General features: G+C 59.4%; 45 protein-coding genes (1 of these 45 running past the window's edge). 25 read left to right on the plus strand and 20 right to left on the minus strand.

The annotated features are described in order from the left end of the window. From B5F39_RS12930 to B5F39_RS12945, 4 genes are all read left to right on the plus strand, one after another. Positions 1–1,027: NAD(P)/FAD-dependent oxidoreductase (locus B5F39_RS12930; RefSeq protein ID WP_143330757.1), on the plus strand; the 1,027-nt coding region annotated here is incomplete at its 5' end. A 3-nt stretch (positions 1,028–1,030) separates the two neighbouring features. Beyond that, positions 1,031–1,552 carry a 4Fe-4S dicluster domain-containing protein gene (locus B5F39_RS12935; protein ID WP_087368382.1) on the plus strand — a complete coding sequence of 174 codons (522 nt, stop codon included), beginning with the start codon at positions 1,031–1,033 and terminating at the stop codon, positions 1,550–1,552. Position 1,553: 1 nt separating this feature from the next. Beyond that, positions 1,554–1,823 (plus strand): (2Fe-2S)-binding protein, encoded by a 270-nt coding sequence (locus B5F39_RS12940; protein ID WP_087368384.1) that lies wholly within the window; start codon positions 1,554–1,556, stop codon positions 1,821–1,823. Positions 1,824–1,835: 12 nt separating this feature from the next. Then, the gene (locus B5F39_RS12945) at positions 1,836–2,984 is read left to right on the plus strand and encodes an FAD-binding oxidoreductase (RefSeq protein ID WP_087368386.1); all 1,149 of its coding nucleotides are present in this window, start codon (positions 1,836–1,838) and stop codon (positions 2,982–2,984) included. 141 nt (positions 2,985–3,125) lie between these two features. Here B5F39_RS12945 and B5F39_RS12950 read toward each other — a convergent pair whose 3' ends face one another. From B5F39_RS12950 to B5F39_RS12980, 7 genes are all read right to left on the minus strand, one after another. Next, entirely contained in the window at positions 3,126–4,019 is an 894-nt protein-coding gene (locus B5F39_RS12950) for a homocysteine S-methyltransferase family protein (RefSeq protein WP_087368388.1), read from the minus strand. A 41-nt stretch (positions 4,020–4,060) separates the two neighbouring features. Next, positions 4,061–4,963, minus strand: coding sequence for an ABC transporter permease (locus B5F39_RS12955; protein WP_087368390.1), 903 nt, complete (start codon positions 4,961–4,963; stop codon positions 4,061–4,063). Next, a complete protein-coding gene (locus tag B5F39_RS12960; RefSeq protein WP_087368392.1) occupies positions 4,960–5,742 on the minus strand; it encodes an ABC transporter ATP-binding protein in 783 nt (260 codons plus the stop codon). The genes B5F39_RS12955 and B5F39_RS12960 overlap by 4 nt, the downstream gene beginning before the upstream one ends. Positions 5,743–5,746: 4 nt before the next feature. Further along, a complete protein-coding gene (locus B5F39_RS12965; RefSeq protein WP_087368394.1) occupies positions 5,747–6,778 on the minus strand; it encodes an ABC transporter substrate-binding protein in 1,032 nt (343 codons plus the stop codon). A 10-nt stretch (positions 6,779–6,788) separates the two neighbouring features. Beyond that, positions 6,789–7,379 (minus strand): DUF5714 domain-containing protein, encoded by a 591-nt coding sequence (locus B5F39_RS12970; RefSeq protein WP_087368396.1) that lies wholly within the window; start codon positions 7,377–7,379, stop codon positions 6,789–6,791. Position 7,380: 1 nt separating this feature from the next. Further along, the gene (locus B5F39_RS12975) at positions 7,381–8,349 is read right to left on the minus strand and encodes a hypothetical protein (RefSeq protein ID WP_087368398.1); all 969 of its coding nucleotides are present in this window, start codon (positions 8,347–8,349) and stop codon (positions 7,381–7,383) included. Positions 8,350–8,426: 77 nt separating this feature from the next. After that, positions 8,427–8,792, minus strand: coding sequence for a PadR family transcriptional regulator (locus B5F39_RS12980; protein ID WP_087368399.1), 366 nt, complete (start codon positions 8,790–8,792; stop codon positions 8,427–8,429). A 358-nt stretch (positions 8,793–9,150) separates the two neighbouring features. Here B5F39_RS12980 and B5F39_RS12985 point away from each other — a divergent pair, with 358 nt between their 5' ends. Next, positions 9,151–9,465: a DapH/DapD/GlmU-related protein gene (locus B5F39_RS12985; protein WP_239391287.1), complete on the plus strand. Its 315-nt coding sequence runs from the start codon at positions 9,151–9,153 to the stop codon at positions 9,463–9,465. 406 nt (positions 9,466–9,871) lie between these two features. Here B5F39_RS12985 and B5F39_RS12995 read toward each other — a convergent pair whose 3' ends face one another. The 5 genes from B5F39_RS12995 to B5F39_RS13015 form a co-directional block, all read right to left on the minus strand. Further along, positions 9,872–10,870, minus strand: a complete 999-nt coding sequence (locus B5F39_RS12995) for a GGGtGRT protein (RefSeq protein WP_087368404.1) — start codon at positions 10,868–10,870, stop codon at positions 9,872–9,874. A 12-nt stretch (positions 10,871–10,882) separates the two neighbouring features. Continuing rightward, positions 10,883–11,575, minus strand: a complete 693-nt coding sequence (locus tag B5F39_RS13000) for a hypothetical protein (protein ID WP_087368405.1) — start codon at positions 11,573–11,575, stop codon at positions 10,883–10,885. 61 nt (positions 11,576–11,636) lie between these two features. Then, the gene (locus B5F39_RS13005; protein ID WP_087368407.1) at positions 11,637–13,025 is read right to left on the minus strand and encodes a phosphomannomutase/phosphoglucomutase; all 1,389 of its coding nucleotides are present in this window, start codon (positions 13,023–13,025) and stop codon (positions 11,637–11,639) included. Between the two features lie 93 nt (positions 13,026–13,118). Further along, positions 13,119–13,736, minus strand: coding sequence for a nitroreductase family protein (locus B5F39_RS13010; protein WP_087368409.1), 618 nt, complete (start codon positions 13,734–13,736; stop codon positions 13,119–13,121). 61 nt (positions 13,737–13,797) lie between these two features. Continuing rightward, positions 13,798–14,580, minus strand: a complete 783-nt coding sequence (locus B5F39_RS13015) for an A24 family peptidase (protein ID WP_087368411.1) — start codon at positions 14,578–14,580, stop codon at positions 13,798–13,800. 82 nt (positions 14,581–14,662) lie between these two features. Here B5F39_RS13015 and B5F39_RS13020 point away from each other — a divergent pair, with 82 nt between their 5' ends. From B5F39_RS13020 to B5F39_RS13035, 4 genes are all read left to right on the plus strand, one after another. After that, the gene (locus tag B5F39_RS13020; protein WP_087368413.1) at positions 14,663–14,875 is read left to right on the plus strand and encodes a 2-hydroxymuconate tautomerase; all 213 of its coding nucleotides are present in this window, start codon (positions 14,663–14,665) and stop codon (positions 14,873–14,875) included. A 396-nt stretch (positions 14,876–15,271) separates the two neighbouring features. Continuing rightward, a complete protein-coding gene (locus B5F39_RS14310) occupies positions 15,272–15,697 on the plus strand; it encodes a DUF4418 family protein (RefSeq protein WP_158096059.1) in 426 nt (141 codons plus the stop codon). Positions 15,698–15,707: 10 nt separating this feature from the next. Next, positions 15,708–16,928, plus strand: coding sequence for an ABC transporter permease (locus B5F39_RS13030; RefSeq protein WP_087368416.1), 1,221 nt, complete (start codon positions 15,708–15,710; stop codon positions 16,926–16,928). Further along, positions 16,925–17,605, plus strand: a complete 681-nt coding sequence (locus tag B5F39_RS13035) for an ABC transporter ATP-binding protein (protein WP_087368417.1) — start codon at positions 16,925–16,927, stop codon at positions 17,603–17,605. Before B5F39_RS13030 ends, B5F39_RS13035 begins: the two co-directional genes overlap by 4 nt. A gap of 340 nt (positions 17,606–17,945) precedes the next feature. Here B5F39_RS13035 and B5F39_RS13040 read toward each other — a convergent pair whose 3' ends face one another. Together B5F39_RS13040 and B5F39_RS13045 are read right to left on the minus strand one after the other, a co-directional pair. Then, complete coding sequence (locus B5F39_RS13040; protein WP_158096060.1) at positions 17,946–18,902, minus strand: GTP-binding protein; 957 nt, start codon at positions 18,900–18,902, stop codon at positions 17,946–17,948. A 110-nt stretch (positions 18,903–19,012) separates the two neighbouring features. After that, a complete protein-coding gene (locus B5F39_RS13045) occupies positions 19,013–21,856 on the minus strand; it encodes an AAA family ATPase (protein WP_158096061.1) in 2,844 nt (947 codons plus the stop codon). Positions 21,857–22,341: 485 nt separating this feature from the next. Here B5F39_RS13045 and B5F39_RS13050 point away from each other — a divergent pair, with 485 nt between their 5' ends. The 10 genes from B5F39_RS13050 to B5F39_RS13095 all read left to right on the plus strand — a co-directional run bounded on the left by B5F39_RS13050 (position 22,342) and on the right by B5F39_RS13095 (position 35,529). Then, positions 22,342–23,682: an APC family permease gene (locus tag B5F39_RS13050; protein ID WP_087368424.1), complete on the plus strand. Its 1,341-nt coding sequence runs from the start codon at positions 22,342–22,344 to the stop codon at positions 23,680–23,682. A gap of 94 nt (positions 23,683–23,776) precedes the next feature. Continuing rightward, positions 23,777–24,916 carry an Ldh family oxidoreductase gene (locus B5F39_RS13055; protein ID WP_158096062.1) on the plus strand — a complete coding sequence of 380 codons (1,140 nt, stop codon included), beginning with the start codon at positions 23,777–23,779 and terminating at the stop codon, positions 24,914–24,916. 30 nt (positions 24,917–24,946) lie between these two features. Further along, positions 24,947–26,128: a pyridoxal phosphate-dependent aminotransferase gene (locus B5F39_RS13060; RefSeq protein WP_087368427.1), complete on the plus strand. Its 1,182-nt coding sequence runs from the start codon at positions 24,947–24,949 to the stop codon at positions 26,126–26,128. A gap of 341 nt (positions 26,129–26,469) precedes the next feature. Next, entirely contained in the window at positions 26,470–27,096 is a 627-nt protein-coding gene (locus tag B5F39_RS13065) for a cobalamin-dependent protein (RefSeq protein WP_087368429.1), read from the plus strand. A gap of 40 nt (positions 27,097–27,136) precedes the next feature. Further along, positions 27,137–28,528: a monomethylamine:corrinoid methyltransferase gene (locus tag B5F39_RS13070; RefSeq protein WP_087368431.1), complete on the plus strand. Its 1,392-nt coding sequence runs from the start codon at positions 27,137–27,139 to the stop codon at positions 28,526–28,528. Between the two features lie 112 nt (positions 28,529–28,640). Next, a complete protein-coding gene (locus tag B5F39_RS13075; RefSeq protein ID WP_087368433.1) occupies positions 28,641–30,011 on the plus strand; it encodes a uroporphyrinogen decarboxylase family protein in 1,371 nt (456 codons plus the stop codon). A gap of 152 nt (positions 30,012–30,163) precedes the next feature. Further along, the gene (gene nhaC, locus B5F39_RS13080) at positions 30,164–31,699 is read left to right on the plus strand and encodes a Na+/H+ antiporter NhaC (protein WP_087368435.1); all 1,536 of its coding nucleotides are present in this window, start codon (positions 30,164–30,166) and stop codon (positions 31,697–31,699) included. A 113-nt stretch (positions 31,700–31,812) separates the two neighbouring features. Continuing rightward, complete coding sequence (locus B5F39_RS13085) at positions 31,813–33,159, plus strand: aminotransferase class III-fold pyridoxal phosphate-dependent enzyme (RefSeq protein ID WP_087368437.1); 1,347 nt, start codon at positions 31,813–31,815, stop codon at positions 33,157–33,159. After that, positions 33,159–34,769 carry an ASKHA domain-containing protein gene (locus B5F39_RS13090; protein ID WP_158096063.1) on the plus strand — a complete coding sequence of 537 codons (1,611 nt, stop codon included), beginning with the start codon at positions 33,159–33,161 and terminating at the stop codon, positions 34,767–34,769. The genes B5F39_RS13085 and B5F39_RS13090 overlap by 1 nt, the downstream gene beginning before the upstream one ends. 22 nt (positions 34,770–34,791) lie before the next feature. Next, on the plus strand, positions 34,792–35,529 hold the full coding sequence (locus B5F39_RS13095) for a hypothetical protein (RefSeq protein WP_087368441.1): 738 nt from the start codon (positions 34,792–34,794) through the stop codon (positions 35,527–35,529). 61 nt (positions 35,530–35,590) lie between these two features. On the opposite strand, the gene B5F39_RS13100 is transcribed toward B5F39_RS13095, so the two are convergent. From B5F39_RS13100 to B5F39_RS13115, 4 genes are all read right to left on the minus strand, one after another. Then, on the minus strand, positions 35,591–36,412 hold the full coding sequence (locus B5F39_RS13100; protein WP_204245123.1) for an MBL fold metallo-hydrolase: 822 nt from the start codon (positions 36,410–36,412) through the stop codon (positions 35,591–35,593). A 365-nt stretch (positions 36,413–36,777) separates the two neighbouring features. Beyond that, a complete protein-coding gene (locus tag B5F39_RS13105; protein WP_087368443.1) occupies positions 36,778–46,629 on the minus strand; it encodes a filamentous hemagglutinin N-terminal domain-containing protein in 9,852 nt (3,283 codons plus the stop codon). 185 nt (positions 46,630–46,814) lie between these two features. After that, entirely contained in the window at positions 46,815–48,455 is a 1,641-nt protein-coding gene (locus B5F39_RS13110; RefSeq protein WP_143330758.1) for a ShlB/FhaC/HecB family hemolysin secretion/activation protein, read from the minus strand. A 507-nt stretch (positions 48,456–48,962) separates the two neighbouring features. Continuing rightward, positions 48,963–49,802: a tyrosine-type recombinase/integrase gene (locus B5F39_RS13115; RefSeq protein ID WP_087368446.1), complete on the minus strand. Its 840-nt coding sequence runs from the start codon at positions 49,800–49,802 to the stop codon at positions 48,963–48,965. A 162-nt stretch (positions 49,803–49,964) separates the two neighbouring features. Here B5F39_RS13115 and B5F39_RS14675 point away from each other — a divergent pair, with 162 nt between their 5' ends. Then, positions 49,965–50,219: a GIY-YIG nuclease family protein gene (locus B5F39_RS14675; RefSeq protein WP_255376032.1), complete on the plus strand. Its 255-nt coding sequence runs from the start codon at positions 49,965–49,967 to the stop codon at positions 50,217–50,219. 209 nt (positions 50,220–50,428) lie between these two features. Here B5F39_RS14675 and B5F39_RS13125 read toward each other — a convergent pair whose 3' ends face one another. Continuing rightward, positions 50,429–51,742: a B12-binding domain-containing radical SAM protein gene (locus B5F39_RS13125; RefSeq protein ID WP_239391285.1), complete on the minus strand. Its 1,314-nt coding sequence runs from the start codon at positions 51,740–51,742 to the stop codon at positions 50,429–50,431. Positions 51,743–51,866: 124 nt separating this feature from the next. Further along, entirely contained in the window at positions 51,867–53,399 is a 1,533-nt protein-coding gene (locus B5F39_RS13130) for an aldehyde dehydrogenase family protein (RefSeq protein WP_087368450.1), read from the minus strand. Between the two features lie 526 nt (positions 53,400–53,925). Here B5F39_RS13130 and B5F39_RS13135 point away from each other — a divergent pair. The 5 genes in view from B5F39_RS13135 to B5F39_RS13155 are tightly spaced (at most 37 nt apart) and all read left to right on the plus strand, a layout consistent with a single transcriptional unit that may run on beyond the window. After that, positions 53,926–54,624 carry a FadR/GntR family transcriptional regulator gene (locus B5F39_RS13135; protein ID WP_087368452.1) on the plus strand — a complete coding sequence of 233 codons (699 nt, stop codon included), beginning with the start codon at positions 53,926–53,928 and terminating at the stop codon, positions 54,622–54,624. Positions 54,625–54,660: 36 nt separating this feature from the next. Further along, on the plus strand, positions 54,661–55,221 hold the full coding sequence (locus B5F39_RS13140) for an HD domain-containing protein (RefSeq protein WP_087368454.1): 561 nt from the start codon (positions 54,661–54,663) through the stop codon (positions 55,219–55,221). Between the two features lie 37 nt (positions 55,222–55,258). Next, entirely contained in the window at positions 55,259–56,539 is a 1,281-nt protein-coding gene (locus B5F39_RS13145) for an aconitase/3-isopropylmalate dehydratase large subunit family protein (protein WP_087368456.1), read from the plus strand. A gap of 15 nt (positions 56,540–56,554) precedes the next feature. Beyond that, on the plus strand, positions 56,555–57,082 hold the full coding sequence (leuD, locus tag B5F39_RS13150) for a 3-isopropylmalate dehydratase small subunit (protein WP_087368458.1): 528 nt from the start codon (positions 56,555–56,557) through the stop codon (positions 57,080–57,082). Positions 57,083–57,105: 23 nt separating this feature from the next. Further along, a protein-coding gene (locus tag B5F39_RS13155) for a 3-isopropylmalate dehydratase large subunit (RefSeq protein ID WP_087368460.1) crosses the window boundary here: on the plus strand, positions 57,106–57,671 show its start. Its footprint extends 691 nt past the window's final position; only the first 566 of its 1,257 coding nucleotides appear in the window; its start codon is at positions 57,106–57,108; the stop codon falls past the right edge of the window.

Here is a 57,671-nt window from a genome sequence, read left to right on the forward strand (position 1 = left end):
CGCGGGGGCGGGAGCCAAAGTCACGGTAATAGAAAGCGACCTCCACCCGGGAGGACAGCTCGTCAAACAGACCCACAAATTCTTCGGCTCGCGCGACGAATACGCGGGAACCAGAGGCTACAAGATAGCGGACATCCTCCTTAACGAAATAGCCTCTCTCGAGGACAAAGTGACCATAAAATGCAACTCCACAGTAACGGGCTACTACCCAGAAGACGGAGTCTACACCGTAATGGAAGGCGAAGAAGACTACTACAGGGTAAAAGCCAAAAAAGCCGTAATAGCCACCGGGGCCCAGGAAAGAATGATCCCATTCCCCAACAACGACCTCCCGGGCGTCTACGGCGCGGGAGCCGTACAGACACTCATGAACGTCTACGGCGTAACGCCGGGTAAAAGAGTGCTCATGGTCGGGGCCGGAAACATAGGACTCATAGTAAGCTACCAGCTCGCGCAGGCCGGAGTCGAAGTAGCCGCCGTAGTAGAAGCCATGCCAAAAGTCGGGGGCTACTGGGTACACGCGGCCAAAATAAGAAGACTCGGCATCCCGATACTCCTTCAGCACACCGTAACCGAAGCCATAGGAGACAGAGTGCTCGAAGGCGCCGTGATACAAGAGCTCGACGACAAATTCCAGCTCAAAGGCGAGCCGGAGAAAATAGACTGCGACATAATCTGCATGGCCGTAGGGCTCGCCCCCACCACAGAGCTCTTCTGGCAGGCAGGATGCGAAATGAAATACGTACCGCAGCTCTGCGGATACGTCCCCTACAGAGACAAAAACATGCGCACCAGCAACAAAGACATATGGGTGGCCGGAGACGCCTCAGGAATAGAAGAAGCCTCCGCCGCCATGGTGGAAGGCAGGATAGCGGGCCACAGCGCAGCCAAAGCGTTAGGCCTTACGGTAGACGACGACAAATTCCACGAATACTGGGAAAGGCTCGGCCACCTGCGCGCCGGAGAAGTCGGAGAAAAAATACGCGCCGGCATAGACCAGGTAATGACCGGCGGATGGGAGGCGTAGACCATGGGCTGCTGCTGCGAAACAAATAAAGAAAAACTCTTCAACAGCGGGATACTCGTAGAACACCGCGAAGGGGCCGTACTTCCGCCCAAAGAACAGTGGGAAAAGAAAAAAGGCGGCTACGTAGTGATAGAATGCCCGAAACGGATACCCTGCAACCCATGCTACACAAGCTGCCCGACGGGAGCCGTACTTCCGTTTGAAGACATAAACGACACGCCGAAAATAGACTACGCGAAATGCACCGGCTGCGGGATATGCGTATCGAGATGCCCGGGGCTCGCCTGCTTCGTGATAGACCTGACATACTCGGAAGACAAAGCCGTGATAAAACTCCCGTACGAACTGCTCCCGCTCCCAGAAAAGGGACAGACCGTCAAATGCCTCGGCAGGGACGGGGCGGAGATAGCGGACGGAGAAGTCATAACGGTAACCGAACCGTCCAAGGACAAGACGTACGTCGTGAGCGTCGCGATACCGAAAGACAAATACGACGACATACGCGCGATAAAGGTGGTGTGCTGAAATGGCGAAGGCAAACGTGATATGCCGCTGCGAAGAGATAGAGATAGACGAAATACGCAGATGGATAGCGGCGGGCTATACCGAGTTCGACGAGCTTAAGAGGATACTGCGCGTAGGAATGGGGCCGTGCCAGGGACGTGGCTGCCGCGACATCATCCTGCGCGAGCTCGCGAAGGCGACGGGACGCAACGTCGCCGACATAGCGCCCGGCACGATACGACCGCCGGTGAAGCCGATAAAGATCAGCCTCCTTGCCGAGGACTGCGATTAGGAGGTGTGAAGCATGGATTTCCAGAAAACAGCCGATATAGTAGTAATAGGGGGCGGAGTAGTCGGAGCGGCTACGGCCTACTATCTCGCCAAGTCGGGGCGCAAGAACGTCGTACTCGTAGAGAAGAACACGGTCTGTTCTGGCTCGACCGGACGCTGCGGCGCGGGTATACGCGCGCAGTGGGGGCTTGAGCTCAACTGCCGCATGGCGCTCGCCTGCCTCGACACATTCGAGCAGCTCGACGAAGAACTCGGTCTGCCGACCGGGCTCAACCAGGGCGGCTACCTGCTCATCGCCTATAAGGAGAAGGAGTGGGAGCAGTTCAAGAAGAACGTCGAACTCCAGCACAGTCTCGGTATAAACACGGAAATATTCACCGACGTGAAGCGCGCGCAGGAGATATGCCCCGGCGTCGCCGTAGACGACGCGCTCGGCTTCACCTATTACCACCGCGACGGACACGCCGACCCGTTCCTAACGACCTTCGCCTTCCAGGAGGCGGCGAAGCGTCTCGGCGTCAAGTTCTGCAAATTTACCGAGGTCACCGGGCTGCGTGTCGAAAGAGGCGAGATCAAGGCCGTAGAGACGAACCGCGGTACGATAGAGTGCGGCGACGTGATCAACTGCGCAGGTTCGTGGGCTCAGGACGTGGCGGCGATGGCCGGCATCAAGCTGCCGAACTGGGCCGAGCGTCACGAGATATTCATCACCGAGCCGGTCGATCCGGGCGTATGCCCGCCGATGCTCATGAGCTTCAGCGGAAATTTCTACATCCAGCAGCGTCCGCACGGTTCGATAATCGCCGGAGAAAGCCCGTCGCACGAGCCTGTCACGGGCTACACGGCGACCGTGCATTCCATCGCGAGCATCGCGCGCACGGTGCTTAAGCTCCTGCCGCGCGCCAAGAACATCCGCGTCGTGCGCCAGTGGGCCGGGCATTACGACATGACGCCCGACGCGGCGCCTATACTCGGCGAGACGGACGTTAAGCACTTCTGGCACGCGACCGGCTTCTCGGGACACGGCTTCATGCTCGGCCCCGTCGCGGGACAGATAATGACGGCGCTGCTCAACGGCGACACGCCGATCATCGACCCGACGATAATGGACTACCGCCGCTTCGAGCGCGGCGAAAGAATAATCGAGCCGAACGTCGTTTAGACGCGCGGAAAATTTCCGAGAAAAGACACAAAGCAGCCGCCGGAGCAACTCTCCGGCGGTTTTATTTTTCCCTTTTTACCGGCCTTTCCGCGCGCCGCGCCGCTTATCGCGACCGGGCGCGGTATTATTCGCGCAGCGGCCTTACGCTTCCGCTTCGAGCTTCTGTTTTATTTTCTCGGCCAACCGCCTGATGTAGGCCGGGTTCGTACCGCAGCAGCCGCCTATGTAGGCAGCGCCCATGTCTACGGCCGGGAGCACGTCGCCGGCGAAGGTCTCGATGTCGAACGAGGCGTCGAACGAACCGTCGTCGTTCGCTATCGGCGTTCCGGCGTTGGGTTTGAAGATTACCGGCAGGTCGGTGACGGCCTTGAAGTCCGCGATGACCGGCAGCGCGTCCACAGGGCCAAGCGAGCAGTTGAGGCCGACGGCGGCTACGTTGTACGGACGCAGCCCTTCGACGATGTCCTTCGGCGTGTTTCCCATCATCGTGCGCGCGGTCTTCGGGCGCACGCCGTTTTTGTTGGCTCCCATGAAGCTCATGGAGCAGCAGACGGGAACGCCGTATCCCGAGGCTATCTCCGCCGCTATCTTCATCATCTCGAGATCCATGAAGGTCAGCATCCATATCATGTCGGGTTTTTCCTGCATTCCCGCGCCTATCTGCTCTTCGTACATCGCTTTCGCCTCTTCGCGCGATATTTTGCCGTACGGCTTGAGCAGCCCCGTAAGCGGACCTATCGCGAGCCCTACCCTGACGCGGCCGTCGGCGGCGTCCTGCGCTATTTTTACGCCGGCCGATACGACCTGCCCGACGCTGTAGGAGCTCGAGCGCGCTACCTCCGCGCCGTTCGCTGCGAAAGTGTTCGCCATTATTATGTCGGCTCCGGCATCAACGTATTCTTCGTTGAGCTCGCGCACTATTTTCGGGTTTTCGACGTTGTAGCGCCAGACCGGGACCTTTTCGGAAGCCTTTTCCCAAAGGCTCGTCCCCGCCGCTCCGTCGAGCATGATTATTTTCTTTTCTGCTTTTTCCATCAACGTTCACGCCTTTCCGTAGTCCGTATAATTTCCGCGCGCTATTCCTTCCAGCGGACCAGCTTTCTTTCCGCGAAACTCAGCAGCGCGTTAAGAAGGCTGACTACGACTCCTATGAGTATAATGCCGGCTATGACGTTCGTGTAGTTCGCATAGTCGGAGTAATTTTTTATAAAATATCCGAGGCCGCTCGACGCGCCCGTCATCTCAGCCATCGTGAGCAGCAGGAATGACGTCGAGAGAGTCACATGAAGGCCGGACATTATCCCGGGGAACAGGTACGGTATCATTATTTGGAAAATCATCTCGCGGCGCGTGAGGCCGAGGGCGCGCGCCGAATTTATTATGCGTTTGTCCATCGCGGCGGCACGGTTGATTATCCCCATGAAGGTGGGCCAGAAGATGCCGAGCACGATTATCGCGGCCGCCGCGCTGCGGAAGGTAGGCATGACGGCGACGGCGTAGGGGCTGTATATCACCGGCGGTATCGGGCTCAGCACCTTCGCTATGGGCAGGAATACGCCGCGCATGAACGGAGAAAGGCCAACGAAAAGGCCTAGCGTGACGCCGGAGGCGACGGCGATGAGCATGCTCGCGCCGAGCAGCGTAAGCGACGAGAATACGCCGCGCAGCATAAGTGCGCGGCAGTCCCAGAAGGCCTGAAAAACGTCGCGCGGCGGCGGCAGGAGTATCGGGTTTGCTATCCCCAGGTTGACGGCGGAAAGCTCCCACGCGGTGAGGACGGCGAGCGCGATGCAGGCTATCGCGGAAAACTGCGCCGTCCTTTCCGGCGAGCGGCGGACGCGCGCTGCGTAGCACAGCTCCGTCAGGACGAGCGCGCCCATGAGCATCGCGCAGCCGGAGGGCGCTTTGCGGCTGTTCCAGAGCACGAGCGCGGCGAGAGACGCGAGGGCGAGCTGAGCGAGGGCGAAGGAGCGCTTCATCTCTCCGCCGCACGCCTTTCCCCGGCCTCGCAGAAATATTCCGCGAGACGGCTGACAAGCGAGAAATACTCCCTCGTGCCCGTTATCTCCTTATGCACGCGCGGATAGCCGAAGGGGACCGGGACTTCGCGCCGTATCGCGCCGCCGTCCATGAAGAGTATCCGCTCGCCGAGCGTCACGGCCTCGTCCACGTTGTGCGTGACGAAGAGCACCGTGCGCCCGGTTCCGCGTTTGGCCACTTCGCCCACGAGAGTCTGGAGCGAGCGGCGCATACGCGGGTCGAGCGCGCTGAACGGCTCGTCGAAGAGCCACGTCCCGGCGTCCATCGCAAGAGCGCGCGCTATCGCGACGCGCTGCCTCATGCCGCCCGAGAGCTGGTGCGGATATTTGGCGCGGTCGCCGTAGAGGCCGACCTGCGCGAGATATTCGCCGGCGAGCGATGCGGCTTCGGCCTTGGATATTTTACGCGCGTGGCGCGCAGCGAAAGCTACGTTCCCGAGCGCCGTCATCCACGGAAACAGAGAGTAATCCTGAAAGACTATCGCCCTGTCCGTGCCGGGGCCGCGAATCTCGTCGCCGTTGACGCGCACTGTGCCGGACGAGGGACGCAGCAGCCCCATGACTATGTTCAGAAGCGTGCTTTTGCCGCAGCCGCTGTGGCCGAGCACGCAGACGAACTCGCCGCGCGCGGCGCGCATGGAAAGGCCCCGGAGCACCGGCGGCTCCGCGGCGTAGCTGAAATATATATTTTCCGCCTCTATAGCGAACGGGGCCGCCATGACGCTAAAGATTGTTGGCGGCGTATTCCGCGTCCATTTTTTTGAAATATTCGCAGTCCGGGAAGCGTCTCAGCATTTCGTCGAGCGCCTCGCGATAGACCGTCGAATCCACGCAGTCCGATATATCGGCCTTCGCCCCCTTCGGCAGGTCGCCGTTGGCCTCCATTATCTTGTAGAACTCCTTTATCCTGTTGACCGCCGGGTCCATCGTTATCACCATAACGTCGGAGTAAAGGCAGTATCTCACGTAGTCCTCCGGCTGTCCCGAAAATTCCATGAGTTTCGCGACCGCCGTATCGGGGTCGTCGCGCGTCAGCTTGTAAGCGCGCAGGTTCGCAATCTGGAATTTGACGAGCGCGGCGCGCTTTTTCTCAAAGGTCTCGCGCGAGGCGGTCTGACGGCAGCATACGGCGTTCGGCGCGGCGTCCCTGATGTTGAAGGCGACTGCAAGGCCGCGCTTTTCCGCGATGAGGCCGAAGCCGCTGTTGACGAAGCCTATGTCCGCCATGCCCTTCGAGACGGCCTCTATTATCGCCTGAAAGCCGTCGAGCTGTATTATCTCCACGTCTTTCGCGAGGTCCAGCCCGGCCTCGCGCATCTTCGAGCGCATTATCATCTGCCCGGTCTCGGGGCGGTGGACGGCTATCTTTTTGCCTTTGAAATTCTTTATGTCGCGGTACTTGTCCTTGTTCTCGGGCAGGGTCACGCCCTGGCAGCCCTCCGCTATCGTGCCGCCGTATATCACGAGCTCCGCGCCCTTCGCGGCGTAGGTCAGCGACGGTATGATGCCGAGCGGCAGCACGTCGAGCTTGCCGAGCTGCACTGCGGTGACGCCCTCGTTGAGGTTCGATATCTGCATTATCTCGACGTCGAGCCCCTCGTCCGAGTAGTAGCCCATCATGTGCGCGAGCACGACCATCGCGGGCTTGATGCTGTTTCCCATGTTGCCGACGCGCAGCGCCGCCTCCCCCGCCTCCGAAGCCGCCGGGAAGAGCAACGCCGCCGCGAGCAGAAGCGCGCAGATGACGTTTCTCATACCCGTTCCACTATTCGCCGCCCTCGCAGAAGGGGCAGGCCTCGCCGAGGCATTCGTTGTTGAATTTTCTGTAGGCGCATCTCACCGCGTCCGGCATGCTTATCACCGTGCCGAGATGACGGGCTATGTATTTTTTCATAAAAAGAAGCGCCGCGAATGTGTTGCGCTTGCAGCAGCGCGGGCCTCCGATCTTCGCCATCTCGGACAGAGCGCCCGCCGTGGCGTAGTTGCATAGCCCCCACGTCTCCTTAGACAGCGGCGTCGTGCCGGTGTAGACGCTCATGAATATGCCGCAGCCGACCGCCGCGCCGCAGGCTCCGTAAAAGCCGCAGAAGGCAGGCAGAACGTTGTGCGCGCGCTTCATGGCTTCGTCGAGCTTTTTCCGAAATTCCTCGGGCGAAACTTCGTTCTTCGCGCAGACGTCGGCGAGCAGCACGGCGGGCACGAGATAGTGGTGCGCAAAGTTGTGCATGGGGAAATTCGCGTCGTTCATTACGGAATCGACGACATCCATGACGCCCCGCCCCTCAGGCCGTCTGTAATATTCGAAGCACTTTTCCGTTATCACCTCAAAGCTCCTGTCGTTCCCGCAGCCGGCCATCTCAGCGCCTCCCCTCCCAGCGCCATTCCGCCGCCGCAAGCATCGCCTTGGTCTTCGCCGCGGACGCGCCGCGCCCGGTCTCGGTAGAGAGGCTCGTGTCGCGCGGATTGACGCTGACCTCGGCGTATATCTGGTTCGCCCCGGCCATCAGGCAGAGCTCGTCCGGCTCGTGTACGCCCATCGCGCGCTCCGGCTTCACGCACAGCTCCGCCACGGCGCATATCTTCGCGAGCTCCGCAGCCGATATCTCGCCGCGCCCGAAAAGCCGCGTGCCCGGCACGCATACGCGCTTCATGACGGCCATTACGCCGACCGGGTATTCCTTAGCGCGGAACATCTCGTCGGCGATCTCTTCATAAGTGTGCTCGGGGCCTATCGGCTCAACGCAGTAGTAGAGTTCGAGCCCGGCCTCCTTAACGGCGTCGAGCGTCCTCACGCGCGCCGCCGGTTCGAGCTCCGTGTCGCGCCCCTCGCCGAGCCTGCGTATATGGTAGACTCCCGTAAAGCCGGCGGCCCGCAGCTCGCGCGCGTACTCGTGTCCAAAGTCGCCGACGTTCGCGACGAAGCGCATGCCGTCGGGGATATGTTCGCGCACGCGCCGCGCGTATTCGAGAAAATCCTCCTGCGGATAATTGGCCGTGGTCATCAGGAAAAGCTCGTCCACTCCCTGCGCCGCTATCTCCCCGGCCATATAGCACGCGCTTTCGACAGGCAGGACGAAGCTGTTCTCCGCCGGAAAAACATCCTTCGCGAGCGAGCAGAAGCCGCAGTTCGCTGGACACGGCGACGCCTCTATCCCAATCTGCGCAAATATCGCGCCGCGCCCGCCGAACCGCGAGCGCGCCTCCGCGTTCGCCGCGCATAGCAGCGCGTAATAGTCACCGCTCCCTACCTCGAGCGACAAAAGCTCCAGCACGTCGGCGCGGCGAAGCTCTTCGCCAGCCGACGCCCTTTCAAGCGCTTCGTTCATAAATTCCACTCCTCCTTGCGGATTTCTATAAAAAGCTCCGGCGCGCGGCTTCCTCCGCCGCGCACGCGGCCTGCAGCCTACATCCCGTCGTCTATGACCTCCGGTATCGCCTGCGCGAGGCGGTCTATCTTGTCCCTGTAGCCGAGCAGCGTCGCGCGCCAGAATACGAGGCAGAGCCGACCCTCCTCCGTTATCTCGTAGACGCGCTTGGCCTGCACGCCGCCGTCGGCCTCTATGCGCGAGGCGAGCAGCCCCGACTCCTCCATCTTCTTGAGAGTGCGGTACAACCCCGTAGGGTCTATGCTGCTGTAATCCATAATGTCGCTTTTATAGAGCTTCTTGAGTATCGAGAAGCCGTGCATCGGCTCCTCGTTCAGGAGCAGAAGTATGGACGGCTGTATGAACCTTTCGAGAAACGACCCGCGGCACGCGCATTTCTTCATAACTATTCGACCTCTTCATCTATTGGACTTCATCTAATATATTATCAGAGGCCGCAAAAAATTAAAAGCCGCCGCCGGCTGCTTTTTGCGCGGATAAAACGTTTTTTTGCATTATCGCAAAAAGCGCAGCACGCGCGACCCATTACCGTAAGCTATGGAAGCCTATAAATTACAGGCATTTGCCGCACGCGCGTCCGGCGCGCTATCCTAGACCGCGAGAAGTCGCGCCGTGCGCAGAAAGGAAGATTTATAAGAACAGATGGAAACAAAAGAATTTCTTGAAATAATGGCATCGGGGCGGAAAGTTACGGCGGGCTCCGACGTCCACCGCCATATGGTGGAGCTGAGCCGCGAGGCCATGCGCGTGACCGCGCTGCTGAACTCCGGGTTCCGCGAGCCGGAGGAGATACGGCGGCTCTTCGCCGAGCTTACCGGGCGCGAGGTAGACGAGAGCTTCAACCTGTTCCCGCCTTTCTATACGGACTGCGGAAAGAACATAAAGATTGGAAAGAACGTATTCATTAACTCTTGCTGCTGCTTTCAGGACCAGGGCGGAATCACGGTCGGCGACGGCGCGATTGTGGCGGCCGGCGCGGTCGTGACGAAGGACGTGCCGCCTCTTGCCGTCGTCGGAGGCGTGCCTGCGCGCGTGATAAAAAAGAGTGCGATATAACCGGCGCGCCCGCGCGTCCGCCGCCGGAACGTTCACGGCGATGAGCGCCGCGCTCGGCGGACTTTTCTCGGAAATCCGATCCGCCGTATCCGTCCGCAATAACGGCGAGAAGAGGCAAATCCCCGTTCATGGGCGCGGCTTTTCGCGCAAACGCAAATACCGCCGCGCCGCCTGGCGGACGATGAAACCCTCCGCACAGCGCGGCGCGTGCCGTCAAGTTTTCCTCCGTCCCGGAATCCGGCGGCGCGAAACAAGCGGCGGAGCGGGAAGCTCGAACCGATACCGATTCGGCCCGGGGCATGGCGGACTATAAGTTCTTCGCCGGAAAATTAAACGGCTAAAAAAGCCGGAAGCTTACGCCTCCGGCTCTCGCGTTATGATATTTCCGTCAAAGTTTCGGATTTCCCTATTTCATAGCCTCTTCGACCGCGACTGCTACGGCGACGGAGGCTCCGACCATCGGGTTGTTGCCCATGCCTATGAGCCCCATCATGTCGACGTGCGCCGGGACCGACGAGCTGCCGGCGAACTGCGCGTCGCTGTGCATGCGGCCCATCGTGTCGGTCATGCCGTAGCTGGCCGGGCCCGCAGCCATGTTGTCGGGGTGCAGAGTGCGGCCCGTGCCGCCGCCCGAGGCGACGGAGAAGTATTTCTTGCCGTTCTCTACCGCCCACTTTTTGTACGTGCCCGCGACGGGGTGCTGGAAGCGCGTCGGGTTCGTCGAGTTGCCGGTGATGGATACGTCTACGCCCTCGTGGATCATTATCGCGACGCCTTCGCTGACATCGTCCGCGCCGTAGCATTTGACCTTGGCCTTGTCGCCGTCGGAGAAGGCGCGCTCGCTGACGATGTTGAGCCTGCCGGTGAAATAGTCGTACTTCGTCTCGACGGAGGTGAAGCCGTTGATGCGCGAGATGATGTAGGCGGCGTCCTTGCCGAGGCCGTTGAGTATGACGCGCAGCGGCTCTTTGCGGACTTTGTTGGCCGTGCGCGCGATGCCTATCGCGCCTTCCGCGGCCGCGAAGGACTCGTGGCCCGCGAGGAAGCAGAAGCATTTCGTCTCTTCGCGCAGAAGCATCGCCGCGAGGTTGCCGTGTCCGAGGCCGACCTTGCGCTGGTCGGCGACCGAGCCGGGGACGCAGAAGGCCTGGAGGCCCTCGCCTATCTTCTCGGCGGCTTCGGCCGCCGTTTTGACGCCGCTCTTTATCGCGTTCGCCGCGCCGAGCGTGTAGGCCCAGACGGCGTTTTCAAACGCTATCGGCTGTATGCCGCGCACTATCGCCGCGACGTCCACGCCCTTGGCGAGGCAGATGTCGCGCGCCTCGTCGAGGTCTTTGATTCCCTTCTCGGCGAGGAATGCGTTTATCTTTTCTATCCTGCGTTCGTAACCTTCAAAGTTTGCCATTGCGTTTCCCTCCTACTGCCTGCGCGGGTCGATGATCTTGGCGGCCTCGGCGTAGCGTCCGTAGGTGCCGACGTTCTTCTCGAAGGCCTCTTTCGGGTCTACGCCCTTGCGTATGGCCTCCATCATCTTGCCGAGCGAGACATAGCGGTAGCCGATTATCTCGCCGTTCTCGTCGAGCGCCTGGTCGAGCACGTAGCCCTCGGCCATCTCGAGGTAGCGCGGCCCCTTCGGCAGAGTGCCGTACATCGTGCCTATCTGCGAGCGCAGCCCCTTGCCCAGGTCCTCGAGCCCGGCGCCGACGGGCAGGCCGTTCTCGGAGAACGCGCTCTGCGTGCGTCCGTAGGCTATCTGCAGGAACAGCTCGCGCATCGCGGTGTTTATGGCGTCGCAGACGAGGTCGGTGTTAAGCGCCTCGAGCAGCGTCTTGCCCGGCAGTATCTCCGCCGCCATAGCCGCGGAGTGCGTCATGCCGGAGCATCCTATCGTCTCGACGAGCGCCTCCTGTATCACGCCCTCCTTAACGTTGAGCGAGAGCTTGCACGCACCCTGCTGAGGCGCGCACCAGCCCACTCCGTGAGTAAATCCGGAGATGTCGCCTATCTGCTTCGATTCTACCCATTTACCCTCTTCCGGTATCGGGGCGGGGCCGTGATGCACGCCCTTCGCCACGCATACCATTTCTTCAACTTCGCGGGAACACTGCATGAAATACTTCCTCCTTGTCCCTTCTTGAGTATTCACCCGATAATTATAACCCCACGGGCCGCTAGTAGCCCCATTCAAAATCGGGGCTGCCGGCGTCGAGCAGTCTTTTTTTCATATCTTTCGTGATTTCAGCGAGCGCCTCTTCGGTGCGCCCTTCGCAGCGTGCGACGAGCACGGGCTGCGTGTTCGAGGCGCGCACGAGCCCCCAGCCGTGCGGGTAGACTATGCGCACGCCGTCTATCGTTATCGCGTCGAGCCGCTCCGCGAGCGCGCGCTCCTTCACTCGCTCGACGACGGCGAATTTCAGATCGTCGGGGCAGTCGTAGCGCGTCTCTATCGTCGAGGGGTAGACCGGTATTTCTTCCATAATCTCCGACAACTTGCGGCCGTCGTTCGAGAATATGCGCGCGAGCCGCCCCGCCGCGTAGAACGAATCGTCGTAGCCGTAGTACTCGTCGGCGAAGAACATGTGTCCCGAGACCTCGCCGGAGAAGAGCGCGTGCTCTTCGCGCATCTTCGCCTTGACGAGCGAGTGCCCCGCCTTCCACCAGAGCGGGCGGCCTCCGTACTTCTCTATCGTCTCGGGCAGCGCCATAGAGCTCTTGACCTCGCATATCGCGACCGCGCCCGGGTGCTTCGGAAGTATCTCCGTCCAGTAGAGCGCCATAAGCCTGTCGCCCCATATCACCTCGCCGCGCTCGTCCACGACGCCTATCCTGTCGGCGTCTCCGTCGAAGCCTACGCCGAAGTCCGCGCCCTCGGCGAGCACAGTCTCGATGAGCTTCGGAAGGTTCTCGCGCTTCGTCGGGTCCGGGTGGTGGTTCGGGAAATTGCCGTCGGGCTCGCTGTAGAGCTCCGTCACGCGGCAGCCGATGCGGCGCAGGAACTCCGGCGCATAGAGGCCGCCCGTGCCGTTGCCGCTGTCGCAGACGATTTTAGGTTTTCTCGGCCCCAGCGTTATCTTCGAAACGAGCATGTCGATATACTCCGCGTTTATATCGGCGTGCGAGAACGCGCCCTCGCGCGGAGATTCAGGAAAATCGCCGCTTTCTATGATTTTCAGTATCTCCTGGATGTCGCCGCCCCATATCGTCGCCTTGTCGTAGGCGAGCTTGAGGCCGTTGAACTCTTTCGGGTTGTGGCTGCCAGTCACCATTATGCCGCCGCCGACGGGCAGGCGGTAGAGGCTCCAGTAGAACGCAGGCGTCGATACCATGCCTATGTCCGTCACGTCTATGCCGGCGGCGCAGAGTCCACGCGCCGCGGCCGCCTTTATGCGCGGGGTCGAAAGCCTGGCGTCTCCGCCGAGCGAAGCGGCCTTCACGCCGCGGGCGGCGAGCCACGAGCCGTAGGCGCGTCCTATAAGAAATACGTTTTCGTCTGTAAGCTCGTCCTCTGCAATGCCTCTTATGTCATATTCGCGGAAAATGTGCGCCGGAACGCGGCTCATGGCGATACCTCCATATCTCAGCCTATCGGCTGACGTTCGCGCCGGATGCAAGGCGCGCGGCGCAGGCCGCGCACATGCCCCGGCGTCAATGATTTACTGCCGTCCGACCGCCATAACGCCGACCACGTTCATCACGGGGCCGAGGTTCAGCGATTCTTCTATCGCGGCGCGGTTGAACGAGGCTATGAAGCGCGCGTCGAGGCCGAGGGCCGCAGCCGCGAGGTAGACGTTCTGCGACATAGCGCCCGTAGCCAGCTCGCCGAAGCCGTTCATGTTTATCACGCCGCGGTCGACGAAGACGAGGATGCATGGCGCCGTCTTGGCGTAATCCTGGTTGACGGTGCGCTTGAGCGCCCTCTTGTCGGCGTTGATCTCGATAAGCGCGTTCTTCTCCCAGTTGTAGAGATAGCCGCCGTCCTTAAGCATGACGTAGACGGACACGTAAGGATCGCGCCCCATCGCCATAGGCACCGTCCAGCCCTTGGGCTCGCGGTTCTGCCCCGTCGCGGCCCACAGCAGCGTCGAGAGCTCGTTCAGCGTCAGCTCTTCCTTCGTGAAATCCTGCTGCTGCGCCGAGGCGCGCTTCGACAGCATGTCGAACAGCCCCGGCCCCCCGCTCTTCTGCGGCTCGGGCAGCACGATAGGCACGGCGAAGGCGCACGACGACGCGGCGAGCATAAGCGCCGCCGCAAGGATAAGTATCTTCTTCATAAAAATTCCTCCTTGATGGATTTATTATTTTTTTCTAAAAACATCGTCCCACGCCGCAGGCTCACGCGCCCCACGGCCACGGAACGGAAAATCCGAAAAATCCGGCCGCGGAGCCGCCGAAGATGAAAGCCGCGGCGCAGCCGGCGCAGAGGAACGGGCCGAGAGGCACCGCGGTCTTTCTCGTAACCTTTCCCGCAGCGAGCAGCGGCAGCACGGCGGCGCAGCCGAGCAGGAACCCCGCGTAGAGAGCGGCGGCGGCGAACTTCAGCCCCGTGAAGGCCCCGACGCCGAGCATCAGCACGGCGTCGCCCGTCCCCATGCGGCCGCGGCTGAGCAGTACGACGGCCCAGATGAAGCAGAAACCGGCGGCAGCGCCGGCGGCTCCGTCGATAACGGCGGACGCCCCGCCCGCAAGCCGCAGAGCCAGCCCCGCGCCAGCCATGGCGAAGGCCCAAGAGTCGTATATATAGCCCGTCTCCGCGTCCGTAAGCGTGTGGAAGGCGAGAAAAAGCAGCGAAGCCGACGAAAACAGAAAGGAATAAGAAAATCCGAAACGCAGGAAGAAAACGGCGCAGAGCACTCCGCATGCGAGCTCCGCGATGAAGTCGCGCACGGGGATGCGCGCGCCGCAGAAGCGGCAGCGTCCGCGAAGCGCGATGAACGACAGCACGGGCACAAGGTCGCGCGGCGCGAGGACCGCGCCGCAGGAAACGCAGCGCGAGCGCTCCAGTCCCCACCATTTCTCCCCGGCCTCGGCGCGGCAGGCGGCGGCCCCCGCGAAAGAACCGAGGGACGCTCCGACGAAAAACGCAAAAATCAGAAAAAGCCAGCCGCACGCCGCCATATAGACACCTCACAGACAGAAAGGCTAAAATACAGCCTAAGCTATATTTTACACGAAGACCGCGCGTTAAGGAGTGTCGGGAGTGCCTATAATAACAGTCAACATCAAGGAAGGACGCACAGTCGAGCAGAAGCGCGAGATGGCGCGCCGCGTCACGCAGGCCGTGGCGGAGACGATGGAGGTCAAGCCCTCAGCGGTGCGCATAATCATCAACGAAATGAAAAACGAAAACTTCGCGATAGGCGGCACGCTCGTCTGCGACGACCCCGCGATGCAGCTCAAGCCGAAGGAGTAAACGCACGGCTCCGCCCGCCAATGCGCGGAGCCGGCGCAGCGCCTGCGAGGGCGGACGTCAGACATTGCGCCGGCATCAGTTTCTTTTGTGCGCCGGCAAAAATTCCGCGCCAGCACGCGAGCCGCGCCGGAGCGCCGGCGGCGCGGAACCGGCGTTAAGCATTACGCGCGGCGGACGTCAGTGCGGACGAATAAAAAACATATCCGCGCAAATAACTTTTCCCGGTTTTCATGTAGCTATAAACAAACCGTTTACAATGTGATTTTAAAAATTTTTTATTCCTGCGCACACCGCGCCGCGCCGTCACGCTATTGTCAAGCACTCGCTAACTTACTTAACATTGAAAATAAAGTATATTGGCGGCCTGCAAAGGGCCGGATAAAGGGAGGATCTTGTGTGAAAGACGATTTCGGGAAAATCGGCGTATTCCTTTCGTCGGCGGTCATCGCGGCCGGGGCCGTGCTCATCGGGGCGGTGTACGCGTGGGCTCCGGTCTGTCAGGCGATGCTGAAGCTTGTGAACGGAAGGGAAACGCATATGAAATGTTTCTTCAGCGGGCAGGCGCTCGTGCTGCTCGGCGCGCTGCTGATACTCAACGGGGCGATGATGCTCTTCACGAAAAAGCTCGCGCACGGAGGCGCCGTCGCCGCAGGCATCGGCCTCTGCGTTTTCGCCGTCATCTCCAACCTCGGCATAGGCATCGGCATCTGCGCGAACGTCGAGATGGCCTGCCACGTCACTGCAGCGTGGGCCAAGCTCTGCGGAGGCGCGGCGTTCGTCTTCGGTGCCGCGGCCCTCGCGCTCGGCCTGAAGGCCCGCTGAGGCGCGGAGCATGGCCGGCAGGAGAAAGCTCGGCGCGCTTTCGATAGCGCTGACGAATCTGCGCGGGCAGGGGATGCGCACCGGCGTGATGGAATTCCTCTGTCTGGTGCTTGCGGCCTCGCTGTTCGTAAGCTCGATACTGCTCTCGAGCATGGAGCGCAGCGTCGAACAGACGGTGAACCGCATGGGGGCGGACGTCATAGTCGTGCCGAAAAGCTACGCTTCGGAGTACGCGGGCTCGCTCTTCTCCGGCGAGCACTGCAGCTTCTACTTCGACGGCTCGTGGCTGGACCGCATAGCGGCGATACCCGGAGTGGCTAAGGCCTCGCCGCAGCTATTCATCGCGACGCTGGACGCGTCGTGCTGCGCGATGCCGCTTCAGATAATCGGCTTCGACTCCAAGACCGACTTCATCGTCACTTCATGGATGAAGAGCGCGCAGATGCGCGAAATAGGCCGCGGCGAAGTGATCGCCGGAGCCAACATGTACACGAAGCCGGGCAGCACTCTGATATTCTTCGGAAGAGAGCTGAAAGTCGCCGGCAAACTCGACAGGACGGACACGAACTACGACAACTGCGTGTTCATAGACTTCAGCACCGCGCGCGACATCCTCCGCACCGAGCAGGCGCGCGAGAACAGGCTCGGCGGCATGGACCCGGAAACGGTGATATCTTCGATAATGATACGCGCCGAGGATGGCGTCAACCCGCTCGAGGTCGCGCGCAAGATCAACTACACGATAGAGGACAGCCCGCTGTGGGCCTACACGGCGAACAGCATGGTCAGCAAGGCCGCCGATTCCGTAGCCAGCTTCGCCTCGTTCAGCCTCGCGCTGAACGTGCTGATGCTGCTGACCGCCGCCGTATCCATGATATGTATATTCACCGTCACGATAATACAGCGCCGCCCTGAGTTCGGCGTCATGCTCACGCTCGGCGCGACTAAGGGATACGTCGTGCGCGTGATACTCGCCGAAGGGCTTGTGATAGGCCTCGCCGGCGGCATCGCCGGAATCGCGGCGTCCGGCGGAGTGATGCTCGCCTTCCGCGAGCAGATACTGCTGTGGCTCGGCATACCGGCCTTCATCAGCTCCGTAGGCTTCTACGCGGCGACTGGGGCGAAGTGCCTCGCGGTCGCCGTCGCGGCGGGGCTCGCGGCGTCGGCCTGCGCCATCTTCGCCGTCTGCCGCGGCGAGCCGATAGCTCTGATACAGGAGAAAGAGATATGATTTTACAGGCGTCCGAACTCGTAAAGAAATATACGCGGAGGGGCGAGACCTTCGCGGCGGTGGACGGGGTGTCGTTCTCGCTCGGCGAGGGGGCCTTCGTCGCGCTCATGGGACAGTCCGGCTGCGGCAAAAGCACGCTCTTCCATCTGCTCTCCGGGATGTGCCGCCCCGACTCGGGCACGGTGACGTTCGCCGGCCGCGAGCTGACCGCTCTCGACGAAGACGGCCTCGCCGCGCTGCGCGGGCCGGAGATAGGCTACGTCATGCAGGGATGCGACCTGCTGAACAACTTCACCATCGCCGAAAATATATGTATGCCGTACTTTTTCAGCGCGGCGGCGCGGCGGGGAAACGAGGACGTCTATGCGCGGGCTTCTGAGCTGCTCTCAGAGTTCGGCCTCGGCGGCATGGAGGACGAGACGCCCGCGGCGCTCTCGGGCGGAGAGCGCAAACGCGTCGCGATAGCGCGGGCCTTCCTCATGCGCCCGAAGCTGATAATCGCCGACGAGCCGACGAGCGACCTCGACGACAAAAACTCCGAGATAATACTCGACTATATGGACAAAGCCGCGAAAAGCGGCGTCGCCGTCCTCATGAGCACGCACGACAAAAACGCCGCATCGCGCTGCGGCGAGCTGTGGCGCATGGAGCACGGCCGTCTCACGCAAAGCGCATAACGCGCCGCGCCTGCGCGGAGCACACGAAAAGCCGCCGTCCGGGGAATCATACCGCACGGCGGCTTTTATATTTGATCAACTTTTCCTAGAAAATACACGTCGCCCAGGAAATCTCCTGCGCCCGGTGAAACGGGGCGGGCCATGCGGGACCTCCGTCCAGTACCCACGCAACCTTGCATTGTGGCTATATCGCTTCGGGTTCAGCCTCGGTGCCAGGGATGGAGATTCCGGCCGGAAAATTGCCGGAATGACGTAAATGTTTGCTGTTTTAGTTAATTCTATACCGGGCCCTGGACTGAGGCGCGGCGTCACGCGCGCCTCAGTCAGCCCGCGTATCGCGCTAAAACCTCAGCTCGAGCAGCTTCAGCCCGGCTTCCTGGAAAAGTCCCGGAATTTCGCGGCGCGCGCGCACCTTGCGTATGAATATCGCGAGGTTGCGCGGCTGGCTGAAATCGGGCGAAGCGTCGGTGTAGACCGGGTCTTTGCTGCCTACGATGTCGAAGACCTTCCATTTGCCGTCGGTGTCCACGAAATAGCCCTTCGAGCGGACGACGTCCTCCGGCAGCCTTGTGAGTATATCCTTGAATTTCTCCGCGTCGCCCTCCCAGAAGACGCTGAGCGAGGCTAGGTTGTCCGGCGGGGCCATGTGCGGCGTCGCGTTGGCGAGCGTGTCATCGATGAACTTCTCCCACGCCTCCGCGTCCGGGATGTCCGCCATCTTCTCTTCCGTATCGTCGGAGCGGAATACGCTCCACGGCACGTTGCCGAACGAGGCGCGCGTAATCTTCGCCGCCGGGTTCAGCTCGTGAAGATGCTTTTCGAGCGCGTCGGCCGCTTCCGGCGTCACGAGGTCGGTCTTGTTGATAATAAGCTGCGTCGCGGCCTCCGTCTGCTTTATGACCGCGTTGAACATGTCGAGCCAGTCCTCGAAATGCAGCGCGTCTATGACGCAGATGTTCCCAGCGAAGCGGTAGTAGTCGTGCAGCATCCCGTGGCCGAGGTCTTTCTTCATGTCGGTCGTGTCCGCGACGCCGCTCGCCTCGACCAGCAGTATCGTCGGCCTGTAGTCTTTAAGTATAGTGTAAAGCCCGCGCAGGAAGTCGCCCTTCGCGCAGGCGCAGAATATCGAGCCGCGGCTTATCTCTATTATCTCGAGTCCGTTCTTGCGCACGACGTCGCCGTCCACACCGGCCTTGCCGAACTCGTTCATCAGGACGGCGATGCGCTCATGCTCCGGGTGCGTCTCGAGCAGATGCTTCAAAAGCGTCGTCTTGCCGCTCCCAAGAAATCCAGACAAAAGATAAACCTTGCATTTATTCTCATCCACTACGCATACGTCCCTTCCGTCAAATTTTCCCACAGACTAGCACAGAAGCCGGAGATTAGCAACGCGGCGCGCGCCCCGCGCTATATCCACCCGACTTTGTGCTTGAGCTGAAGCAGGTGTTCCTCGTACCATTCGCGCGGGTGCTTGAGCACGCTGTCGGCGAATTCTTTTGGTACGTCTTCTCCCATTTTGTAGAGCTCGAGCTTCGCCCAGTAGAGCATCGCCTGCCATAGCGGGCGTTTCGTCTCGCTCGCGAGGCGTTTCGCGACTGTGAAGCATATCCCCGCGTGATACCAGTCTTTTTTGCGGCTGTTGAGGACTCCCATGAGGCTGAAGGCGATGCCTCCGCCCTGCAGGCCGTCCTCCCACTCAGTGTGCATTATGTTGTATATCTTGCCCATGCGCTGAAGGTGCGACTCGGCCTCTTTGTAACGCCCGAGCAGCATGAGGCAGAAAGCCGCCTTCGCGAGCGAGAGGCCGAGGCCGCGGAATAGAGAGACCGACTCGCCTATGTTGACGCAGTTTTCGTAGAAGGCGAGCGCTTCTTTTATTTTCTTCTGCGCGAGCATCGCGTCGCCGCGGAAGTGCTCCGCCGCTATGAGGCAGACGGTGAAGTTGAAGCCCTTTTCCTCGAGCCTTTCGAATACGGCGGTGGACATGAGCAGGTATTTGTCCGCCTCGTCGTACTGCGCCGCGAGTATCTTGGCTATCCCGACGAAGCGCAGCGCCGTCCCCTCCCACTTGGCGAGTCCGTTTTTTTTCGCGTAGCCGCAGAGCTTTTTCGCGCAATATGCGAGGCGCTTCGCGTCGTCGCGCTGTATGGCGAGGTAGCACATCTGCGCGCCGGCCTTGACAACGGGCTCCGGCTCTCCTATCGCGAGCGCCTTGCGCACCGCGGCGCGCAGCATATATTCCGCGTCGTCGTAGCGGCGGCTCCACCAGAGATAGCCGCCCTTGAGTATGTAGAGGTCGCGTTCGAGGCGCAGCAGCTCGGGGCTTCCGCCCTCGATGCGGAAGAGGCGGTCCATTATCGCCCACGCCTCCGCCATAGCCTTTTTCGTGTAATTGGAGTCGTCCACCGTCGGAATGTAATACATCAGGTCCTGATCGACAAGCGTCGGGAACACCTCGTGGACGGCCATGAAGTACAGGTCGAGCTCGCGCACGCGCCAGTAGAGCTCCTTCATCGGCATACGGGCCTCATGGCAGTGGTAGTAGAGGCGCGCGCAGGTCTTCCTGTGGCGGTATTGCAGCCGCTTAGGCGCAGAGGCCTCGAGTATCTCGACGTTCTTCGTGTGCAGCGCCGTCCTGCGCGACGCTGACATGCCTTCGAGCAGGGCCTCGCGTATCTTCGTGTGCGTGAAGTAATAGAGCACGTCGCCGCCGTCGGCCTCCTGCTCGCGCAGAAAGCCGTGCAGCCGCAGGTTGCTGTACAGCTTCGAGACGCTCAGCGGGGACATTTCGAGCACCTGCGCTATTTCTTTCATCGACGCGCATTCGGGACATACGGCTATCGCCTCGAGGAAAAGCCGTTCGTTCTCGTCGAGCAGCTCTATCATCGAGAAGTACGTGTTTTTATACGGCGACCCGCCGTCGAGCATCCCGTCCGACTTATACTTGAGCAGCTCGCGGATGAAGAAGGGATTGCCCTCCGTCTGCATATATACGTCGTGGACGCGTTCGTCCGTCCAATCCTCTTCGGGGGCCATCTCGTGGCATATACGCCCCGTCTCCTCGAGATTGAAGCGGCGCAGCGTCACCTCGAACTTTTCAAAAGGCTCGTCGGCGAGCGCGGTGCGCAGCATGAAGGCGGGGCGTATCTCCTCGAAGCCGGTGACGAGCATGTTGAGCGGGGCGCTGCCGTCGCACATTATGGATTCGATGATATTCCACGACGCGTCGTCCATCCACTGAAGATCCTCGACGACCAGCAGCCGCTTGATGTCACGCGACGGCTCGGAGACACTCTGGTGGATGAGTTCGGCTATGTACGAGTAGCTCAGGTCGGAAAGGGCCTTTATATTCTCCTGCTGTGAGAGCGAGATATGCAGCGATTTCAGAAGCCGCATGATCGGCGCGAGCGGATAGGACTTCTCCTCCTGCCAGCAGACGACGGAAAAACATTCCCAGCCGCGCTCGGCGAGGCATGACGTTATCTCGTTGATGAATACTGTCTTGCCTATGCCCTGCTCGCCCCAGACCATGCCGCAGAGCGAACGCCCCTCGACGGAGCCGGAAAAAAAGTCGAGCATCTTCATTATCTCGTCGTTGCGCGCGAGAGGGTTGTCCTCGCCGCCCTGCGACGACGCGCGTATCGCAGGGCCTTCGGTCTTGCGGCGCATCAGCGTCGAGATGTCGGAAAGGTCGGCCTCGATGCCGAAGTCGCTTTCGATCCGGCTCGAGAAAGCGCGCGCCGCGTCCACGGCCTTTATCTTTTGGTTCGTCTTTATATAGAGCCTCACGAGCTCGCCGTGTATCTTTTCGTCGTACGGCTCGCACTCCGAGAGCTTTTCGTAGCATAGCAGCGCGTCCTCGAAGCGGTTCTGAGCGAACCCGGCGAGCTGGGCCTGCGCCCTCTTTTTCAGATTTTTTACGAGAAGGTTGTGATAGTGCTGGCGTTTCGGCAGCAGCCAGTCGCTGAACGCTCCCCAGTCGTCGAGGTCGGCTGAGTCCATAAACGGCCGGCATAGCTCGCTTATTTCGTTCCATCCGAGGGCGTCTATTTTGGTGATGAGATCTACGTCGCGCTCTATCTTCACGCCATCGGCGATGGAAATGACGCCGCCCGCAATATTTACGGGGAGCACCTTTTTTATGCAGCTCACGGCGTTGCTGAGGTTGCGCCGCGCCTTCTCGAGAGTTTTATCGAACCATAGATACTCGCAGATTTTATCCTTCGACATGCTCTTCTCTTCAATAAGCATTAGGGCGAGTATCTGGGCTTTTTTAAAAGTAAAAACATAGGGCGCTCCATCCACAAACAATTCAGGCCTGCCAAGCAGCTGAGCTTTATACTTCAACACAATCACGCCCTTACCTTCATTAATAGAGACTATTGTACGCTTTAACGAAATAGCGTGCCACATTCCCTCTCTGATGTGAAATAAAAAATCTGCAAAAAACTTAATTTTATAATGTGGTCTACCATGATCGCAAAAACATCAGCATTCATATTTTGCATAATTTTTAGAGACAAATGATATTATAAAATTAAAGTTATATTTGTTTTAAATATAAAAATATATGTAGCTCAAGTCTTTATAAACAGAGCCGCCATCGCTACAAAAACATCGGGAACGGAAGGAATGAGCGACATGTAGCCGATGCGAAGCCATCATTAAGAAATGACGCCATACCACTATAGTATAGTAAAGTTCTAAGACGTTTTTAATCGTAAGGAGGCATAAGAATGAGCGGACAAGGCAGCGACGTAAAACTTATGAACAGATGGTCTATGCTCGCGATGAACATCGGAAGCATGATCGGCGCGGGCATCGTTACCCTAGTGGGCATAGCGATGTGCTACACAGGCACGTCGGTGTGGTTATCATACGGCATAGCGCTGCTTTTAGGCTTTCTGTACAATCTTCCTTTCTGCTTCGTCACCAGCGCCGTCAAGCTAGAAGGCGGCCCATATACCCTGGTCAACACGATCCTCGGCAAAAAAATCGGCGGCATCTACATCGTCTGCTTCTTCCTTTATCTCCCCAGCATCGCGCTCTACTGCGTCGCGCTCAACACCTACATACAGTCGCTCTTTGAGGGCGTGCCGGACTGGCTGACGCCCGTAGCGACGCTTATATTCTTCTATCTCGTACAGCTGCGCGGCATCAAGTCGCTCGCGAGCGTGCAGAACGTCATGACCATCCTCCTGCTCATCGGCCTTATGATGTTCGCGCTGATGGGCTTCTCGCGCGTCGAATGGGCGGAGGTAAGCCCGTCATCGCAGAACTTCATGACACACGGCTTCAGCGGAGTGATGGAGGCGGCGCTACTCCTCGTTTTCTCGACATACGGACAGTACTACATCGCATTCATGAGCCGTATGTGCGAAGACCCGAAGCGTGACATTCCCTTCTCGATCATCGGCTGCGTCCTTGTCCTAGTAGTCGTCTACATCTCCGTGACGATCGTCGCGGCCGGCGTCCTGCCGCTCGACAGGGTCGTGAACCAGCCGCTCACGCTCGTCGCAAGGGAAATCCTGCCCGCGCCGCTCTTTGTGTTCTTCATCATAGCCGGCCCGGTCATGGCGCTCTTTACTACGACGAACGGCATAATGATCCAGTACTCCGAGCCGCTCTACACCGCCGCTCAGAACAACTACTTCCCGAAGACCCTCGCCAGACACAACAGATACGGCCAGCCGTGGATCGCCTACACGATAGTCTTCCTCTGCTCCTTTATACCGATAGTCCTCGGATGGGAGATAAGCACGATCGCACATCTTCTGCTCATCGTTGACATAGGCCTCAGTATATTGATGATGATTTCGATATGGCAGGTGCCGAAGCGCTACCCGAAGGCATGGAAGAACAGGTGTTTCCTCAAGGGCCTACCGGACGGATTCTTCTACTTCGCATGCATCCTCTCCTTCATAGTGCAGGCGATAATCATATACAACAGCGTAACATCCATCGACACATACATCGTCGTAGCGACGCTCGTAATCTTCGTCATAGCGGTATTCTACACGCTGCACAGGCTTAAGACGGTCGAGGTCACTCTCCCCGACATAGGCGTAGAAGAATAAACGCCGTAAAGCGCCGCGCGCCCAAAATGACACGCATCTGTAAGACTATATGTCAGATAAAGAACGACAGTATAGAAAAGGAGGCCCAACCCAAATGAAAGAATATGTTGCGAAGTATGAGGATCTTTACAAAATCGTGAAAGAGATGTTCATAGGCATAGGCTACTCCGACAAGCAGGCGACCGCCGTCACAAACAGCCTCGTCGAAGCAGACGCGCGGCACATACACTCGCACGGCACGGTGATGCTCCCGACCTACCTCGGCTACATCGAGACGACCGGATGCCTGAAGCTCGACGCGCCAGACCCGACGGTGGTGCATGAGACGCCCGTCTCCTTCGTCATGGACGGACACTCGGGAGTCGGCTACGTGATCGCCGAGACCGCAGTTAAGAAATGCATCAAAAAAGCGAAAGAATCCGGCATATGCGTCGCGGCGGTACGCTATGCGAACCATTACGGCTACGCCGGACACTGGTCTGAGATGATGGCCGACGAAGGCTTAATAGGCATCACCTCAACGAATACAATAAGGGCGGTCTGCCCGACGAGGAGCGCAGAACGCTTCCTCGGCACGAACCCGATAGCCGTCGCGATTCCGACTGTCGGCGATGAGCCGCGCTTCCTTCTCGACATGGCGACATGCGTAATGGCTTACGGTAAAATATGCAGAAGCAAAGTATTTGCTGAGAGCGGGGTGCTGCCTGACGATATAGTTGTAAGACCCGACGGGACGACGGTGACAGACTTCCCAGAGGCGATAGAGGTCGTGGCGCATGGAGACACGCCGGACAAAATCCCAGTCGAGCCGACGGGCGGAATCGCGCCTCTCGGCGGAACGACGGAACTGCGCAGCGGATACAAGGGATACGGACTCGCGATGCTCGTTGAGCTACTCACAGGCGGCTTCTCGGGCGGCATTCCAAGCAAGTTCATCCCCTACGCCGGCGAGGGGGTATGTTTCTTCTTCATGGCGATCGCCCCAACCGTCTTCGGCGACCCGAAGGCTGTACTGGAGCATCTGAAGTACATCATCGAAGAATACCGCAAGGCTCAGCCCATCTCCGAAGATATGCCGGTGCTCATGCCCGGCGATAAGGAGCGCCACTATCGCGAAGAAGCTCTGAAAAACGGCATCGTGCTGAGCGACGACATCGTCGGCAAACTTCGCGCCGTAGCGCAGCGCGTAGGGAAAGAAACTGAATTTGAGAAGGTATTTACCGTAAAAGAATAAATAAGTTTAAAATTAAAGCAGGTGGTTTTTATGTCAACGAAAGTTACATTCCCAAATAAACGTATGTCCTCCATCATCATGGCTGGCGGCATACGCGAGATACTGGGCCGCGCTGACGAACTTGAAAGACAGGGACGCAGCATAATCCATATGGAGATAGGCCGCCCGGACTTCGATTCGCCGGAATGCGCGAAAGAGGAGACGATCAAGGCGATCAGGGACGGCAACGTCCACTATACAGATATGTCCGGACAGTACGACCTGAGATGCGCCATCGCGGAGAGTTACTGCAAAGAGCACAATATGGACGTGGACCCGGACAAGCACGTCGTCGTAACATGCGGCGCGACCGAAGCTCTTACGGTGACATTCCTCACGCTGCTTGAACCTGACGAGGAAGTCATCGTCCTCACGCCGTACTTCCCCGGATATGCCGACGAAATCGCGCTGGCATGCGGCAGGCTCGTGCCTGTGGCGACCAGGATGGAAGACGGCTTTGGCCTTCCGCTCGGAGATCTGAAGGATGCTATTACGCCGAAGACGAAGGCGATACTCATCAACTCGCCGAACAACCCGAGCGGCGCGGTCCTTTCAAAAGAAGATCTTGAGAAAATCGCGGCAGTAGCTATCGAGCGCGACCTCTGGGTCGTTTCGGACGAATGCTATGAAAAATTCCTCTATGAAGGACAGCATCTGAGCATAGCCAGTTTGCCTGGGATGGCGGAAAGAACCGTCACCGTCTCCGCGGCTTCGAAGACATGGTCAATGACCGGATGGCGCGTAGGTTGGATTGTAGCGCCTGAAACGATGCGCCCCTACGTCAATAAGGCTCATCAGAATATCACCGCCTGCGCGAATTCGTTCGCGCAGACCGGCGTCGCAGAGGCTTTCAAGAGCGCCGGAGAAGACGTCAAGAAAATGGTCACCGAGTACAGACGCCGCCGCGACATGGTCGTCAAATGGCTCAACGACATCCCCGGCATCGAGGCCATCACTCCGCATGGGGCCTTTTACGCATTCCCGAGCATCAAACAGCTCAAAGTGAAAGACGGATTCACCTTCTGTTCGCGCCTACTCGAAGAGGCCGGAGTCTCATCCGCGCCGGGCGAAGTGTTTGGAATGCCTGGACATTTCCGTATCACTTACTGCCGTTCCTACGAGGAAATAGAAGAAGGGCTGCGCCGCATCAAAAAAGCCGTCGAGAATATGTAGCGGACGCATGCGGCTGAATTAAACGCAATATCCCCTACAGGCGGCACACTCGCGCGCATAGGGGATATTTTTTTGCTTAAATTGCTCGTAAGCAAAATATTTTTCACTTATTATTCACGCCAATGCTCCGGCAGGAAACATTTTTTACTCTTCATATCTCTCGGCCGGGCGCTTCAGCGCCGGCGCAAAAAAAATTTTTGCTATTTTAGCCGCTAGCAACGGCAATAGTGCGGCGCAGTGATTGATTTTTGCATACCTTTTGCAGGACGCTGTTAATCTTATAGACGTCAAGCGATGCAAGACTCAAATTTAAAAAATATATACAAACGGAGGTAACATCAATGTCAATAGCGCAGGTTCGCCAGTACATGGTAGAAGGTGACGGAGACGCGGCGGTGGCTCTCGTAAAAGAGCTCATCGAGAAGGGAACCCCCGCGAAGGATATAATGGCCGGACTCACTGAGGAAATGGGGATACTCGGACAGAAGTTCGAGAATTTCGAAGTCTTCCTCCCCGACCTTATGATCGCGGGCGACGCCTTTATGCAGATCATGTCCGTGCTCAAAGAGCACCTCGTCACAGCGAGCGACGGCGCCGCGAAGACCGTCATCATCGGCACGGTCAAGGGCGACTACCATGACATAGGAAAGAATATCGTCGGCATAGTCCTCCAGGCCAACGGCTTCAACGTGGTGGACCTCGGCGCTGACGTGGACCCGGTCGCCTACCTCGAGGCGGCCCGCAAGGAGAAGGCGGACGTCGTCGGCCTGTCTGCCCTCATGACGACGACGATGCCCGGACAGGAAGAGTTCATCAAGCTCGTCAGCGACGCCGGAGACAAGGGCAAGTACCTCGTCTGCGTCGGCGGAGCCCCGACTTCGGTCGAATGGGCCGAGCGCATCGGCGCCGACGTCTGGTCGTTCGACGCTTTCGAGTGCGCCGCGAAGCTTAAGAAGCTCCTTGCGTAATCACATTACCGTCCGGATATAAAGATTGGAGGAATAAATCATGTCAACGTTCAGAATGTGGGAAGTTTTCGCCAAAGCTGACGAGGGCCCGTTCTACAAGGACCAGGCCGAGTGGATGCTCAAGTCCTTCATCCCCAACATCAGAAGAGTAGTCAAAGAATACAACATCAAGTACGACGGACATACGATAGTCAACCAGGACGACGCGCTCGCCGACAGAGTGTGGGCCGCCGCGAAGGACTTCTTCGTTTCGACCGGCGTCTACAACCAGGACACCCACCGCGTAATGCAGTTCACCGAGCGCGAGGTCAACGAGGTGCTCTACACGAAGCGCCCGAAGTACCTCATCGGCGCAGGCCACGACCAGCGCTGGCTCCAGGTCCGCGCGGTAGAAGACAAGGAGCGCCGTCCGTTCCACCTCTTCAGCCCCGACGCGAACTTCAGCACCGACATCCACAAGAAGGCGTGCATGGCCTACCTGAAGGAACCTCTCCTCGACGGTCTTTGCGCTCCTCTGCTTGAGGACTTCATGGGCCGCAAGGCGACCTCGCAGAACCCGACCGAAGTCGCCGCCGCTATGGAGCACGCGATGAACCTCCGCGACGCGCAGCGCCTCGTCGGAAAGCCCGACGTGTGGACGGTCTCCGTCGGCACCGCCGAATCCGCGCAGGCCCAGATAGCCGCCGGAAACCCGGTCTGGGGCGTCCGCCAGTCGCACCTCGACGGCCGCATGGTCTCCATCCTCACCGAGATGACGACAAACAACGCGATGCTCAACAAGTCGCTGCACTACCGCTCATACGGGAACGTCTTCGGCAACCTCTGCGGAGCCATCTTCGGCGGACACGCGGGCGGCACCGAAGGGACGCTCGTCCTCCAGACGGCCTACAACATCGAGGGCGCGTGCCTCTACGGTTCCTGCTGGGCTCTGAACTTCCCGTTCCACCTCAAGTGGCAGTCCACGACGACGAGAGAGCTTCTCTGGCTCCAGAGCGTCCTCAGCCAGGCGATGTCGCGCAACTCGAACCTCATCTTCCTCAACAACCTCTTCGCGAACGCGGGCCCCGGCACCGACCAGCTCTATTGGGAGTGCGCCAACCACGCCCTCGCGACCGAGTGCTCCGGCGGCAACCCGTGGGGAGCCGCGACCTGCCGCAACAAGTTCACCGACATGGCGACGCCGCTCGAGTCCCGCTTCTATCACGAGACCTCCGAGGCTTCCTTCAAGATGCGCCTCACCAGAGCCAAGGCCGAAGAGATCTGCCAGAAGATCATGGAGAAGTACGAGAAGCTCATCCCGATCGACAACTACGGCAAGCACATCCAGGAAGTCTACGACATGGAGCGCATCGTGCCGCGCCAGGAATACCTCGACCAGTACGAGCGTATGCGCGACGAACTCAACAAGCTCGGCGTGGAGTACGCTTACTAATCCCTACGGACAAAATCAGAGTTTTACCGCAAAGAGGCGCTTATGCGCCTCTTTGTAATAAATAGGCATTTTTGCTGACTTGACGATAACACAATCATAATGAGGTGAACTTATGAACGGTAAAGAAAGAGTCCTCAAAGCCCTGCGTTTTGAAGAAGTAGACCGCGTGCCTTGGGTTCCATTCACCGGCGTACACGTCGCGAAGCTCGTAGGCTCTAACGCCGAGGAGATGCTCAAGGACGGGGACATTCTTGTAAAGGCCGTCGAGACCGCCGCCGAACGCTACTACGCCGACGGCGTATGCTCCGCCTTCGACCTCCAGGCCGAAGCGGAAGTTCTCGGCTGCGCGCTGCACTGGAGCAAGAACAACCCGCCCGCGGTCACGGGACACGTGCTCGCGCAGGGCAAGACGCTTGAAGACCTGCCCGAATTCACGAAGGACAAGGGACGCCTGCCGATGTTCTTCGACGCGACGAAGAAGCTCGTCGAGCGCATAGGCGACAAGGTAGCCGTCTTCGGTCTCTGCTGCGGGCCGTTCACTCTCGCGCTGCACCTTCGCGGCTCGGCTTTCATCATGGATATGATGAAGAAGCCCGACGAGGCGCACAAGGTCCTCAAATTCTGCGCGGAAATCACGCGCCGCATGGGCGAGTGGTACATGGAGACCGGCGCGCACGTCGTCGCGGTCGTTGACCCGATGACGAGCCAGATAGCGCCGAAGCACTTCGAGGCCTTCGTCTCGCCCTACGTGAAACCCGTCATTGACGAAGTACACGGCAAGGGCGGCATCGTGACGCTCTTCTGCTGCGGCAACGCGACGAAGAACATTGAGCTGATGATGCAGAGCAAGCCGGACGCGGTCGCCTTCGACGAACAGGTGGACCTGCAGTTCGTCAAAGACCTCGCCTACAAGTACAACGTCGCATTCGAGGGCAACATCCCGCTCACGACGACGCTGCTCTTCGGCTCGCCGCGCGAGTGCGTCGCCGACGTGAAGAAGCGCATCGAGATAGGCGGAAAGCGCGGCTACATACTTTCGCCGGGCTGCGACCTGCCCTACGACACTCCGTTCTACAATCTTGAAGCCGTCGGAAAGTACGCCGCGACGGGCGAAGAGCCCTCCGACACCGCTGGCTTCATGTCGCTCGAAGAGGCGCTTACCAACGCCGAGGAATCCGGCGACGTATTCGAAGACGTAAAAATCGAGCCGGGCAAGGTGTTCATAGAGATAGTGACGCTCGACTCCGAAGGCTGCGCGCCGTGCCAGTACATGTGCGAAGCCGTCAAGAACGTAGCGCCGCACTACGGCGACAAGCTCTCGTGGCGCGAGTCGCTGATCAAGAGCGCCGCCGGCATCAAGCGCACGCAGGCTCTCGGCGTCTCAACGCTGCCGACGCTGCTCATCAACAACGAAGTCGTCTTCGACAACATCACGCCGACCGAAGAAGCGCTGATGAAGGAGATAGACAAGAGGCTGAAATAGCATAACGGCGCGCCCTCCGCGCGGGGGCGCGTATTTTGTATTTTTATTCACAAAACTGTTCCGCGATTTTGAGGGGTTTCGCGAAATGGTTTTATGGTTTATTATTTACCCACAACTTAATCATCCTTTATGCAGAAACGGAGGAATAAATCATGGCAGCAACAGACAAAAAGCCCAGCTTTGCCGTAGCTCTTGGGACGTTCGTGATCATAGCGGCGATAATCGCCTACGGACTGCTCGGCCTCGGCATGGACGCCCACGTGCCTATCGCCATGGCCGCCACTGCGGCGGCGCTGATAGGCAAGTTCGTCGTCGGCGTCTCGTGGGAGGACATGGAAATCTCGGTCTTCAACGCTATCACCTCCTCTCTCGGAGCCCTTCTAATCCTGATAACGATAGGGATGCTCGTCGGCGCGTGGGTGCAGGCCGGCGTCGTGCCCGGACTTATCTACTACGGCTTCAATCTTCTTTCCCCCGGCATTTTTCTTCTCGCTTCGCTGCTGATATGCTCCATCATAGGCATAGCGATAGGCGCCTCGTGGGGCGTCGGCGCGACTGTCGGCGTCGCGCTCATCGGCATAGCCGCCGGGCTTGACATCCCCGCCCCTCTCACGGCCGGCTTCATCCTGTCGGGAGCGTACCTCGGAGACAAAATGTCCCCGCTCTCCGACACGACGAACCTCGCTCCGGCCGTCGCCGGGTCGAACCTTTTCGACCACATCCGCGCGATGATGTGGACGACCGTGCCGTCGTACCTCATAGTCTGTGTGATAGCCGTCGTCCTCGGAACGCATTACTCCGGCGGCGGAGAGAATTTCGACGCGAGCCGCATAATCGCCTTCCAGCAGATCATCGCCGCGGAGTTCGACCTTAACCCGCTGCTCGTCGCGATACCGCCGGTCGTGGTAATCGGCCTCGTACTTCTCAAGTGCCCCGCTATACCGGGAATGGTCGCGGGAACTCTTTCCGCCTCCGTCATAGCGATGTGCCACGGAGTCAGCCTCCACGACGCGATGACCGCGATACACTACGGCTACGAATCCTCCGTCGCCTCCAAGCTCGCCGAAGCCTCCGCAGCCGACATACCCGCGCTGCTGGGAGAGTACGGCATCACCGGAGTGACGCCTGAGATGGCGCACGAGGTAGGCGGCATGGTCACGGAGCTTCTGAACCGCGGCGGCATCGACAGCATGATGTGGTCGCTGTCGATGATCATGATAGCGCTCGTCTTGGGCGGCATAATGGAGCGCTGCGGATACCTCAGCGTCCTGCTCAACCCGCTGCTCTATAAAGTCCGCCGCGTCGGTGACTTCATCACGCTCGTCGTAATCTCCTGCTTCGTCAGCAACTTCTTCCTCGGCGACCAATATCTCGGAATCGTCGTCCCGGGGCGCATGTTCCGCGAAGCCGTAGAGAAGAGCGACCTCTCGCCGCGTATGCTCTCCCGTTCGCTCGAGGACAGCGGAACTCTCACGGCCGTCCTCATTCCATGGACGGGCTGCGGAGCCTTCCAATCGAACGCGCTCGGCGTGCCTACGCTCGAGTACGCGCCATACTGCTTCCTGAACATAATCAACCCGATATTCGCGATAATCATCTCCTACCTCGGCATAGGCATATACTGGGGCTCCGACAAGCACGACAAGGTCGAACGGCGCACGGAGCTCACATTCCCGAGGGAAGCGTAGCGTAAGCGCCGCCGCGCCGCGCGCGGCATGACGAAGAAACTAAGGACGAAGCACTCCGAAGGAAGAGCTTCGTCCTTTCTTTAAGAAGGCTCCGCACAAGGAGGGAAAGAACCATGAGAGAGATAAAAAAATCGCTCGAGATAGTGGCGCGCGACGAAAGGGCGATAGCGCCGTCGTCGCGTTCGCCGTATTACCCCTTCGCCGTCGGATCGGGGCGCGGCGCGACGCTGCGCGACGCGGACGGCAACGAGTACATAGACTTCGCGGCGGGGGCCGCTTCGCTGAACACGGGGACCTGTCACCCGCGCGTGACGGCCGCGATAAAGGAGCAGGCGGAGAAGCTGCTCTGTTACACGATAGGCTACATGTACGAGGAATCGTCCGTCGAGCTCGCGGAGAAGCTCGCCGCGATAACGCCCGGCGATTTCCCCAAGAAAGTCGCCTACGGCCTTTCCGGCTCCGACGCGATGGACGGCGCTATAAAATTCGCGCGCGCCTACACGGGACGCTCCGAGATAATCTCATTCAAGACGGCCTATCACGGCGTCACATACGGCGCTCTCTCGGCCTCCGCCATATCGCTCAACATGAGGCGCGGGCTCGGCCCGATGCTGCCGGGCTTCCACCATTTCAGCTATCCGCACTGCGCGGCGTGCGCGTGGCGCGAGAAGCCGGAAGACTGTTCCCTCGCCTGCCTCGAAGAGATAAAGACGGCCTTCTCTCTCTATCTGCCGCCCGATGAGGCCGCCGCCGTGCTGTTCGAGCCGATAGGCGGCGACATCGGCCTCGTCGTGCCGCCGGCCCGCTACGTGCGCGCGCTCGCTTCGCTCTGCCGCGAGCACGGGATACTGTTCGTGTCGGACGAGGTGCAGCAGGGCATGGGACGCACCGGAAAATGGTTCGCGATAGAACATTTCGGCGTGACGCCGGACATCATCGCCGTCTCGAAAGCGCTCGCCTCGGGCATGCCGCTCTCGGCGCTCGTCATGCGCGCGGAGATAGCCGACTCGGTGCGCGACCCCGGCCACTGCCTGACGCTTGCCGCGAACGCCGTCTGCTGCCGCGCCGCGCTCGAGACGATAAAAATCATCGAAGATGAAAACCTGATTGAAAAAAGCGTCCGCACGGGCGAGAATATAAAAGCGGCGCTGGAGGCGATGAAGCGCGTGCTCCCCCGGCTCGGCGATACGCGCGGCCTCGGCCTCACCATAGCGCAGGAGATAGTGGACGAGAGCGGCGCGCCGGACCGCGGCGCGTGCGCGAAGATATGCTGGCGCTGCTGGGAGCGCGGGCTGATACTGACCTTCCTCGGCGACAACGTGCTGAGGATACAGCCGCCGCTCGTCATAACGGAAAAAGAGACGGCGCGCGCCCTGGAAATTCTGCGCGCGTCGATAGAGGACTACGAAAAAGGCCTCATTGAAGACGAAGTTCTGACTTTTGCGAGAGGATGGGCTTGATGGACGAAAAAATGTGCGAGATAAAATTCCTGCCCGACGGGCTGACGGCGCGCGTCGCGCCGGACACGCCGCTCACGGAGGCGGCGGACGCGGCTGGCGCGAGGATAGGCCGCCACTGCGGCGGCGCCGGCGTATGCGGCAAATGCCGCGTGAGGACCGGCGCGGACGACCCGCTCTCCCCCGTGAGCGAGACGGAGCGCGGCGCGCTCGGCGAGGCCGGGATAAAGGAAGGACTGCGCCTCTCGTGCTGCGCGCGCGTCGTGCGCGACGGGAGCGTGACGATAGTCGACCGTGTCGAATCGAAAGGGCACAGCATACTCGAAGGCTTTTCCGACGGCATATCGGACTGGGCCCCAGACGCTAAGGGATACGGAGTCTCGGTGGACATAGGCACGACGACCGTCGTCTGCTACCTTTTCGACCTAGACGGACACGAGAGCATAGACAAAATATCGTTCCTGAATCCTCAGGTGGCATTCGGAGACGACGTAATCTCGCGAATCGCATACGCCTCGTCCTCGCCGGACGCGCTGCCGAGGATACAATCGGTCCTGACGGAAGAGATGGACAAAAGCCTCGGCGTGTTAGCCGAACGCAACGGCATCAAAAAAGAAGAAATCACTGAAATAGTGATAGCCGGCAACACTGTGATGGAACACCTCTTCGCGGGAGTTTCGCCCGAAAGCATCGGGCGCAGCCCCTACACGCCGCAGTTCCTGACATATCCGCCATTCCCCGCCTCGAAGCTCGGAATCCGCATAAACGAAAACGGAATCATAAAAATGCTGCCGAACGTCGCCGGCTACGTCGGCGCGGACATAGTCGCCGGCGTCGCCGCGCTCGGAATGGAGCGCGCGGAAGGCGTGACGCTGCTCGTGGACATCGGCACGAACAACGAGATAGTGATCGGCAGCCGCGACGGCCTCTTCTGCTGCGCGACCGCGGCGGGGCCGGCCTTCGAGGGCGCGCGCATACAGTACGGGATGCGCGCGAGCACAGGAGCCATTGAGAAGGTCTATATGGATGGCGGCGAGCTGCGATGCAAGACCATCGGCGGCGCGAAACCCGTCGGCCTCTGCGGCTCCGGCCTCATCGACGCGATAATGGTAGTCCTGCGCGAAGGCGTAGTCGAGCCGAGCGGACGCTTCACCGCGCCCGAAAAGTGCGTGGACCCGCGCTTCGCGAAGCGCCTCGGAAGAAACGAAAACGGCATGGTCCGGCTCCTGCTCACCGACGAAGAAAATCCCATATACCTCACGCAGAAAGACATACGCGAAGTACAGCTCGCCGCCGGCGCGGTCAAAGTCGGCACGGAAGTCATGCTCGAGCGAGCCGGCATAACGAAAGACGAAATAGCGGAAGTCTGCCTCGCCGGGGCCTTCGGCAACAACATAGACATAGAAAGCGCCGCGGCCGCCGGCCTCATCCCCGACATAGACCGCGCGAAAATACGCGGCGTCAAAAACTCGTCCGGCCTCGGCGCGAGCCTCGCCCTCGCATCGGCGGAGTTCTACGAGCGGACGAAAGCCGTCGCCGAAAAGATGAAATACGTCGAACTGTCGTCCCTGCCGGACTTCCAGAAACGCTTCGTAAAAGCCATGGCCTTTTAGCGCACGGCGGAAAAGATACGCGATGATGGAAAAGAAAATAAAAATACTGCTCTCGGACTGGGCCGCCCCGTCCGTTATAGAAGAGACGGAGACGCCCCCCGTCGCGGTAGACCTGTCCGCGCTTGAGAAATTCTACGCCGCGATGGGCGAACGCCACAAAAAACAATTTGACAAATTCGCCGCCTACTGGGAAAACGAAGGCTTCGAAAAGCTGTTCAACCCCGCCGCGCGCGTCGTCGCCATGCCGCTCTCAGCCGCCGAAGAAAACTTCGGCGGCGGGCTGCTGCGCGTCAACGACTCCGTAAGCGAGGCCGTCATGGCCGTCTGGACGATAGGCGCGGAGCTTGAACGCGAGTGCAGCGAAATGATGAACTCGACCGGGAGCCTGATGACCGGCTTCCTGCTCGACGTCGCGGGCTCAGTCGCCCTCTACGGCATGCACGCCGCGCTCGGCTCGTGGGTGAAAGAGCGCGCCGCGAAAAACGGAAAATTCGTCAACGGAGAATTTTACCCCGGCATGGGCAGCATGAGACAGGACCTCATGGAAAAGGTCGTGGCGCTCGGCGACACGGAGCGGACGATAGGCGTGGGAGCCAGCGGCCTCTCGCTGCTGCGCCCGAGAAAATCCCAGTGCTCATTCGTCGCCCTCGGCGCCGCGGAGCACGAGGTAGTCGTCAAAGCCGAGCCGTGCAGCCCCTGCGCCGGCAAAAAATGCCTGTACTACCAGCTCGGCGGCTGCCACATGCTCACGCTCGGCTGACCGTGCAAAACCCCGGGGCCGCGCCGGAACCGTGCGCGCCGCTTCGGCCCCGGGCGCTATGCTAATCGTACTCGAGCACAGAGCCGGAGCACATCTCCTCAAACGCGAACCGCGCGGACAGCGCGGCGCGCGCGGCGGAGCAGGTGCAGTGGCAGGCGTGCAGCGCGCGCGGCGCTGCCTTCTCGAAATAATCCAGCACGGGGCGGACCTCCGCATCAGAGCCGGAGCGAAGATGAAAGCCGCCCACGACGTCCGCTATCACGCCCCGCCCCGTCACACGCTTCGCGCGCTCTACGATATTGCATATCCCCGAATGCGAGCAGCCCGTGATTATCACAAGGCCGTCCGCGCCGTCGTAGACGAGAGCCGAATCGTCGCGGCAATCGTCCGGCCTCCACGCGCCGTCCTCAAGCCTCTCGCCCACCGTCCCGCGCGGCGTGACCGCGGCCTCTATCTCGCCGAGCCAGTATAGATTTTCCGCGACCTCCGCCGGCTCGCGCGACGGACGAAGCTCGAAGAACGAGCCGAGCACATCGGGAGAAACCAGCATCCCGGCGTCGAGCCCGCGTAGCCTCCTGCGCCCGAACGCGCCCGGATGGCAGAACAGCGGCGGCCTGTCCGTCAGCCCGCGCGCGGCGCGCTCCAGTATCATCGCGCACAGCCCCCACGTGTGGTCGCTGTGCCCGTGCGACAGCACGACCGCGTCCGGCGCGGCCGCGTCTATCCCCATTATCCGCGCGTTATCAAGAAAAACGCCGGAATACCCGGCGTCGAAAAGAATCCTTTTCCCGCCGCACTCAAGCCAAAGCGAAAGACCCGGCTCCGCAAAAAGATAACGCCCGATCGCCGCGCCGTTCTCCACAAGCGCGCTTATCCTCAGCATCGTCAACACCTCCGGGAATATTTTATATCAGCCCCGCCGCTCAGAAAAACAACGGGCCGCGCCGCCGCCGCTTATGGTGCTTTAACTTTTACATAAAAACGACGCCGTTCCGCGAATCTTCTGCGCGGAACCTCCGTCCTAAACACTGAGGCTGAAACAACGGGATATAACAATGAAAGCTGCTGCTGGGTACGGGACGGAGGCCCCGCAGAGCCTGCCACGCTTCATCTGGCGCATGTACGCTGCGGGGCGGCATATATTTTTTATAAAAGTTAAAAAACTATAAAAATCCGGCTCGGGCGAAAAGCATAAAAAAGCCGTCCGCTTAACGCGGACGGCTTACGCATGACATATTCTCCGCGGCGTTACATATTCTCCGCGTACTCCATACCGCCCTCGTGGAAGTAAAGCTCCGCCTTGCGTTCGCGGAAATTCCGCACGCGGTCCCAGCCGTCGCTGTGGATATAGCCGTAATTGCCGAGCGGGCTGACCGTCAGGCTGCCGGGGACGATATACACGTCGTAGTTCGCAAATACCCCGTTCAGGCGGCTCCAGTCGTACACGCCGCCGCCGTAGAATTCGCCGCCCACGATGACGCCTATCGCTCCGGGATGCGTGCCGACGACGCCGGCGAGCAGCGCGTCGGAGAGGCCGAACTCGTATCCGAAGCCGCTAAGCACGTCGCCGTTCACAAGCATCTGCCCCAGAGCCTCCGGCGCAGTGCCGGTATAGACGGGCAGAGTCCCGAGCACGACGCTCTGGTCGTCGGCGGCGATTTCCAGACGCGCCGGGGTGACTGTTATGCCGCCGAGCACGGAGTCGTTTTCAAGCTCGTAGTTGCCGGCCTTGCCTCCCGTGAGCGTCAGCCCTTCGAAGACAAGGTTGTCCTTATAATGCCCCACGTCCGCCGTCACGCGGCCGTCTCTGTTCGCCTCGTAGTCTCCCGTGAGGTTGACGCTTCCGACGGACGACAAATCGGCGTTCAGCCCGACCTCGTCGCCGTAGACCAGCCCGTTGACGGCGCCGCTGCCGGGCGTGAGGGTGAAGCCCGCTCCGCCCTGGTTCCCGTAGACTATCTCCGCGTCGGCTCCGCTCACGGAGACCTTTTTCGGCGTGACCGTCGATTTTCCGGCGACGACCGTTATGTTGTAGTTGTTGGTAAGGCCGTCCACGCCGGTGAACGCGGAGCCGTAGCTTCCCTCCGCGACCGTCCAAGTGTAGCCGCCTTCCCTCACGTCGTTCGTGCGCTCATCTCCGTTGACGATGACGGTCGAGCCGTCCGTTTCATATCCTCCGGCGTAGCCGAGCGTACCGTTCTCGTCGCCGTTGGTCAGCCCCGTCACGCCGTTCGCGGCGATGCCGTACGCGCCGTCCCGTATCGTCGTGTCGCCGTAAGTCCTCTCTACGTCGCCGAGGGCTATTGTGAGGTTTGCCTTGTTGACGACGGAATCCGCCGGGCCATCGACAATGATGTTATAGTTTCGGTCGATGTCCGTGCCGTCGCCGCCGGAGACCGTTCCGTTCCACATATAAGCGCCGCCGGCGTCATTTGTCACTTTACCGGTCACATTTCCCGTCAGAGCGCCGTCATCCGTCATTGACACCGCGAAGTCGTCCACTCCGTATTGGTCACCGTTTGCGAGGACGAAGTCGTCCTTAATCGCGTACTTGCCGCCGTTGTTCGTCAGCGCCGCGTCGCCGTAGGTGCGTTCCGCGGTATCGAGCGTTACGTGCAGGTCGGCCTTGTTGACAACGGACTGACCGGGCCCGTCTACTATGATGTTGTAGTTCGTGTTAATGTCCGTTCCGCGGCTGCCGGCGACAGTGCCGCTCCACTTGTAATCGCCGCCCGCGTTGTACGTCACTCTGCCGGTCTCATTGCCGGTAAGTGCGCCGTCTCCCGTCATCGTCACGTCGAAGTCGTTCACGCCGTACCGGTCTTTGTCGCCGTTCACAAGGTTAAGCCCGCTCTCTATCGTATATTTGCCGCCGTTGTTCGTCACAGCCGCGTTTCCGTAGGTGTGCGTCGCGTCGGCGAGCGTGACGTGAAGCTCGGCTTTGCCGACTGTCGATTTGCCGTCGCTTACGGTAATGGAGCTTGCGCTGTCCACAAATTCGTAGTTCTGCGAGAGGGCGCCGAGGCTGAAGCTCGCGCTCCATTCGTATTCGTCGACGTTGTTTGTCGTCGTCTTGCCCGGAACGAGATTGTCCACCGCGCCGTCCGCGGTCTGCGCAAACGTGAGGCCGTTTGTGCCGTTAAGCTCGGCTATCATTTCAGAGGTTAGCTCTTTGTCGCCGTTCGCCACGCCATAGACGAATCCATATCCATCGTTGTTGGTAACGTGATACTCTCCGTCTTCTGCGGCGGTGTTGTTCGTTATCGTTTTGTTTCCGTAGACGCGGCTAATGTCGTCGAGCGTGATGTTGAGCTGCGCTTTGGCGATGTCGAAGTGGACGTCGATGTCATAGCCGAGATTGTTCGGATTGAATACGCCGTCGTCTGTCGTCGCGGCTATCTGGGTTAAGCCGAACGCGAGGTAGCCTTGTCCGACGTTTTTCCATTTGAGGGCTTCGAGCAGTGAGTTGAGGCTGCCGTCCGCAGTGAGAACATTGTTTACGTCAAGCCCCTGATCCTGTCCGTTGTAGACAAAGCCGGGATTCTCGCCGTCGTACTTAGCTTCCGTCAGGAACACCTTAAGCAGGGGCGTGTTGTAGCCGTCGTAGAATTTCCAGACGTCGCCGAAGCCGTCGTAGCTTCCTCTCTGTTTCTGCTCGTCGCCCGTGATGACTTTAGTTGCGCTGTCGTCGCCGACGGCGAAGCTGTAGGCGTTGGTTATTGCGTTTTCGGCGGCGTTATTGTCGCCTATCAGATTACCGCTGTCATTCGTCGCGTAGATGTTCTCTATCTTTCCGCTGTTTTCGCCGACGGCGTTGCCTTTCGTGCCGTTCTCCGCCGTGACTTTGGTCGTATTGTTGTAGGCGTTTGTCAGCTCGCCGCTGTTGCTTCCGACGAGGCCGCCTACGTTTGATGTGCCGCGAATTTCTTCCGTGACTTTCTGCGTGCCGGCAGTAGCGTCAGCCGTCATTACTGTGTTGAATACCTGGTCTATCGTTCCGGCGTTGGTTCCTGCTATGCCGCCCACGTTGTTCGTGCCGGTCACGACGCCGGTGTTGTAGCCCGCTTCGAGCGAGCCTCCTGCCGCGTTGTTCCCGACGAGGCCGCCTGTGTTGTCCGCTCCGTTGACCGTGCCGTTGTTATAGATTTTGTCAGCGTAGTATTCCATGCCGTTGTCGGCTGTGCCGCGTCCGCCGATTATCTTGCCGGTGTTGTTGCCTATCAGGCCGCCGGTGTTGTTATCGCCGGTTACCGTCGCGCCGTATTCGTTCATAAGCGACGAGTTTTTGACGTCGCCGCTATTTGTCCCGATAAGGCCGCCGGTGTTGTCGCCGCCGGTGACCGCCGTCTTGTTGGTAAGCACAGAATTCTCGATTGCGCCAGTGTTCTCGCCTATCAAGCCGCCGGTCGTCCCATTACCTTGGACAGCGCCGCTGTTTGTGAGCGTCGAGTCGATAATTGCTCCGCTATTGGTACCGAAGAGACCGCCGGTCGGGTAATCTCCATTTCCTTTGACGGTCCCCATGTTGACAAGGTCGGCTTGCCATATATTGCCGGTGTTAGCGTAGAATATGCCGCCAGCGCTTCCTCTGGTTCCATCAGTGCCTTCTACATCGCCTGTGTTTGTCACTTCAAGGCGCGTAATAGTGCCGTCATCGTTCCTCTTCCCCTGCAGCAAGGTTTCATTTTTGTTAATACCGGCTAGTCCTCCGACGTTGCTGCCTCCTGTAACGTTTCCGTTATTTGTAAGTACGCCTACCAGAGTACCGCTGCCGGTGTTTTCCCCGACGATGCCGCCGACGTACTGCGCACCTTTAGCGGTTACGTCGTTTTCGTTTGTCGCGTTCGTTATCGTGCCGCTGTTCGTGCCCGCGATGCCGCCGAAGTATTGCGCCGTGCCTGATTCGTTGGCTTTTAGTACGAACGTCTGGTTGGTGACGTTGGTTATCGTCGCGCCCTCCGCGTTTTCTCCGGCAATGCCGCCGACATAGGTCAGGCCGCTGACCGTGGCCCTATTGATGAAGTTTTCCTCGTCGGTGCTTTCTATTGTGCCGGTGTTCTTCCCGGCCACGCCGCCGACATATCTTGTGCCGGTCACGGTGCCTTCGTTGGTGAGCTGGTTGTCGCTCGCTATTTTTCCGGCGTTCGTCCCAGCGATGCCGCCGACGTACTCATTGCCGGTCACTGTCGCGGCTATTGCGTTGGAGAGGTTCTGGAGCTCGCCGCCGGTATCGTCGTCTTTCTTTCTGTTGCTTCCGACCATGCCGCCGACGTATTTGACGCCTTCGACTTCTCCGGCGTTGCGTCCGCTCGTTATCGTGCCGGTGTTTACTCCGGCTATGCCGCCGGTGTTTTCTGCCGCTTCGCCGTCGCTGTCAGATGTCGATGTGACGGAGGTCGCGTTGACGGCGTTGGTTATCGAGCCGTTGTTGGTTCCGGCTACGCCGCCGACGTTGCTGTGAGCCATCACTATGCTTTCGTTGTAGAGGCTGACCATCTTGCCTTCATTGACGCCGACTACGCCGCCGACGTTGGCGCTGACGTTGAAGGCGTCCATTCCGTTTCTGCCGTTGGTGACGCCGCTGCTGTTGACGAGCGTCGCCTGCGCGTCGCTCATGTTTACGCCTATCGCTCCGCCGAGGCTGTAGGTGTTGCTGCTCGACGCCGTTACCGCGCTGTCGGCGGTGACGAGATAAGCGTCCGCGCCGGCCGTGTCGAGCGTGTCATCGTCTTCCAGCGCTTTGCCTATTACGCCGCCGTCCGCGTTGATTCCCGCGATGCCGCCCGCCGTGACCTGCCTGCCGTCGGTTGTCCCGGCGGCTATTACGACGTCGGAGGCGTTCGAGCCGCTTATCGTGCCGCCGTTGTCGTTGACGCCAGCGATGCCGCCCGCGGCTCCGTATATATTCTCCGTGCCGCCGACGGTCGCAAGAACATCATCGCCGCCCGAGGCTTCGACGTGGTTGCCGATGGTCGTGACGTTCGTTATCGTGCCTTTGTTTACGCCCGCTATCGCGCCCGCGGTCGAAGTGCCGTAGAAGTTCGAGGCGTAGACGCGCAGGTCGCGCACCGTGCCGCCGTTGATGGTATCGAAGATGCCAGCGTTCGTCTGCCTTTCGTCCGCGCTTCCGACGTTGAGGCCGAGGATGCGGAAGCCGCGTCCGTCGAATACGCCGGAGAACCCGTCCGTGCCCGTGCCAATCGCCTCATAGCCATTTATGACGCTAGCGTCGATGTCGTTTTTGAGCGCGAAGTTGTAGCCGAGGAAGGCGTTCTTATCTTCATCGCTGTTATTATTATTGTCGATAAACTCCTGCATTCCTTTGAGCTGGTATGCGTCGCTGAGCCAGACGTAGACGTATTTGCTCGCGTCAAACTCCGCCTCCGCGCCGTCGTAGTCTTGCTTGTCCAGCACGACGTTTATGTCGTCGAGCGCTTGCTTCAACGTGGTACCGTTGCCGTCGTACTTGCTGAAGTCAAAATGTCCGTCGTGGTGGATTGCGTCGTCCTCTACCCACATGTCCACCATTATCTTCACGTCTCCGCCGCCGCTGACGTTAATCTGTTGATTCGTTTCGCTGTTTTTGCCGAAATTCTCCAGGAAGCCGCCGGTTAGGTGACTCGCGAAGCCTTCCGTCGAGAAGTCCGCTACCATTTCGCCGGAGCTGGTCAGGTTGATGTCACCCTGCGTGATGTTGAGCGGCGCGGCGAGGTAGATGCCGTCGTCCGCCTCCACGGAGAAGTCGTTGTACGAGTTTATCTGTCCCATGCCCATGTTGCCGAGCAGTATGGAGACGGAGCCGCCCGTCGTGATGCCGACGGTTCCGTTCTTGCTGTCTTCGTCGTCAATCGCGGAAGTCGCGATGTGCGAGTACAGGTCGGAATATTGCGGCATGGCGGAATAGAGCGGGTTGTTGATGAGCAACGTCCAATCTATCTCGTTGCCCTCTTCGTCATTTCCAAGCCAGGCGTTATTTTCTTTTCCGCTGATGCCCGAAATCTGCACCTCCGTGTCCTTCGCCTGCGCCGACGAGATGGAGCCGAGTATCTCTATGTCGGCCTCGGCTTTGCCGTCCGCGCCGTCGCCGGTATCTATGACGACGTTTCCGCCGCCATGTTCGCCCGTCGCCGTGACGCTGCCCGAGATGAGCGCGTCGCGCCCGCCGGTGTTCACGGTGACTGACGAGCCGTAGAGTTTCGCGTCGTCGGTTATGACGAAGGTCGTACCGTCAAATCCTTCCCCCGTCGCCGCGTTGACTGTCAGGCCGCCGCCCGCGTATATCGTGCCGCCGAAGTAGTGATCTCCGTTGTTCTGGAAATTATTCAGCGTCAGGTTCCCGTTGTAGACGGCGAGGCCCGCGGTGCCGGTTATGCCGAGCTCGCCCCAGTCGAGCGTGAGGTTTTTCTCCGCAGCGTTGTCATCGAACGTGACTATCGTCATCAGCGGGTTGTATGCCGTGCCGTACTGGATGCTCTGGATACCATAGTTTTCCATTTCTTCGGAGTTCTTAGAGAAGTACTCCTCTGCGTACGGCAGGAAGACGTTCAGTATCGGCGTGCCGTCGTAAAGACGCCACTCGCCGGTGATTTTGGCGTCGAAGTCAGACGTGTCGATTTTGGATATTGCGTTTTTAAAACTATATGATGCTGCATCGCTCTTGTCATCATAATCTATAGCATTAACATGAAGCTCCTGATACTGATTCTCCAGACGGTTGTTGCCATCGCTGAGATCTCTGAACATACCGTCGGTGTCGCCCATCATTCCAGTTTCCGGCTTTATATAATTCGCGTTGGTAAACCACGGAGTAAAGTCTTTAATTTTGTTTTGATCATAAGTATACGTGCCATCATCTTTTCTATCGTTTCCCATCCCGTAAATAGCGCCGAGGCCTATACTTGTCGAATTATAACCGCCTTTGCCATCTGCTCTCGCAGAGTAGATGTTGCCGAGCGTATAGACGTTGTTGATTACTGTACCGTCATCATTGAACTTTCCGGTACCATTATTGTAGCCGAACCCTCCGCGCACCCTGCCTATGATGCCGCCGACTAACGTAGGATTAAAATCTCCGTCATCATTTTTATCCTGGAAGGCCCTAATCGTTCCGAGATTGTATGCGTTGTTAAGAACCTGAAGGCCGTTTTCACTGGCAGCTCCCGCTATGCCCCCGACCTGTACTTCGTCGGCCGTCCGCACCGTTATGTTGCCGGTGTTGAATACGTTGGTCATGTCGCCGTCGAACCACCACCCTGCTACGCCGCCTACGGTCGTAGCGCCGTTGAAGATGTCGCCGGTGTTGTAGGCTTTTTCCACGTCGCCGTTGAGACGCCCGACTATGCCGCCGACGTGGCGTCCGTAGAGGTTGAATGTCTCGTCGCCTATCTGCCCCGCGTTGTAGACGTCGTATATCATAGTCTGCGCGTTCGTCCACACTGTAGTGTCGCCGACGATGCCTCCCATATTCAGCGGCTCGAGGTTGGCGCCGGCCCTGCGGGTCGTAGTTATGTCTCCCATGTTGAAGGAACGCGCTATGGAGCCGTTATACATCATGCCGGCGACGCCTCCGACGCCCGTATAGCCCTGCACGTCGCCGGTGTTGTAGGAATGGCGGATCGTGACGTTCATGTAGTCTTCTGGAGTGCTCGCGCTGCCAGTGTCGTCCGGCCTTACATCCGCCATCTCCTGCGTCACTCGCATATCGACGCGCCCGGCGATGCCTCCGACGTTCGCGGCCTTGGCGGTATCAGGTATAAGATTAGGGTTCGAGACCTGATTTTCGTCCAGAAGCTGCGAATGCACCGTACCCCTGTTGGTCGAGTCGCTGATGAAGGTGGTGGCAGTGCTTTTGGCGTCCGTTGCAACGTCGTCGTACATATAGCCCGCGATGCCGCCGATGTTGCCGATGATAAAATCTTCTTCAGAAGCATCTTTGCCCACTTTACGCACGCGCTCTTTTACGACGTTGCCTTCCGCGTCGCGGGCGCCGGTCGCCATGATGTCGCCGCCGTCGTTCTCGCCGTACTTCACGCTCGAGTTGTAGAGAAGCCCGGCGATTCCTCCGACGTTGTGCGCGCCTCGTATGTTGTTCTCGCGGTTCGTCGCGTTCTCTATCTTCGTATTCTGCGCGCTCCCGACGATGCCGCCGACGTTGCCGGAGATGTAATATTCCTCATCGCCAGCGCCTCTCGTCTCAGTAGTCACGTCGCCGTCGTTGAGGACGTTTTTGATGGTGATGTTCTGCCCTTTTGCATTGCGTGCGTTCTGCGACGCTCCGACGATGCCGCCGGCGTTTGCGGCGGCGACAGTGACAGTAACGAGCTTATCGTTATCGCTGGAGTTCTCATCAAATTCGCCGCCGCTTGGGATATAGCCATCAGTTGTTTCTCCGGTGTGATAACGATATGTGTCAGTGTCAGAGCCGGTAGCCGTTATCGCCCCGTGGTTGGCGACGTTGCGCACCTCGCTGCTTCCGGTCACGCCGCTGTTCCCTATTGTATTTGCCTGCAAGTAGCCGACGATTCCTCCGACGTTATACGCGCCTGTCACGCTGGCTTGGTTGTATATCTGGAAGCCGCTCTCATTACCTATGGAGGCATTGCTCGCCCTTCCCACGATGCCGCCGATGTTATAGCCGCTATAAATGCTAGATTCTATACCTCTTATGTTGCCGAGGTTATATGTCTCTCCGCCTATAGAAGCATAGCTGATGTAGCCAGCGATGCCGCCTACGCTATTCCCACCAGATACGGTGCCTATATTTATCAGGTTATTAAGCTCTGTAAGGTCTGCGTCGGGAACGGCAGTACCACTTATTGTGCCGATAATACCGCCGACGTTAAGTACTCCCGTAACATCCGCAGTGTTGACTATATTTTCGATTACAGTCCCGTCCCCCGCCATACCAAAAGCGCCGCCTACACCGACGCGCCCGTTTATCGAGCCGGAATTAAGCGTGAAATTGCGTACATATGCCCTTTCGTCGCTGTCGTTTGCAACATAGCCGAAAAGTCCAACGTAATTTTCACTCGGCCTTTTGATAGTCAAGCCGAATATATCATAGCCAAGGCCGTCGAAACGCCCATAGAAAGGATGGGAATTGCTTTGATTTCCATCATAGATGCCAATCGGTTTGAAGCCAAGACCAGTGTTATTTCCGTCAAAACCGCTTTGATACGCATCGCTCGCCGTAAAACTCGCGTCGATGGAGTTGCGGAGCGCGTACCAGCCGCCGAGGTTGGTGTTCATGTTTTGGAGCTGGAAGAGGTCTTCCACCCACATGTAGCCGTTGGTCGAAGTCTCCGTACCGTTTACGGTAATATCGAACTTTTTCTCGGTCGCTTCCTCATATCCGGTTGTATCGTTATAACCGTCATACGTGTACCCAAGGACGACGTTGCTCGCGTCGGTCGTCCGTATTTGCAGTTTGCTTGCTTCAAGCGCTTCGCGCTCGCTGTTTTTGTACAGCCTGTCAGTGTCGAGTACTATCCTGCCGCCGTCGAATGTGACATTGTTGGCGCTGATGATGCTGCCGAGGCTCATGAGTTCGGCGTTGGTGGACGTGTTCAGCCCGGCTAACTCTCTTCTTATATCAGCGGGGTCTGTCATACCTCTGATGTTGTCTATCGCGCTTGTAATGTCTTTGTTTGTGACGTACAAACTTCCTACGTTTATCTGCGCGGAGTTGCCTATCTGGACGCCCGCGGGGTTGGCTATGAAGATGTTGCCGCCGAGCGCCGTGAGCTGTCCGTATATTTCGGAGACCGCGCCGCTGTTGACGAAGTTGACGGAGTTGAGGTCGTTGAAGTTTTGTCCGTTAGCTCCGACAAAGCTCACCGCCGCGTCAGCGCCGATGGAAAAGTCGCCCCATTTCAGGACGGATGTGTCTCCTGTCTGAGTGAGGGTCAATGTATTGCCGTTGATAGCTTGCTCAATCTGCCCCGCAAAAATCTCAGGCTGTCCCACAACACCACCAGGCCCAGTCGGCAGCTGCGTGTTCGCCGGTATCGCGTAGAGCGGCTGCGCGCCGGTGAGCGATGTGAAGCAGAGCAGCACCGCGAACGCTATCACCCGTTTGAGTTTTTGTTTTCGTTTTATCATTTATGGATTGCTCCTTTCTTCCTTTTGATTCTATATGCCGGAGGCCCCGCAGGGTCTGCCCCGCTCCATCGGGCGCAGAAGATTTGCGGGGCGACGGGGGTGCTCCGCCGCTTGGCTCCTTCGTCCCAGCCTTCCGCGTTCCGGGACGGAGGCCCCGCACAAAGGATCTGCGGGGCGACGGCGGATTAGAACATCTTGTAGACCTGGAACCATAGGCGGAAGTCGTCGTCGCCTGGCTCCGAGCGGTCGGGGCGGCCGTTTATTTTGCGCGCGAAGTCGAACTGCGCGTACCAGTCGTTTGGCTTGGTGTAGCGCAGGCCGACGCCCCAGCCGGCGAGGTGGTCTATCTCATTGTTGGGTGTGGCGAGGTTTTTCGCCGCGCCGACGTCTATGAAGGCCGCGAGCTCGAGGCCGGGGACGCCGACGTTGTAGCGTATCTCTCCCGTGGCGGTGTAGCCGGAGTCGCCGTAGCCGTCGCCGTTGGCGTAGGCGCGCACGCCGTTTATGCCGCCGAGGAAGAATTGTTCGCTGCCGTCGAGCGCGCGGCTTGCGAGCTGGCCCCTGGCGCGCACGCGCGCGTTGAATCTCCCCCAGTACCAGATTTTGAGCATGTCTGCGGTGAGCTTGTGGTAGCCGCCGTCGTAGTAGGCTCCGCCGCCGTCGGTCTTGATGTCGCCGTACCAGTAGACGAGGCTGTATTGAAGGAACTGGTTTACGCCGTAGCGGCTGCCGCTCAACCCTATGTGCCAGACGCTCGCGGTTTTGTCGCGCCCGAAGTCGAATGGGCGCAGTATCTCTTCGCGGAAGCGGTATTCGTCGGTGATGTTTCTGTGGTCGTAGCCGTAGATGAGTGTGAGGCGGTCGGCTTTGCTCCTGTAGAGCGGGGTGAGGCCGTAGACGCTGAGCCCTTCGGATTCGCCGAGGGAGTCGTAGAGCGAGTTCGGCGTGAATTCATAGTTGGTTTTGCTGTAGGCGAAGCCGAGGCGCGTGCCGCGCGCGCCTACCGGCATTTCGTAGCGGAGGCTGTAGTTTTTGGTTTCTTCGTTGGTTATCATGCCGCTGACTATTATTTTGTCGCCGGTGCGGGTGGGGTTGTTTATTTCGGTGTTGAAGCCGTAGCGGTAGCGCCCCGAGTAGTAGCCGCCGCCGTTGTCCGCGTATATGTAGTTGTTCCACACTTTGCGTTTTTTGACTTCGATGTCTATTTTCGTGGTGCCCGGTTCGGAGCCGGGACGGAGTATGGCGCGCGCCTGTACGCCGGGGAGGTCGTTGAGGTTGTTTATCGCGGTTTCGAGCCTGCGGTCGGTTATGACGTCGCCGCGTTTGAGGCAGCTCACGTAGCGCTGTAATGTTTTGTCGTAGATGTCGGATGAGTTGACGGTTATCTCGACGCCGTCGTAGGAGGCGACGTATATTTTGACTTCGAGCACGCCGTCCACGATCTCCTGTTTCGGTACGACGGCGAGCGGTATGGTGTAGCCGCGTTCGCGGCAGTAGTTCGTTATCTCGTCCGTCAGCGACGTGAGTTCACGCACTTTTACGCTGCGCCCGCTGTATTTGCCGAGTATCGCTTTGAGCTCGCCTTTTTCGTCGAGCACTTCGTAGCCGGTGAGTCTGACGGCCTTCACGAAGAAGGCCGGGTCTTCCGCCGTCCCGGTGTTGCCTTCCTGCGGAGTTCCCGAGGGCTTCACGTCCGGCTCTTCAACTTCGATATCCGGCGTCCCGGTCCGCATGTACGGAGGGTAGGTGCGCACGGCGTCTTCGTCGAAGGACGGCAGGGGCGACGCGCCGAACGCCGGCGGTAAAGAGCAAAGCAGCGACGACATAATGATCAGGATAAAGCAAAGCTTTTTCAATCTTGCACACACACCTTCGCATCTCAAATATTTATGAACGGCTCCGCCGGCCCGATTGCCGCTTAGGGCCGGCGAATGCGTCAATCCTTTTGTCACGTAATTTTGCTTACGTTGCGTCCGCGAGTTATTTTTGCATAGCCAAGTTGAAACCGATACAATAAAAACACTGCGTTGCTTTCGTGTTTTTGGGGATTTGGTTCAGATGCGGGCGTGCGGCGCAGGCGGGTTACAGTCCGCGTGTGAAAGACGGCGCGCGCCAGTCGCCGGACGGGCGGCGTCTGCATTTGGGCAAGTTAGGTCAGCACCTGCCGCCGCGCCTCTCAGGCGTATGTTGCTTTGAGGTTACTCCGGTATGTGTTCCTTGTAAGCGTTACGGCGTGCAGGGGCACGTAAGCAAAATTACGTGCGGGGTATAGACAAAAAAGAGCGTTTTTATATTATAATGTCCTGTGCGTTTTTATCGCAACGTAAGCAAAATTACATTACCAGCCTCATCCTGTCGAGCTGGCGCCGGTGCTCGCAGCCGTCGGTCGCTATGTATATGCGCGTCGTCTCTATGCTGCTGTGGCCCAGCAGGTCCGCGAGCTTCGACAAGTCGCGCTCGAGCGCGTAGAACGCCTTCGCGAAGAGGTGGCGCAGGTTGTGCGGGAAGACTTTGCTCGCCGCGACGCCGGCCTTCGCGCCTATCTTTTTCATCTCCGCCCATATCCTGTGGCGGCTTACGGGCTTTCCGTTCTTTCCAGTGAATATGGGGCCGCGCGCCGTTTTGCGCGAGGCGGCGTAGCGCAGCAGTTTTTTAACGAGAGCCGAGGGAAAGAGTATGCGGCGGCATTTGCCTTTGAGCATTATCTCGGCGCGTCCCGCGCGCGCCGCTTCGACCGTTACGAAGGCTAGCTCGGAGACGCGGATGCCCGTCGAGCAAATCGTCTCCATCGCGAGGCCTATGCGTTCGTTGTTCTCTCTGCGCGCAGTCTCCACAAGTTTCATGTATTCGCCGCGCGCGAGGTCGCGGCGTTCCTCGCGAAAGGCGGAGCGCTGGCGCTTGAGGAATTTCGCGCGCCACGCGGCGAGCCCCGCGTGCGTGAGCATCCCGTTGACGGAGGCGAGCATGACGTTGACGGAGGAGCTCGCGTATTTCCGCGCGACGAGGTGCTCTTTCCAACGCAGTACGGCGGCCTTGTCCAGCAGTTTGCCGTCCGGCAGAAAGTCGTAGAAGCGCGTAAGGTCGCGCCTGTATTTGTCTATCGTCGCTTCTCCGCGCTCGTCTTCCGCGAGGCGGCGGAGATAGTCTTCTATCATCTGTTTTGTAAGAATCATCTGTAAACCGCCCTTTTTTCCGCGCCATGCGGCGCGTTGCTGATGGCTTTATATTACAGGCTGGGAGTGGGAAGAGGGCGGATGCGCCGCAGCCGCGATAAAAAATATATCAACCGCTTGCCGCAAAAATAAGCCCGACGTGGTATAGCTGCTCAATCAGCAATAAAGAACGGAGTAATTTATATAGGCGTCGCATCGGATTTGCCGCGAAGGGTGGGCGTACGCAATAGCCGCGAGCTTAACGGTTTCTCGAGAAAGTACAACGCCGATAAGCCGGTATGGTACAGGTTCTTCGATACTATGGAAGAAGCTGTACAAGCAGAAAAACGCATGAAAGAATGGAACCGGGCATGGAAAATAAGAGAAATCGAAAAACTAAACCCGGAGTGGAGAGACCTCGCCGAAGGAGAACTTTAAACAAAAAACTAAAATAACAAATTTATGTCATTCAGGCAATCTTCTGGCCTGAATCTCCATCACTGACACCGGGGCTGAATGAATCGTGACAGCCATGTCAGAAGCTGTCGGGGTTGAGACGGAGGCCCCGCACCGGACATCTGCGGGGCGACGTTTTATAAAAGGTCAATCGGCTGAAAAAACTCCGGCGCCGCGTCCGCAGAAGTTTTTCACCGCCGGCGCTTCGTCATGTCCTTCAGCTCCTGGAGCTCGTCCGGCGTTATGTCGCGCGAGAAGTACGAGCAGTAGACGGAATTGTTCTGGAGCAGCGGCTCGGAGCGCAGGGCGGGGAGTTTTTGCGCGGCGGCCTCGAAGAGCGGCGTTCCGGGAATAGGCGAGAATTCCGCGAGTTTCGGCACGCCGCCGTTGTCCCAGACGAAGTTTATCGTATCTTTCACAGACTGTATGTCCTGACCCGGAAGGCCAGCGAGGATGTACGTCTCGCAGTCTTCGGAGCCGTAGCCCGCCGCGAGCAGATTTTTGACGGCGGAGGCGTATTCCTCGCGCGCGACCTTGCCGGAGCTTTCGCGCGCGATTTCCGGGTCTATACTTTCGAGCGAGAGGCGTATCGTTTTGAAGTTGCTCCCGGCGAGCGTCTCCGCGCAGCGCGCGTCGATCTGGCGCACGTGAAGGCCGTTCGGCGTATGCAGCCGCAGCGAGGAGCCGTAACGCGCGGAGAGGGCGCGGCAGAGCGGGTAGAAAAATCCTTCTTCGCCGAGCAGCAGCGCATCGTCGTAAAAAGCTATGTCGCGCGCGCCGAGCTCCGTCTGGCATTCTATCTCGGCGAGCGCATCTTCCACACTTCTTCTGCGGTAGCGCGGCCACAGCAGGCGCGAGGCGCAGTAGCCGCACGAGAAGGGACAGCCGAACGACGTCATAGAGACGCCGTAATTCACCGCGCCGTAGAGATCCATCGCCGGATAGGGCGCGGCAGGCTCCGCGCGTCCGCTCACGACGTAATCCGCGCCGAGGCGGGACGCATGCTCCGGGCAGAGCGAGGCGTAGACGCCGCCTAAGATTATCACGCTTTCGGGGAACAGTTCGCGCAGCAGCTCTATCGCCCATTTCACGCCGTGATACCAGTAGGTCATGACGGAGGTGAGCAGCACGACGTCGGGCGCGCCGAGGGCCGCGAGCTTCGCGGCGGCCTTTTCGCGCGCCGGGCCGAAGTGGAAGTAGCGGCGGCGCACCGAAGCGTATGCTTCGGGCTTTTCTATCTCGTGTTTCGCGGTCTTCTGCCGTCCGAACGTCTTCAGCCCTTCGCGCGCCTCCCACACGCAGTCGAAGAGCGCGACGGAGTTGCGCGCGCGCAGGCTTTGCAGCAGATAGAGCAGGCCGAGCGGCTTCGACCACAGGTCCATGAAGGCGAAGTCGCGCACGGGCGGATTGACGCCGAGCACGCGCTTTCCCGAAATTTCCACGAGCGCGCCCGCGTCTATGAATTTCGACCGGCCGCCGCCGTTTTTCACAAGTTTTATCTCCACAGCCCAACGCGCCTCCGTGACGATAAATTTCAAACACGCAGATGAGTTTATCGCAAACAGGCGCGCGAAAAAAGCCGCGGAGGATTTTTCCCGCGGCCTCTGTCCTGTGATTTTTCCGGAAATTTTAGAACTCGAACTTGATGCCCTGCGCGAGCGGCATTTCGTGCGAGAAGTTTATCGCGCCGCTCTGGCGGCGCATGTAGCCCTTCCACGCGTCGGAGCCGCATTCGCGCCCGCCGCCGGTCTCCTTTTCTCCGCCGAAGGCCCCGCCTATCTCCGCGCCGTTGGTGCCGAGGTTGACGTTCGCTATTCCGCAGTCGGAGCCGGAGCAGCTCAGGAACTGTTCGGCCTCGCGGAAGTCCGTCGTGTATATCGACGACGAGAGCCCGTGAGGCACGCCGTTGTGGATGCGTATGGCTTCGCCGAGCCCGCCCGAGTACGGTATGAGATAGAGTATCGGGCAGAATTTCTCTTCGCGGACGAGCGGCGCGTCCGCGCTCATTTTGAATATCGCGGGGCTGACGTAGCACGCGCCGAGCTCCGGCAGCGCCGTGCCGCCGCATAGCAGCTCGCCGCCCTGCGCCTTCGCCTCTTCGACGGCGGCGAGGAAATCTTTCACGACGTTCGCGTCGGCGACGGGGCCGACGTGTACGCCCTCTTCGAGCGGATTTCCGATTTTCAGCCTGCCGTAGGCCGAAGTCAGCTTCTGCGCCAGCTCTTCATAGCGGCTCTCGTGGACTATGACGCGGCGCGTCGTCGTGCAGCGCTGACCCGCCGTGCCCGCCGCGCCGAAGACTATGCCGGGGACGGCCTGCTTCATGTCGGCGTGCTCGGTCACGATGCTCGCGTTGTTCCCGCCGAGTTCGAGAATCGTGCGCCCGAAGCGCCGCGCAACCGCGACGCCGACGTGACGCCCCGTCTCCGTCGAGCCGGTGAACGACACGAGGCGCACGCGCGCGTCCTCAAGCATCACCTCTCCGACGTCGCGTCCTGAGCCGATGACGAGGTTGAATACGCCTTCGGGCATGCCGTTCTCCGCGAGCACTTCGCAGGCGATTTTCTGTATCGCAACGGCGCAGAGCGGCGTCTTGCTCGACGGCTTCCATATCACGGTGTCGCCGCAGACGGCGGCGAGCATGGCGTTCCACGACCAGACGGAGGCCGGGAAATTATAAGCAGTAATTACGGCTATCGGGCCGAGCGGGTGCCACTGCTCCATGAGCCTGTGGCGCGGGCGTTCCGATGGGAATGTCAGCCCGTAGAGCTGTCGCGAAAGGCCGACCGCGAAGTCGCAGACGTCTATCATCTCCTGCACCTCGCCGAGCCCCTCCTGCAAAATTTTCCCCATCTCCAGGGAGACGAGGCGGCCCAGCGCCTCTTTCTTCTCGCGCAGGCGGACGCCTATCTGACGCACTATTTCACCGCGCACCGGGGCGGGGACTTCGCGCCATTTAAGGAACGCAGCCTCTGCCGCAGCCGCGGCGCGCTCGTAGTCTTCCCTTCTCGCGCAGCGCACTCGCCCGAGCTCCGAGCCGTCGGCCGGCGAATAGCTGACGAGCTCCTTCGCGCCATCGGAAGCGAACCATTCCTTTCCCGTAGACACGCCGGGACACGTCCCGGCGACGCCGAGGCTTTCGAGCCAAGAATTTTTGTCCATTGCAGTTTTTCCTCCTTCGTTTCTGTAATACGGGATAAATACGGACGGCGGGCCGTCTCTTCAAAACTTTTGCGAAAAAAGCTTCGTTGTGTCTGACTGCCAAAATCTATCACATTCACCATTTTATTACAACTTAGTTGCATTAAATGATTGCGCCGCGAAAAAATCACTTTTGTCCTTAATTCGGCGTTATTGTCCGCAGCCGCGACGCGTGCGCGGGAAAGCAGAAGTGCGGCGAAATTTGACTACCGGTCTGACAATATGTGATAATCAGAGCAAGTTATGCGCATCATTATTTTTGCACGCGGAGCGCAGCGCGGAAACGAACGGGAGAAAACCGGGGGAAAGAGAGAAAAAACGGTCTGACAGAGAGATTTTAGAGGTTCTTCACAATGTGTGAGACGCATAACGCGCAAGCATTTGGCGCTAATTTTAGAATTATTTAGAAAATATTTTAAGGGTTGCGCAGTCTGCCAGAAAGTAGTATATAGTAGACTGGGCAACCCAGTTAGGAGGTTTGTTCACAATGATGGAATCACCCGTTAAGACGACAAGGATATACGAGAAGGTTGTGGAGAAGCTCAAGGAGGAAATAGCGGACGGGCGTCTGCTCCCCGGCGACCCGCTCCCCTCGGAGCGCCAGCTTATGGAGACTTTCGGCGTGAGCCGCAGTTCGCTGCGCGAGGCCTTCCGAGTTATGGAGCTGCTCGGCCTTATCGAGTCGATAGCGGGCAAGGGGCGTTTCGTGCGCCAGCCCCGCGTTCTGTCTGAGGAGAAGGCGGGGCGGATACAGCTTGAGGATTCCGCGATTCTCGAGCTGATGGAGGCGCGCCGCATCCTCGACCCCGCCATCGCCGGCGAGAGCGCGATGCGCGCGACGCCGTCCGACCTAATGCGGCTGCTGCGCGTCATCACGGCTACGGAGGACCGCCTGGCGCGCCCTCAGGACCGCGCGCAGGCGGATTTCGACTTTCATCTCGTGCTCGCCGAGGCGACGCACAATTTTGTGTTCGTCAACATCACTCGCATGAATTTCGATTTGATACTCGCGACGCACGAGAGGATATACAATCTGCTCGACGACAAGGACGCTTTTCTCAACGAGCACAGAAACATGTACGACGCGATACTCGACCACGACGCCGAGCGCGCGCGGGAGGCCGCGTCGCGCCACATAGACAGGATATACCGCACGCTGCACAGAGGAATAGCGGCGGGCGAATAAATAAAAACGAAAGAGACTACGCGGGAGGATGAGGTTATGAAAGAGAAGATCAGAGAGCTGTTTCCCGAAATCGAGTGGATTCACGACGAGAAGATGCGCGAGAACACGCTCGCCGCTATCGAGGACGGACTGAAATCCGGCGGCTGGGAGCCCGAGGATATGGCGAAGATTCCCTTCACGCTCCTCATTCCCAACTGCCCGTTCAGCTACCTCGACCACGTGCGCGGCGTTACGCGCATAGCGAAGCTGGCGATGGACGAGTTCAACGCGATATACGCGGCGCGTGACGCGAAGTACAGGATGGACAACGACCTGCTCGTCGCTGGCGCGCTGCTGCACGACGTCGGCAAGCTCGTCGAGTATGAGAAGACCCCGGCGGGCGAGACGGTTAAATCGCGCTGCGGAAAGAATCTGCGCCATCCGTTCTCCGGCACGGTCATCGCGCTGCGCAACGGCCTGCCGGACGAGGTGGGGCACATCATAGCGAACCACGCCCACGAGGGCGACGGCACTCTGCGCAGCCCTGAGGCGGTCGTCGTTAATAAGGCGGATTTCATCAATTTCGAGTCTATCAAGTCGTTCCTCGGAATGAAATAAAAATCTTACGCGAGACTTACGGAGGGAGAGACAGGCAATGGGCAAGACGTCGATAATGAAAATCATGGAGCGCGCCTCGGGCCATCCCGTGAAGGTCGGGGACCGCGTCTGGTGCAAAATAGACTGGGCGACCTGCCGCGACTTCGGCGGCGCAAACGTCGTTCTCCAGTTTGAGAAAGAAATGGGAAAAGACGCGAAGGTCTGGGACCCCGACAAGCTCGCCTTCACCTTCGACCTTCAGGCCCCGGCGCACTCTGAGAAGGTCGCGGCCAACCAGAAGATAATCCGCGAGTTCTGCAAGCGCCAGGGCGTAACGCGCCTCTTCGACATCAACCACGGCATCGGCCAGCACGTCATGCTCGAGGCCGGAATGATAAAGCCGGGCGACGTCGTCCTCGGCACCGACAGCCACATGAACCTGCTCGGCGCGGTCGGCGCGTTCGCGACCGGCGTCGGCAACTCCGACATAGCCGCCTCGTACATCGCGGGCATCAACTGGTTCCGCGTGCCGGAGACGATGAAGATAGAGGTCACGGGCAAATTCAAGAAGGGCGTCTGCATGAGAGACCTTCTGACGAAGATAATCGGCGACCTCGGCGCGGGCGGCATGGACTTCCTCGCGGTTGAGTTCGTAGGCGAGACGATAGACAACGCGACGCTCGCCGAGCGGTTGACGCTCTGCTCGATGGTCACAGAGATGAGCGGCAAGGTGCCTCTCATCATGCCGAACGGCGACGTTCTGAAATGGCTCGTCGAGCGCGCAGGGCCGGAGGTCGAAACGCTCGCGAAAGAGCTTAAGGCCGACCCGGACGCCGAGTACTGCCGCGTGCTGCACTACAACGTGAACGATCTCGAGCCTATGGCATCGTGCCCGGACGCGCCGGACAACGTGAAGCCGGTGAGCGAGATAGCCGGGACGCACGTAGACCAGGTGCATATCGGCTCATGCTCGAACGGGCGCTACGAGGACATAAAGGCCGCGCACGACGTGCTGATGGCGGGCGGAGGCAAGGTCAGCCCGACGGTGCGCACGATAATCACGCCGGCGACGACGGAGGTACAGCTCCGCTGCGTCGAAGAGGGCATGGCGGCGGACTTCCTCAAGGCCGGGATAGTGTTCACGAATCCGACATGTTCGCTCTGCACCGCCGAGCACTACGGCGCGATGCCGTCCGGCGACGTCGGCTGCTCGACGACGAACCGCAACTTCATCGGCAAGGTCGGCAAGGGAAGCCACACGTACCTCATGAGCCCGATGACGGCGATGGCTACTGCGGTCAAGGGCGTCATAGCCGACCCGAGAGAGATACTCAAGTAGAGGAGGAAGAGCGTTATGGGCGAAATCTTAAAAGGCAGAGCGTGGGTATTCAGCGACGACGTAGACACCGACCTCATCTACCACAATAAATATCTCGCGGAGACGGACCCGAAGAACATGCCGCAGTACGCGTTCGAGTACTATCCCGGCAAGGAGAATTTCGCGAAGGAAGTAAAACCGGGCGATTTCGTCGTCGCGGGCAAGAACTTCGGCTGCGGCTCGAGCCGCGAGCACGCCGTCTACTGCCTCGAATACGCCGGCGTCCCGTGCGTCCTCGCAGAGACGTGCAGCCGCATCTATTACAGGAACGCCATCAACAACGGCTATCCCGTCCTCTTCGTCAAGGGGCTTTCCGACGCCATCAAGGCGGGGAAGATAAAGGACGGAGACCAGCTCGAGGTCGAGCTCTCGACCGGGACTATAAAGGACGCGACGAACGGCGAGACCTTCCACGGCGACGCCGTGAGCAATCTGGAGAACGACATAATGAAGGCCGGCGGCCTCATGAACTACATGAAGGCCAAGGTCGCGGCGGAGAAATAGCCGCGCGGAAGGAGGAGACGAACATGGGGAAGACATTCGCTGAAAAGGTCCTGGGCAGAGCCGCCGGATACGAAGTGAAGGCGAACGAGGTCGTCACGGTCGAGCCGGACGTCTGCATGAGCCACGACAACGGCGGCCCGATTTCACGCACGTTTAAGAAGATAGGCGTCGAAAAGGTCAAGTATCCCGAGCGCATCTGCTTCGTCCTCGACCACGCAGTCCCCGCTCCGACGAGCGCGCACGCCGTCAACCACAAGGAGGTGCGCGAGTTCGCCGCGGAGCAGGGCATCCCGCACCTTTACGACATAATGAGCGGCGGCGGCGTATGCCACCAGAAGATATGCGAAGAGGGCTACGCGCTCCCCGGCCTCGTGATGGTCGGCAGCGACAGCCACACCTGCACCTACGGCGCCTACGGAGCTTTCTCGACCGGGATAGGCCGCTCGGAGATGGCCGCGGTCTGGGCCACGGGAAAAATATGGTTCAAGGTGCCGGAGAGCATGAAAGTCGTAGTCACCGGCAAATTCAAGCCCGGCGTATCGACGAAGGACTTCATCCTGAAACTCATCGGCGACGTCAAGGCCGACGG

Origin of the sequence: Cloacibacillus sp. An23 (genome assembly GCF_002159945.1) — a bacterium.
Lineage (GTDB): Bacteria > Synergistota > Synergistia > Synergistales > Synergistaceae > Caccocola.

Bases quoted from the DNA above. Each gene is read 5' to 3' on its own strand.
- B5F39_RS12935 (WP_087368382.1), top strand. From the start codon at position 1,031: ATGGGCTGCTGCTGCGAAACAAATAAAGAAAAACTCTTCAACAGCGGG.
- B5F39_RS12940 (WP_087368384.1), top strand. From the start codon at position 1,554: ATGGCGAAGGCAAACGTGATATGCCGCTGCGAAGAGATAGAGATAGAC.
- B5F39_RS12945 (WP_087368386.1), top strand. From the start codon at position 1,836: ATGGATTTCCAGAAAACAGCCGATATAGTAGTAATAGGGGGCGGAGTA.
- B5F39_RS12950 (WP_087368388.1), bottom strand. From the start codon at position 4,019: ATGGAAAAAGCAGAAAAGAAAATAATCATGCTCGACGGAGCGGCGGGG.
- B5F39_RS12955 (WP_087368390.1), bottom strand. From the start codon at position 4,963: ATGAAGCGCTCCTTCGCCCTCGCTCAGCTCGCCCTCGCGTCTCTCGCC.
- B5F39_RS12960 (WP_087368392.1), bottom strand. From the start codon at position 5,742: ATGGCGGCCCCGTTCGCTATAGAGGCGGAAAATATATATTTCAGCTAC.
- B5F39_RS12965 (WP_087368394.1), bottom strand. From the start codon at position 6,778: ATGAGAAACGTCATCTGCGCGCTTCTGCTCGCGGCGGCGTTGCTCTTC.
- B5F39_RS12970 (WP_087368396.1), bottom strand. From the start codon at position 7,379: ATGGCCGGCTGCGGGAACGACAGGAGCTTTGAGGTGATAACGGAAAAG.
- B5F39_RS12975 (WP_087368398.1), bottom strand. From the start codon at position 8,349: ATGAACGAAGCGCTTGAAAGGGCGTCGGCTGGCGAAGAGCTTCGCCGC.
- B5F39_RS12980 (WP_087368399.1), bottom strand. From the start codon at position 8,792: ATGAAGAAATGCGCGTGCCGCGGGTCGTTTCTCGAAAGGTTCATACAG.
- B5F39_RS12985 (WP_239391287.1), top strand. From the start codon at position 9,151: ATGCGCGTGACCGCGCTGCTGAACTCCGGGTTCCGCGAGCCGGAGGAG.
- B5F39_RS12995 (WP_087368404.1), bottom strand. From the start codon at position 10,870: ATGGCAAACTTTGAAGGTTACGAACGCAGGATAGAAAAGATAAACGCA.
- B5F39_RS13000 (WP_087368405.1), bottom strand. From the start codon at position 11,575: ATGCAGTGTTCCCGCGAAGTTGAAGAAATGGTATGCGTGGCGAAGGGC.
- B5F39_RS13005 (WP_087368407.1), bottom strand. From the start codon at position 13,025: ATGAGCCGCGTTCCGGCGCACATTTTCCGCGAATATGACATAAGAGGC.
- B5F39_RS13010 (WP_087368409.1), bottom strand. From the start codon at position 13,736: ATGAAGAAGATACTTATCCTTGCGGCGGCGCTTATGCTCGCCGCGTCG.
- B5F39_RS13015 (WP_087368411.1), bottom strand. From the start codon at position 14,580: ATGGCGGCGTGCGGCTGGCTTTTTCTGATTTTTGCGTTTTTCGTCGGA.
- B5F39_RS13030 (WP_087368416.1), top strand. From the start codon at position 15,708: ATGGCCGGCAGGAGAAAGCTCGGCGCGCTTTCGATAGCGCTGACGAAT.
- B5F39_RS13035 (WP_087368417.1), top strand. From the start codon at position 16,925: ATGATTTTACAGGCGTCCGAACTCGTAAAGAAATATACGCGGAGGGGC.
- B5F39_RS13045 (WP_158096061.1), bottom strand. From the start codon at position 21,856: ATGCTTATTGAAGAGAAGAGCATGTCGAAGGATAAAATCTGCGAGTAT.
- B5F39_RS13050 (WP_087368424.1), top strand. From the start codon at position 22,342: ATGAGCGGACAAGGCAGCGACGTAAAACTTATGAACAGATGGTCTATG.
- B5F39_RS13055 (WP_158096062.1), top strand. From the start codon at position 23,777: ATGAAAGAATATGTTGCGAAGTATGAGGATCTTTACAAAATCGTGAAA.
- B5F39_RS13060 (WP_087368427.1), top strand. From the start codon at position 24,947: ATGTCAACGAAAGTTACATTCCCAAATAAACGTATGTCCTCCATCATC.
- B5F39_RS13065 (WP_087368429.1), top strand. From the start codon at position 26,470: ATGTCAATAGCGCAGGTTCGCCAGTACATGGTAGAAGGTGACGGAGAC.
- B5F39_RS13070 (WP_087368431.1), top strand. From the start codon at position 27,137: ATGTCAACGTTCAGAATGTGGGAAGTTTTCGCCAAAGCTGACGAGGGC.
- B5F39_RS13075 (WP_087368433.1), top strand. From the start codon at position 28,641: ATGAACGGTAAAGAAAGAGTCCTCAAAGCCCTGCGTTTTGAAGAAGTA.
- nhaC (WP_087368435.1), top strand. From the start codon at position 30,164: ATGGCAGCAACAGACAAAAAGCCCAGCTTTGCCGTAGCTCTTGGGACG.
- B5F39_RS13085 (WP_087368437.1), top strand. From the start codon at position 31,813: ATGAGAGAGATAAAAAAATCGCTCGAGATAGTGGCGCGCGACGAAAGG.
- B5F39_RS13090 (WP_158096063.1), top strand. From the start codon at position 33,159: ATGGACGAAAAAATGTGCGAGATAAAATTCCTGCCCGACGGGCTGACG.
- B5F39_RS13095 (WP_087368441.1), top strand. From the start codon at position 34,792: ATGATGGAAAAGAAAATAAAAATACTGCTCTCGGACTGGGCCGCCCCG.
- B5F39_RS13100 (WP_204245123.1), bottom strand. From the start codon at position 36,412: ATGCTGAGGATAAGCGCGCTTGTGGAGAACGGCGCGGCGATCGGGCGT.
- B5F39_RS13105 (WP_087368443.1), bottom strand. From the start codon at position 46,629: ATGATAAAACGAAAACAAAAACTCAAACGGGTGATAGCGTTCGCGGTG.
- B5F39_RS13110 (WP_143330758.1), bottom strand. From the start codon at position 48,455: ATGTCGTCGCTGCTTTGCTCTTTACCGCCGGCGTTCGGCGCGTCGCCC.
- B5F39_RS13115 (WP_087368446.1), bottom strand. From the start codon at position 49,802: ATGATTCTTACAAAACAGATGATAGAAGACTATCTCCGCCGCCTCGCG.
- B5F39_RS13130 (WP_087368450.1), bottom strand. From the start codon at position 53,399: ATGGACAAAAATTCTTGGCTCGAAAGCCTCGGCGTCGCCGGGACGTGT.
- B5F39_RS13135 (WP_087368452.1), top strand. From the start codon at position 53,926: ATGATGGAATCACCCGTTAAGACGACAAGGATATACGAGAAGGTTGTG.
- B5F39_RS13140 (WP_087368454.1), top strand. From the start codon at position 54,661: ATGAAAGAGAAGATCAGAGAGCTGTTTCCCGAAATCGAGTGGATTCAC.
- B5F39_RS13145 (WP_087368456.1), top strand. From the start codon at position 55,259: ATGGGCAAGACGTCGATAATGAAAATCATGGAGCGCGCCTCGGGCCAT.
- leuD (WP_087368458.1), top strand. From the start codon at position 56,555: ATGGGCGAAATCTTAAAAGGCAGAGCGTGGGTATTCAGCGACGACGTA.